The 57,671-nt window shown below is 76.7% G+C and carries 46 protein-coding genes (1 of these 46 running past the window's edge); 25 read left to right on the plus strand and 21 right to left on the minus strand.

The genetic code is table 11. The features are described 5' to 3' along the window. Positions 1-46: 46 nt before the first annotated feature. The 4 genes from glgB to ACRYMN_RS08120 all read right to left on the minus strand — a co-directional run bounded on the left by glgB (position 47) and on the right by ACRYMN_RS08120 (position 7,681). Positions 47-2,236, minus strand: coding sequence for a 1,4-alpha-glucan branching protein GlgB (glgB, locus tag ACRYMN_RS08105; RefSeq protein ID WP_432493813.1), 2,190 nt, complete (start codon positions 2,234-2,236; stop codon positions 47-49). A gap of 72 nt (positions 2,237-2,308) precedes the next feature. Then, positions 2,309-3,736 carry a maltokinase N-terminal cap-like domain-containing protein gene (locus ACRYMN_RS08110; RefSeq protein WP_432493815.1) on the minus strand — a complete coding sequence of 476 codons (1,428 nt, stop codon included), beginning with the start codon at positions 3,734-3,736 and terminating at the stop codon, positions 2,309-2,311. Next, a complete protein-coding gene (gene treS / locus ACRYMN_RS08115; RefSeq protein WP_432493817.1) occupies positions 3,733-5,529 on the minus strand; it encodes a maltose alpha-D-glucosyltransferase in 1,797 nt (598 codons plus the stop codon). The genes ACRYMN_RS08110 and treS overlap by 4 nt, the downstream gene beginning before the upstream one ends. Position 5,530: 1 nt before the next feature. Beyond that, positions 5,531-7,681, minus strand: a complete 2,151-nt coding sequence (locus ACRYMN_RS08120; protein ID WP_432493819.1) for an alpha-1,4-glucan--maltose-1-phosphate maltosyltransferase — start codon at positions 7,679-7,681, stop codon at positions 5,531-5,533. A 133-nt stretch (positions 7,682-7,814) separates the two neighbouring features. On the opposite strand from ACRYMN_RS08120, the gene glgP reads away from it, so the two are divergent. Beyond that, positions 7,815-10,379, plus strand: coding sequence for an alpha-glucan family phosphorylase (gene glgP / locus ACRYMN_RS08125; RefSeq protein WP_432493821.1), 2,565 nt, complete (start codon positions 7,815-7,817; stop codon positions 10,377-10,379). Between the two features lie 64 nt (positions 10,380-10,443). Here the strand turns inward: glgP and add are convergent, their stop codons facing one another. Both add and ACRYMN_RS08135 read right to left on the minus strand, forming a co-directional pair. After that, positions 10,444-11,433 carry an adenosine deaminase gene (gene add, locus ACRYMN_RS08130; protein ID WP_432493823.1) on the minus strand — a complete coding sequence of 330 codons (990 nt, stop codon included), beginning with the start codon at positions 11,431-11,433 and terminating at the stop codon, positions 10,444-10,446. After that, on the minus strand, positions 11,430-12,836 hold the full coding sequence (locus ACRYMN_RS08135; protein ID WP_432493937.1) for an NtaA/DmoA family FMN-dependent monooxygenase: 1,407 nt from the start codon (positions 12,834-12,836) through the stop codon (positions 11,430-11,432). Before ACRYMN_RS08135 ends, add begins: the two co-directional genes overlap by 4 nt. Positions 12,837-13,118: 282 nt before the next feature. Here ACRYMN_RS08135 and ACRYMN_RS08140 point away from each other — a divergent pair, with 282 nt between their 5' ends. The 4 genes from ACRYMN_RS08140 to ACRYMN_RS08155 all read left to right on the plus strand — a co-directional run bounded on the left by ACRYMN_RS08140 (position 13,119) and on the right by ACRYMN_RS08155 (position 16,751). Continuing rightward, a complete protein-coding gene (locus ACRYMN_RS08140; protein ID WP_432493825.1) occupies positions 13,119-14,219 on the plus strand; it encodes an ABC transporter substrate-binding protein in 1,101 nt (366 codons plus the stop codon). Positions 14,220-14,335: 116 nt separating this feature from the next. Then, entirely contained in the window at positions 14,336-15,163 is an 828-nt protein-coding gene (locus tag ACRYMN_RS08145) for an ABC transporter ATP-binding protein (protein WP_432493939.1), read from the plus strand. Then, on the plus strand, positions 15,160-15,954 hold the full coding sequence (locus ACRYMN_RS08150; protein ID WP_432493827.1) for an ABC transporter permease: 795 nt from the start codon (positions 15,160-15,162) through the stop codon (positions 15,952-15,954). Before ACRYMN_RS08145 ends, ACRYMN_RS08150 begins: the two co-directional genes overlap by 4 nt. Beyond that, positions 15,951-16,751, plus strand: a complete 801-nt coding sequence (locus ACRYMN_RS08155) for an ABC transporter permease (RefSeq protein ID WP_432493829.1) — start codon at positions 15,951-15,953, stop codon at positions 16,749-16,751. Before ACRYMN_RS08150 ends, ACRYMN_RS08155 begins: the two co-directional genes overlap by 4 nt. A 29-nt stretch (positions 16,752-16,780) precedes the next feature. Here ACRYMN_RS08155 and ACRYMN_RS08160 read toward each other — a convergent pair whose 3' ends face one another. Both ACRYMN_RS08160 and glgX read right to left on the minus strand, forming a co-directional pair. Further along, positions 16,781-17,551 (minus strand): alpha/beta fold hydrolase, encoded by a 771-nt coding sequence (locus tag ACRYMN_RS08160; protein ID WP_432493831.1) that lies wholly within the window; start codon positions 17,549-17,551, stop codon positions 16,781-16,783. After that, positions 17,548-19,743, minus strand: a complete 2,196-nt coding sequence (gene glgX / locus ACRYMN_RS08165) for a glycogen debranching protein GlgX (protein ID WP_432493833.1) — start codon at positions 19,741-19,743, stop codon at positions 17,548-17,550. Before glgX ends, ACRYMN_RS08160 begins: the two co-directional genes overlap by 4 nt. A gap of 79 nt (positions 19,744-19,822) precedes the next feature. On the opposite strand from glgX, the gene ACRYMN_RS08170 reads away from it, so the two are divergent. The 5 genes from ACRYMN_RS08170 (at position 19,823) to ACRYMN_RS08190 (ending at position 26,252) form a co-directional block, all read left to right on the plus strand. Continuing rightward, entirely contained in the window at positions 19,823-21,067 is a 1,245-nt protein-coding gene (locus tag ACRYMN_RS08170) for a cysteine desulfurase family protein (protein WP_432493835.1), read from the plus strand. Continuing rightward, positions 21,067-22,188 carry a tRNA 2-thiouridine(34) synthase MnmA gene (mnmA, locus tag ACRYMN_RS08175; protein WP_432493837.1) on the plus strand — a complete coding sequence of 374 codons (1,122 nt, stop codon included), beginning with the start codon at positions 21,067-21,069 and terminating at the stop codon, positions 22,186-22,188. Before ACRYMN_RS08170 ends, mnmA begins: the two co-directional genes overlap by 1 nt. Before the next feature lie 64 nt (positions 22,189-22,252). Beyond that, positions 22,253-22,900 (plus strand): hypothetical protein, encoded by a 648-nt coding sequence (locus ACRYMN_RS08180; protein ID WP_432493839.1) that lies wholly within the window; start codon positions 22,253-22,255, stop codon positions 22,898-22,900. Next, entirely contained in the window at positions 22,897-24,033 is a 1,137-nt protein-coding gene (locus ACRYMN_RS08185; protein ID WP_432493841.1) for an AAA family ATPase, read from the plus strand. The genes ACRYMN_RS08180 and ACRYMN_RS08185 overlap by 4 nt, the downstream gene beginning before the upstream one ends. Continuing rightward, a complete protein-coding gene (locus tag ACRYMN_RS08190) occupies positions 24,030-26,252 on the plus strand; it encodes a DUF2201 family putative metallopeptidase (RefSeq protein WP_432493843.1) in 2,223 nt (740 codons plus the stop codon). The genes ACRYMN_RS08185 and ACRYMN_RS08190 overlap by 4 nt, the downstream gene beginning before the upstream one ends. Before the next feature lie 44 nt (positions 26,253-26,296). On the opposite strand, the gene ACRYMN_RS08195 is transcribed toward ACRYMN_RS08190, so the two are convergent. Genes ACRYMN_RS08195 through ACRYMN_RS08205 form a run of 3 tightly spaced genes read right to left on the minus strand, consistent with a single transcriptional unit; the run spans position 26,297 to position 29,359 of the window. After that, positions 26,297-26,887 carry a hypothetical protein gene (locus ACRYMN_RS08195; RefSeq protein ID WP_432493845.1) on the minus strand — a complete coding sequence of 197 codons (591 nt, stop codon included), beginning with the start codon at positions 26,885-26,887 and terminating at the stop codon, positions 26,297-26,299. A gap of 34 nt (positions 26,888-26,921) precedes the next feature. Next, positions 26,922-27,977 (minus strand): glutathione S-transferase family protein, encoded by a 1,056-nt coding sequence (locus ACRYMN_RS08200; RefSeq protein ID WP_432493847.1) that lies wholly within the window; start codon positions 27,975-27,977, stop codon positions 26,922-26,924. A 59-nt stretch (positions 27,978-28,036) separates the two neighbouring features. Then, positions 28,037-29,359: a DUF445 domain-containing protein gene (locus ACRYMN_RS08205; RefSeq protein ID WP_432493849.1), complete on the minus strand. Its 1,323-nt coding sequence runs from the start codon at positions 29,357-29,359 to the stop codon at positions 28,037-28,039. A 164-nt stretch (positions 29,360-29,523) separates the two neighbouring features. On the opposite strand from ACRYMN_RS08205, the gene ACRYMN_RS08210 reads away from it, so the two are divergent. Together ACRYMN_RS08210 and ACRYMN_RS08215 are read left to right on the plus strand one after the other, a co-directional pair. Next, entirely contained in the window at positions 29,524-30,591 is a 1,068-nt protein-coding gene (locus ACRYMN_RS08210) for a uroporphyrinogen decarboxylase/cobalamine-independent methonine synthase family protein (RefSeq protein ID WP_432493851.1), read from the plus strand. Then, on the plus strand, positions 30,584-31,246 hold the full coding sequence (locus ACRYMN_RS08215) for a GNAT family N-acetyltransferase (protein ID WP_432493853.1): 663 nt from the start codon (positions 30,584-30,586) through the stop codon (positions 31,244-31,246). Before ACRYMN_RS08210 ends, ACRYMN_RS08215 begins: the two co-directional genes overlap by 8 nt. A gap of 45 nt (positions 31,247-31,291) precedes the next feature. Here ACRYMN_RS08215 and ACRYMN_RS08220 read toward each other — a convergent pair whose 3' ends face one another. Next, the gene (locus ACRYMN_RS08220) at positions 31,292-32,524 is read right to left on the minus strand and encodes an esterase-like activity of phytase family protein (protein ID WP_432493855.1); all 1,233 of its coding nucleotides are present in this window, start codon (positions 32,522-32,524) and stop codon (positions 31,292-31,294) included. A gap of 127 nt (positions 32,525-32,651) precedes the next feature. On the opposite strand from ACRYMN_RS08220, the gene ligA reads away from it, so the two are divergent. After that, positions 32,652-34,841, plus strand: a complete 2,190-nt coding sequence (gene ligA, locus ACRYMN_RS08225; RefSeq protein WP_432493857.1) for an NAD-dependent DNA ligase LigA — start codon at positions 32,652-32,654, stop codon at positions 34,839-34,841. A gap of 6 nt (positions 34,842-34,847) precedes the next feature. Here the strand turns inward: ligA and ddaH are convergent, their stop codons facing one another. Further along, positions 34,848-35,696 (minus strand): dimethylargininase, encoded by an 849-nt coding sequence (ddaH, locus tag ACRYMN_RS08230; RefSeq protein WP_432493859.1) that lies wholly within the window; start codon positions 35,694-35,696, stop codon positions 34,848-34,850. A gap of 143 nt (positions 35,697-35,839) precedes the next feature. Here ddaH and ACRYMN_RS08235 point away from each other — a divergent pair, with 143 nt between their 5' ends. From ACRYMN_RS08235 to ACRYMN_RS08245, 3 genes are read left to right on the plus strand one after another with little or no spacing between them, the layout of a single operon-like run. Beyond that, positions 35,840-37,753, plus strand: a complete 1,914-nt coding sequence (locus tag ACRYMN_RS08235) for a SpoIIE family protein phosphatase (protein WP_432493861.1) — start codon at positions 35,840-35,842, stop codon at positions 37,751-37,753. After that, positions 37,750-38,283 (plus strand): hypothetical protein, encoded by a 534-nt coding sequence (locus tag ACRYMN_RS08240; protein WP_432493863.1) that lies wholly within the window; start codon positions 37,750-37,752, stop codon positions 38,281-38,283. Before ACRYMN_RS08235 ends, ACRYMN_RS08240 begins: the two co-directional genes overlap by 4 nt. A gap of 28 nt (positions 38,284-38,311) precedes the next feature. After that, a complete protein-coding gene (locus tag ACRYMN_RS08245) occupies positions 38,312-38,803 on the plus strand; it encodes a DUF421 domain-containing protein (protein ID WP_432493865.1) in 492 nt (163 codons plus the stop codon). Positions 38,804-38,843: 40 nt separating this feature from the next. On the opposite strand, the gene ACRYMN_RS08250 is transcribed toward ACRYMN_RS08245, so the two are convergent. The 3 genes from ACRYMN_RS08250 to ACRYMN_RS08260 form a co-directional block, all read right to left on the minus strand. Beyond that, on the minus strand, positions 38,844-39,773 hold the full coding sequence (locus ACRYMN_RS08250; RefSeq protein ID WP_432493867.1) for a carbohydrate ABC transporter permease: 930 nt from the start codon (positions 39,771-39,773) through the stop codon (positions 38,844-38,846). Then, the gene (locus tag ACRYMN_RS08255; RefSeq protein ID WP_432493869.1) at positions 39,770-40,759 is read right to left on the minus strand and encodes a carbohydrate ABC transporter permease; all 990 of its coding nucleotides are present in this window, start codon (positions 40,757-40,759) and stop codon (positions 39,770-39,772) included. Before ACRYMN_RS08255 ends, ACRYMN_RS08250 begins: the two co-directional genes overlap by 4 nt. A gap of 88 nt (positions 40,760-40,847) precedes the next feature. Then, entirely contained in the window at positions 40,848-42,239 is a 1,392-nt protein-coding gene (locus ACRYMN_RS08260; protein WP_432493871.1) for an ABC transporter substrate-binding protein, read from the minus strand. Positions 42,240-42,422: 183 nt separating this feature from the next. Between ACRYMN_RS08260 and ACRYMN_RS08265 the strand changes: the two genes are divergently transcribed. The 6 genes from ACRYMN_RS08265 (at position 42,423) to ACRYMN_RS08290 (ending at position 49,911) form a co-directional block, all read left to right on the plus strand. Next, positions 42,423-44,318 carry an ABC transporter ATP-binding protein gene (locus ACRYMN_RS08265; RefSeq protein ID WP_432493873.1) on the plus strand — a complete coding sequence of 632 codons (1,896 nt, stop codon included), beginning with the start codon at positions 42,423-42,425 and terminating at the stop codon, positions 44,316-44,318. An 11-nt stretch (positions 44,319-44,329) separates the two neighbouring features. Further along, a complete protein-coding gene (gene gatC, locus ACRYMN_RS08270; RefSeq protein ID WP_432493875.1) occupies positions 44,330-44,629 on the plus strand; it encodes an Asp-tRNA(Asn)/Glu-tRNA(Gln) amidotransferase subunit GatC in 300 nt (99 codons plus the stop codon). Further along, on the plus strand, positions 44,626-46,173 hold the full coding sequence (gene gatA, locus ACRYMN_RS08275; RefSeq protein WP_432493877.1) for an Asp-tRNA(Asn)/Glu-tRNA(Gln) amidotransferase subunit GatA: 1,548 nt from the start codon (positions 44,626-44,628) through the stop codon (positions 46,171-46,173). Before gatC ends, gatA begins: the two co-directional genes overlap by 4 nt. Continuing rightward, the gene (gene gatB / locus ACRYMN_RS08280; protein ID WP_432493879.1) at positions 46,170-47,699 is read left to right on the plus strand and encodes an Asp-tRNA(Asn)/Glu-tRNA(Gln) amidotransferase subunit GatB; all 1,530 of its coding nucleotides are present in this window, start codon (positions 46,170-46,172) and stop codon (positions 47,697-47,699) included. Before gatA ends, gatB begins: the two co-directional genes overlap by 4 nt. Positions 47,700-47,954: 255 nt before the next feature. Continuing rightward, entirely contained in the window at positions 47,955-49,157 is a 1,203-nt protein-coding gene (locus ACRYMN_RS08285; RefSeq protein ID WP_432493881.1) for an acyltransferase family protein, read from the plus strand. A gap of 76 nt (positions 49,158-49,233) precedes the next feature. Then, positions 49,234-49,911: a response regulator transcription factor gene (locus ACRYMN_RS08290; protein ID WP_432493883.1), complete on the plus strand. Its 678-nt coding sequence runs from the start codon at positions 49,234-49,236 to the stop codon at positions 49,909-49,911. Here ACRYMN_RS08290 and ACRYMN_RS08295 read toward each other — a convergent pair. Then, positions 49,884-51,470 (minus strand): sensor histidine kinase, encoded by a 1,587-nt coding sequence (locus ACRYMN_RS08295; RefSeq protein WP_432493885.1) that lies wholly within the window; start codon positions 51,468-51,470, stop codon positions 49,884-49,886. The genes ACRYMN_RS08290 and ACRYMN_RS08295 overlap by 28 nt on opposite strands. A gap of 99 nt (positions 51,471-51,569) precedes the next feature. Between ACRYMN_RS08295 and ACRYMN_RS08300 the strand changes: the two genes are divergently transcribed. Next, positions 51,570-52,313 carry an SDR family oxidoreductase gene (locus tag ACRYMN_RS08300; protein ID WP_432493887.1) on the plus strand — a complete coding sequence of 248 codons (744 nt, stop codon included), beginning with the start codon at positions 51,570-51,572 and terminating at the stop codon, positions 52,311-52,313. Between the two features lie 22 nt (positions 52,314-52,335). On the opposite strand, the gene ACRYMN_RS08305 is transcribed toward ACRYMN_RS08300, so the two are convergent. The 3 genes from ACRYMN_RS08305 to ACRYMN_RS08315 all read right to left on the minus strand — a co-directional run bounded on the left by ACRYMN_RS08305 (position 52,336) and on the right by ACRYMN_RS08315 (position 55,539). Then, on the minus strand, positions 52,336-53,574 hold the full coding sequence (locus tag ACRYMN_RS08305) for an MFS transporter (RefSeq protein ID WP_432493889.1): 1,239 nt from the start codon (positions 53,572-53,574) through the stop codon (positions 52,336-52,338). Continuing rightward, positions 53,571-54,152 (minus strand): ArsR/SmtB family transcription factor, encoded by a 582-nt coding sequence (locus ACRYMN_RS08310; protein WP_432493891.1) that lies wholly within the window; start codon positions 54,150-54,152, stop codon positions 53,571-53,573. Before ACRYMN_RS08310 ends, ACRYMN_RS08305 begins: the two co-directional genes overlap by 4 nt. Positions 54,153-54,306: 154 nt before the next feature. After that, on the minus strand, positions 54,307-55,539 hold the full coding sequence (locus ACRYMN_RS08315; RefSeq protein WP_432493893.1) for a PQQ-dependent sugar dehydrogenase: 1,233 nt from the start codon (positions 55,537-55,539) through the stop codon (positions 54,307-54,309). A 91-nt stretch (positions 55,540-55,630) separates the two neighbouring features. On the opposite strand from ACRYMN_RS08315, the gene ACRYMN_RS08320 reads away from it, so the two are divergent. Both ACRYMN_RS08320 and ACRYMN_RS08325 read left to right on the plus strand, forming a co-directional pair. Beyond that, positions 55,631-56,491, plus strand: a complete 861-nt coding sequence (locus tag ACRYMN_RS08320; RefSeq protein ID WP_432493895.1) for an alpha/beta fold hydrolase — start codon at positions 55,631-55,633, stop codon at positions 56,489-56,491. Next, on the plus strand, positions 56,484-57,059 hold the full coding sequence (locus ACRYMN_RS08325; protein WP_432493897.1) for a TetR/AcrR family transcriptional regulator: 576 nt from the start codon (positions 56,484-56,486) through the stop codon (positions 57,057-57,059). The genes ACRYMN_RS08320 and ACRYMN_RS08325 overlap by 8 nt, the downstream gene beginning before the upstream one ends. A 29-nt stretch (positions 57,060-57,088) precedes the next feature. Here ACRYMN_RS08325 and ubiG read toward each other — a convergent pair whose 3' ends face one another. Beyond that, positions 57,089-57,671: the 3' portion of a bifunctional 2-polyprenyl-6-hydroxyphenol methylase/3-demethylubiquinol 3-O-methyltransferase UbiG gene (gene ubiG, locus ACRYMN_RS08330; protein ID WP_432493899.1), read on the minus strand. It continues 263 nt past the right edge of the window; 583 of the gene's 846 nt are visible here — the last part of the coding sequence; its start codon lies beyond the right edge, outside the window; it ends in the stop codon at positions 57,089-57,091.

Here is a 57,671-nt window from a genome sequence, read left to right on the forward strand (position 1 = left end):
GGCCGGCCACCCCCTTGGGGTGGCCGGCCGTCGCGCGTGCGGTGGGTCAGTCCTCGGGCACGAGCCAGACCGCGCCCAGCGGGGGCACGCGCAGCGCCGCGGACTGCGGCTGGCCGTTCCAGGCCGGGCCGTCGGCCACGAGCGGGCCGGTGTTGACCACGCCGGAGCCGGCGAAGCGCTCGGCGTCGGTGTTGAGCACCTCGCGCCAGCGGCCCGGCTGCGGCAGGCCGACGCGGAAGTCCTCGTACGCGCCGGCGGAGAAGTTGACCACGACGGCGAGCTGGCGCCCGTCGGTGCCGCGGCGCACGTACGAGATCAGGTTGCGCTGGTTGTCGCCGCCGTCGATCCACTGGAACCCCTCGGAGGAGAAGTCCTGCGACCACAGCTCCGGGTGCGCCTTGTAGAGGGCGTTGAGCTCCTTGACGAGGTCGTGCAGGCCCCGGTGCCAGGGGGTGTCCAGCAGCCACCAGTCCAGTGAGCGCGCCTCGGACCACTCGGCCTCCTGGCCCAGCTCCGCGCCCATGAACAGCAGCTGCTTGCCCGGGTGGGACCACATGTACGCCAGGTAGGCGCGCACGTTCGCCAGCTGCTGCCAGCGGTCGCCGGGCATCTTGCGCAGCAGCGAGCCCTTGCCGTGCACGACCTCGTCGTGCGAGATGGGCAGGCAGAACTTCTCGCTGAAGGCGTACACCAGGCTGAACGTCAGCTCGCCGTGGTGGTACTGGCGGTAGATCGGGTCCTGTGAGACGTACGCCAGGCTGTCGTGCATCCAGCCCATGTTCCACTTCAGGCCGAAGCCGAGGCCGCCGCCGCTGGTGGGCGCGGTCACGCCGGGGAACGCCGTGGACTCCTCGGCGATCATCATGATGCCGGGGGTGCGCTTGTAGGCGGTGGCGTTGGCCTCCTGCAGGAAGGAGATCGCCTCCAGGTTCTCGCGGCCGCCGTACTGGTTGGGCAGCCACTGCCCCTCGGCGCGCGAGTAGTCCAGGTAGAGCATCGAGGCGACCGCGTCCACGCGCAGGCCGTCGGCGTGGAACTCCTCTAGCCAGTACAGCCCGGACGCGACGAGGAAGTTGCGCACCTCGCTGCGGCCGAAGTCGAAGACGTACGTGCCCCAGTCCATCTGCTCGCCGCGGCGCGGGTCCGGGTGCTCGTACAGCGCGGTGCCGTCGAAGCGGGCCAGGGCGAAGTCGTCCTTGGGGAAGTGCCCGGGCACCCAGTCGATGATGACGCCGATGCCCGCCTGGTGCAGGCGGTCGATGAGGAGGCGCAGCTCGTCGGGCGAGCCCCAGCGCGAGGTGGGCGCGAAGTAGGAGGTGACCTGGTAGCCCCAGGAGCCGCCGAAGGGGTGCTCCATGACGGGCAGGAACTCCACGTGGGTGAAGCCGGCCTCGGTGACGTAGGCGACCAGCTCGTCGGCCAGCTGCGCGTAGCCCAGGCCCTGCCGCCAGGACCCCAGGTGCACCTCGTACACGGACACCGGGCCGGCGTGCGGGTCGGTGGAGGCGCGCTTCGCCAGCCACTCCGCGTCGCCCCACTCGTAGGTGGACTCGGCCACGACGGAGGCGGTGGCCGGGGGCACCTCGGTGGCGCGCGCCATCGGGTCGGCCTTCTGCCGCCACTGCCCGTCCTGCCCGAGGATCTCGAACTTGTAGCGCGAGCCGGCCCCGACGCCGGGGACGAACAGCTCCCAGACCCCGGACGAGCCCAGCGAGCGCATCGCGTCGGTGCGCCCGTTCCAGTGGTTGTGGTCGCCGACGACCCGCACGGCCTGCGCGTTGGGCGCCCACACCGCGAAGGAGGTGCCGTGCACCGGCCCCATCGGGCCGTCCCAGCGGTGCACGTGCGCGCCGAGGACGTTCCACAGCTCCTCGTGGCGGCCCTCGCCGATCAGGTGCAGGTCCACCTGCCCGACGGTGGGCAGGAAGCGGTAGGGGTCGTCGACGACGTGGGGGGCGCCCTCGCCGTAGACCACCTCCAGGCGGTAGTCGCCCACGGTGGCCCCGGGCGCGACACCGGCCCACACGCCGTCGTGCTCGTGCACGAGCCCGACGCGGCCGCCGTCCTGCGTCAGCACGGTCACCGACGTGGCGAACGGCTTCAGGGCGCGGTAGGTGACGCCGTCCCCGTGCGGGTGGGCGCCGAGCACCGAGTGCGGCGACCAGTGCGAGCCGGTGGCGACCCTGGCCAGGTCGTCGGCGTCCACGGGGGAGGGGGTGGCGGCTTCGTCCGACATGGGCTCCAGTCTCCGTTCGGGGGGCCCCGCCCGCGCGTCGGGGCAGGGGCCGGTGTCAGCTCGGGGCCCGGCTCAGCCGGGCGGGGAGGTCAGGCGCCGCACGGCGCCCAGGGGGATGTGCGCCCAGTCCGGGCGGTTGCGCACCTCGTAGACGACCTCGTACAGGGCCTTGTCCAGCTCGAGGGCGGCCAGCAGCGCGGCGGCCGCCGACCCCGGCTCGCGCGGGTCCACGCCCGTGCCGGCGGCGTAGGCGGCCAGGAACGCCTCGCAGCAGGCCGCGGCCCAGGCCCCGGCCCCCTCGCCGCCGGCCCCCGAGGAGGCGGCCCCCGAGGAGGCGGCGTAGTCGAAGGAGCGCAGCATGCCGGCGACGTCGCGCAGCGCCAGGTCGGGCACGCTGCGCTCGGCCAGCGGCCGCAGCGGCTCGCCCTCGAAGTCCAGCAGCACCCAGCCGCGCTCGGCCGAGCGCAGCACCTGGCCCAGGTGGTAGTCGCCGTGCACGCGCTGCAGGTCCGGGGCGCCGGTGACGTGCCGCACGGCGTCCACCCGCGCGGTGGCCGCCTCGGCGACCTCGTGCAGCTGCGGCACCGCCGTGCACGCCCACGCCACGCGGGCGCGCAGCCCGTCGGCCAGCGCGGCCAGCCGCTCGGGCGTGGCCGGCTCGGTGGGCAGCGCGCGCGCCAGCACCGCGTGCACCTCGGCGGTGGCCGCGCCCAGCTCGCCGGCCTCCTCGCTGAAGGGGCGCCCGGCGGCCACCGCGGCGGTGGCCACGCGCCAGGCGTCCTGCGAGCCGGCCAGGAACTCCGTCAGGTGCGCCACGTGGCCGTGCGCGGTCGCGCCGGAGGGGTCGGTCCAGGTGCCGTCCACCCACCCGGCCGGGCGCGGCACGCGCTCGCAGCCGGCGGCGGCCAGGGCGGTCTGCACCACGACGTCGGGGTTGTCCCCGGCGCTCAGGACGCGGAACACCTTGGCGATCAGAGGAGCCTCGGCCGAGCCTTGCGGGGCGGAGACGACGATGGAGGTGTTGGACTGCTCACCGCCGAGCACCTTCGTGCTCGCCCCCGCCGGCACCGGCAGCCCGCCGTCGGCGCTGGTGCCGTGCACCCCGAACGCCGGGGAGCCGGCGCCCTCCTCGGCGGCCACGAGGCTCAGCAGGGCCCGGGTGAAGGTGGGGTCGTGCGGGCCGTCGTAGACCCACGCCTCGGCGCCGTCGACGTCGGGCAGGTGCCCCACGAGCGCACCGGCCAGCGCCTCGTCCGGCGCGTGGCGCACGGTCAGCGGCACCGCGTACACGGTGCTGGTCGCCTCGTCGCCCAGGCCGGTGCGCACCGTCAGCGCCACCAGCTGCGCCACCCCGCCCTCGTCCAGGGGCGTGCGCTCCAGGCGCTGCAGGTGCGCCGAGGAGCTCTTGTGGGCGAACCAGCGCTGCTGCGGCACCCAGCGCATCAGCAGCTCGGCCAGCGCCTCGTCCGAGGCGCGGTCGGTGCTCACCGGTCCGGTCACGAGCCGCCTCCCAGCTTGAGCCAGTAGAAGCCGCGCGGGCCGAGGGTCACCGTCAGGCACCCCTCGGCGTCCACGTCGGGGAACGCCGCCCCGCCGAAGAGGTCGCGCACGTGCGCGCCGCCGCGGCCGGGCATGCGCAGGTCCGCGGACTGGGCGTGGTCGGAGAGGTTGTTCACGCACAGCACCGTCTCGCCCTCCTGCTCCGCGGAGGGCTCGAGCACCCGCAGGAACGCCAGGACGGAGTCGTTGCTGCAGTACCCCTCGTCCGGGCGCGCCGCGGCGGCGCCGACGGCGGCCTCCAGGGAGGCGTCGGGAGCGCTCAGGCCCTCCTCGGTGCTGCCGGGGTGGCGCGGGGTCAGCGGCACGTAGCGGCCCAGGCCGAAGGCCGGGTGGCGCCGGCGCACGGCCAGGACGTTGCGCACCCAGTGCAGCAGCGAGGAGCCGGTGGCGAGCTGCGCCTCGACGTTGACGGACTGGTAGTTGTAGACGAGCGACTGGATGGTCGGCAGGTACAGCTTGCCGGGGTCGGCCGAGGAGAAGCCGGCGTTGCGGTCCGGCGTCCACTGCATCGGCGTGCGCACCGCGTCGCGGTCGTCGAGCCAGATGTTGTCGCCCATGCCGATCTCGTCGCCGTAGTACAGGCACGGGCTGCCCGGCAGCGAGAGCACCATCGCGTGGATGAGCTCGATCTCGGGGCGGGAGTTGTCCAGCAGCGGCGCCAGCCGGCGCCGGATGCCGATGTTGGCGCGCATGCGCGGGTCGGGCGCGTACCAGCCGTACATGGCCGCGCGCTCCTCGGTGGTGACCATCTCCAGCGTCAGCTCGTCGTGGTTGCGCAGGAACGTGCCCCACTGCCCGCTGGAGACGGGGATCTGCGGGGTGGCCGAGAGGATGTCGATGATCGGCGTGGCCTTGCCCTCGCGCAGCGCGTAGTACAGCCGCGGCATGACGGGGAAGTGGAAGCACATGTGGCACTCCGGCTCGTCCTCGGTGCCGAAGTACTCCACGACGTCGAAGGGCCACTGGTTGGCCTCGGCCAGCAGCACCCGGCCGGGGAACTCCTCGTCGACCATCCTGCGCAGCCGCTTGAGGAACCGGTGCGTCGCCGGCAGGTTCTCGCCGTTGGTGCCCTCCTCCTCGTACAGGTACGGCACCGCGTCGAGGCGGAAGCCGTCGATGCCCATGTCCATCCAGAAGCGGACGGTGTCGAACATCGCCTCCTCGACGTCGGGGTTGTCGAAGTTGAGGTCGGGCTGGTGCGAGAAGAAGCGGTGCCAGAAGTACTGCCGGCGCACCGGGTCGAACGTCCAGTTCGAGGTCTCGGTGTCGACGAAGATGATGCGCGCGTCGGCGTACTTCTCGTCGGTGTCGCTCCAGACGTAGAAGTCGCCGTAGGGGCCGTCGGGGTCGGAGCGCGAGGCCTGGAACCACGGGTGCTGGTCGCTGGTGTGGTTCATCACCAGGTCGATGATGATGCGGATGCCGCGCTGGTGGGCCTCCTGCACCAGGCGCTGGAACTCCGGCAGCGTGCCGAACTCCGGCAGCACCGCGTTGTAGTCGGAGATGTCGTAGCCGCCGTCGCGCAGCGGAGAGGCGAAGAACGGCGGCAGCCACAGGCAGTCCACGCCGAGCCACTGCAGGTAGTCCAGCCGGCTGGTCAGGCCGGAGAAGTCGCCGGTGCCCGAGCCGTTGGAGTCGGAGAAGGCGCGCACCAGCGCCTCGTAGAAGACGGCCGTCTTGTACCACTGCGGGTCGTTCTTCAGCCCCGGCCCGGCGATGTGCACGTTCTCCACGTCAGGCCCCCGAGCCGTGCGGCAGCACGTGGAAGACGTGGGCCGGCTGCACGTACGGGTCCAGGCGCACGTAGTCGTGCTCGCCCCACTCGTAGGTGGCGCCGGTCAGCTCGTCGCGCACCGTGAAGCGCTCCCACCACTGCCGGCCCAGGGCGGCCATGTCCAGGTGCACGGTGGTCTCGCGGGTGGCGTGCGGGTCGAGGTTGACCACGACCAGCACGAGGTCCTCGGTGCCGTCCAGCGCGACGCGGCGGCGCGAGAACGCCAGGACGTTCTCGTCGTCGGCGGGGTGGAAGACGGTGCCGCGCAGCTCCTGCAGCGCCGGGTGCGCGCGGCGCACCTCGTTCAGGCGCGTCAGGTACGGCGCCAGGCTCCAGCCCTCGGCCTCCGCGCGCGCCCAGTCGCGCGGGCGGAACTGGTACTTCTCGTTGTCCAGCTGCTCCTCGGCGCCCGGGCGGGCGGCGTGCTCGACCAGCTCGTAGCCGGAGTAGATCCCCCACGACGGGCTCAGCAGCGCCGCCAGCACCGCGCGCAGCTTGAACACCGGCGGCCCGCCGTACTGCATCGTGGGCGTGAGGATGTCGTGGGTGGTGGGCCAGAAGCTCGGGCGCATGTAGTGCGCCGACTCGGTGCTCAGCTGGGTGAGGTACTCGCGCAGCTCCCAGGCGGCGTTGCGCCAGGCGAAGTACGAGTACGACTGCTGGAAGCCGACCTTGGCCAGGGTGTGCATCATCGGCGGGCGCGTGAACGCCTCCGAGAGCCAGACCACCTCGGGGTGCTCGCGGGCGACCTCGGCGATCAGCCACTCCCAGAACTCCACCGGCTTGGTGTGCGGGTTGTCCACCCGGAAGCAGGTGACGCCGTGGGAGATCCACACGTCCACCACGCGCTTGACCTCGGCGTAGATGCCCGCGGGGTCGTTGTCGAAGTTCAGCGGGTAGATGTCCTGGTACTTCTTCGGCGGGTTCTCGGCGTAGGCGATGGTGCCGTCGGCGCGCGTGGTGAACCACTCCGGGTGCTCGGTGACCCACGGGTGGTCCGGGGAGCACTGCAGCGCCAGGTCCAGCGCCACCTCCAGGCCCAGCTCCCTGGCGCGGGCGACGAAGAAGTCGAAGTCCTCGAAGGTGCCCAGCTCGGGGTGCAGGGCGTCGTGCCCGCCCTCGGCCGCGCCGATCGCGTACGGCGAGCCGGGGTCCAGCGGGCCGGCGGTCAGGGTGTTGTTCGGCCCCTTGCGGTTGGTGCGCCCGATGGGGTGCACCGGGGTGAGGTAGGCGATGTCGAAGCCCATCGCGGCGATCGCCGGCAGCCTCTCGGCCGCGGTGCGGAAGGTGCCCGAGACCCAGCGCCCGGCCTCCTCGTCGAAGTGCGCGCCCTCCGAGCGGGGGAAGAACTCGTACCAGCTGCTGAAGGCGGCCAGGCGCCGCTCCACGCGCAGCGGGTACGTCGGGGAGGGGGAGACCATCTCGCGCACCGGCAGGCGCTCCAGCGCCTCGCGCACCTCGGCGGCGGTGCCGGCGGCGAGGCGCTCGGCGTCGCCCAGGGAGGTGTCGCGCAGGCGCACCGCGGCGCCGCGCAGCACCCGGGCGCCGTCCTCGTCGCGCCCGGGGGCGCCGGCGGCGCCCTCGAGCAGCCGCGCGCCCTCCTCCAGCATCAGCGCCACGTCCACCCCGGCGCGCACCTTGATGGTGGCGTCGTGGTCCCAGGTGCCGTACGGGTCCGACCAGCCGTCCACGCGCAGGCCCCAGTCGCCCTCGGCGTCGGGGGAGAGCACGGCGGCCCAGCGGTCGGTGCCCGCGTCCGTCAGCGCCATGCGCGCGCTGGGCCCGTCGGTGCCGTCCGGGCGCACCAGAACGGCGGTGGCGGCCACCGCGTCGTGCCCCTCGCGGAAGACCGTCGCGGTCACCGGCACCAGCTCGCCCACCGCGGCCTTGGCCGGCCAGCGCCCCGCGTCCACCGTCGGGGCGACGTCCAGGACGGGGATGCGCCCCACCACCGGCCGCGCGCCCGCCGCCGCGGGTGCGGCCCCGGCGGCGGCCGGCGGGGTGCCCGCCGCGGCCCGCTGGGCGCCCGCGCGGCGCGTCGAGGGCGTGCCGGGCTGCTGCGCCGCGGGGGCGGCGGCCCCGCGCGTCGTCGGTCGTCCCTCAGTCGTCACGTGCGGCAACCTACCGAGGGCGGGCGGAGGTGTCGCGGGGAAGCGGCCGCGGGCGGCGGGCGCCGCGCGGGCGCCCGCCGCGCCCGCCGCGCCCCCTGTCCGAGCGGTGCGCGCACGGCTACTGTCCCTGGGCGTGAGAGCCATCCGACGCTTCACCGTGCGCACCGTGCTCCCCGCCCCGCTGGCGCCCCTCGGGGAGCTGGCCAGCAACCTGCGCTGGTCCTGGCACGCGCCCACGCGCGAGCTGTTCGAGTCCATGGACCCCGAGGCCTGGGTGGCGGTGCACCGCGAGCCGGGGGCGCTGCTGGGGGCCCTGAGCACCGAGCGGCTGGCCGCCCTCGCCGAGGACCCCGGCTTCGTCGCGCGCGTGGACGCCGCCGCCGCCGACCTGCGCGCGTACCTGACGCGCCCGGGCTGGTACGCCTCGCTGGGCGCGGGCGCGCCGGCCTCCATCGCCTACTTCTCGATGGAGTTCGGCATCACCGGCGCCCTGCCGCAGTACTCCGGCGGCCTGGGCATCCTCGCCGGCGACCACCTGAAGTCCGCCAGCGACCTGGCCGTGCCGATCGTCGGCGTCGGGCTCTTCTACGCCACCGGCTACTTCAAGCAGTCCCTCTCGCGCGACGGCTGGCAGCAGGAGACGTACCCCGTCCTGGACCCCGACGGCCTGCCGCTGGCGCTGCTGCGCGAGGCCGACGGCACCCCGGCGAAGGTGCACGTGGACCTGCCCGGCGGGCGGCGGCTGACCGCGCAGGTGTGGAAGGCGCAGGTCGGGCGGGTCCCGCTGCTGCTGATGGACTCCGACGTGGAGGAGAACGACGAGGCCGCCCGCGGGGTCACCGACCGCCTCTACGGCGGCGGCGGCGAGCACCGCCTGCAGCAGGAGCTGCTGTGCGGCGTCGGCGGGGTGCGCGCGCTGCGGGTGTGGTCGCGCCTGACCGGCGCGCCGGAGCCGGAGGTCTACCACACCAACGAGGGGCACGCGGGCTTCCTGGGCGTCGAGCGCATCCGCGAGCACGTCGAGCGGGGCCTGGGCTTCGACGAGGCGCTGGAGGCGGTGCGCGCGGCCACGGTGTTCACCACGCACACGCCCGTGCCCGCCGGCATCGACCGCTTCGGGCGCGACCAGATCGAGCTGTACTTCGGCGCGGACAACCCGCTGCCCGGCGTGCCCGTCGAGCGCGTCCTGGCCCTGGGCGCGGAGGACTACGACGGCGGCGACCCCGGCGTGTTCAACATGGCCGTCATGGGGCTGCGCCTGGCCCAGCGCGCCAACGGGGTCTCGCAGCTGCACGGGGCCGTCAGCCGCGGCATGTTCGACGGGCTGTGGCCCGGCTTCGACGCCCCCGAGGTGCCCATCACCTCCATCACCAACGGCGTGCACGCGCCCACCTGGGTGGCCCCCGAGGTGCTGCAGATGGGGCGCACGTACATCGGCCCGGACATCGTCACCAGCGGGCAGGGCTTCGAGAAGGTCGACCGCGTGCCCGACGAGGAGATCTGGCGCACCCGCCGGGTGCTGCGCGGCCGGCTCGTGGAGGACGCCCGCCGCCGCCTGAGGCTGTCGTGGCTGCAGCGCGGGGCCAGCGAGGCGGAGCTGGCCTGGACCCGCGAGGTGCTCGACCCGGACGTGCTGACCATCGGCTTCGCCCGGCGCGTGCCCACCTACAAGCGCCTGACCCTCATGCTGCGCGACCCCGAGCGCCTGCGCGCGCTGCTGCTGCACCCGCAGCGGCCGGTGCAGCTGGTCATCGCCGGCAAGTCCCACCCGGCCGACGAGACCGGCAAGCGCCTGATCCAGCAGATGGTGCGCTTCGCCGACGACCCGGCCGTGCGCCACCGCATCGTCTTCCTGCCCAACTACGACATCACCATGGCGCTGCAGCTGTACCCCGGCTGCGACGTGTGGCTGAACAACCCGCTGCGCCCCTTCGAGGCGTGCGGCACCTCCGGCATGAAGGCCGCCCTCAACGGCGGGCTGAACCTCTCCATCCTCGACGGCTGGTGGGACGAGTGGTACGACGGCGCCAACGGCTGGGCGATCCCCACCGCCGACGGCGTCGAGGACCCCGAGCGCCGCGACGACCTGGAGGCCGCGGCGCTGTACGACCTGGTGGAGAACTCCGTCGCGGCGCGCTTCTACGACCGCGACGAGCGGGGCCTGCCGGCGCGCTGGCTGGAGATGGTCCGGCACACGCTGGCCTCGCTGGGCCCGCGCGTGCTGGCCAGCCGCATGGTCACCGAGTACGTGCGGCGCCTGTACGTGCCCGCCGCCCACGCCGGCCGCGCCGCGACCGCCTCGGGCGCGGCGCGCGCGAAGGAGCTGGCGAGCTGGAAGGGCGAGGTGCGCGGCGCCTGGGGGGCGGTGCGCGTGGACCACGTGGAGTCCTCCGGCGTGGGCGACTCCGCGCAGGTCGGCGACGTGCTGCACGTGCGCGGCTTCGTCTCCCTGGGCGCGCTGCGCCCGCAGGACGTGGAGGTGCAGGTCGTGCACGGGCGCGTCAGCGAGTCCGACGAGCTGAGCCCCTCGGGGGCGGTGCCGCTGCGCCACGCCGAGGACTTCGGCGACGGCCGGCACCGCTACGAGGGCGAGGTCGTGCTGCGCCAGACCGGCCCCTTCGGCTACACCGTGCGCGTCCTGCCCCGGCACGAGGGCCTGGCGGGCCCCGCCGAGCTGGGCCTGGTCGCCAACGCCTGAAGGACCGGGCGCGGCCGGGCGCGGCCGGGCGCGGCCCGGCGCGGTCGGGGGCGGCCGGGCGCGGTCAGGCGGGTGCGGCCAGCCACTCGTCGACGCGGGCCAGGTGGGCGGCGGCGAACCCCGCCGGCGCGGCCGCGCCCTCGAGCGAGGCGCGGGCGACGTCGGCGAGCTGCTCGTCGGAGAGCGCCAGGGCGCTGCGGGCGGTCTCGTACTCCTCCAGCAGCCCGGGCCCGAACAGCAGCGGGTCGTCGCCGTTGACGGAGCAGCGCACCCCCGCCTCCAGCAGGGCCGGCAGCGGGTGGCGCCCCACCTCCGCCACGACGGCCAGCGCGACGTTGGAGGTGGGGCACACGTCCAGCACGACGCCCTCGCCGGCCAGCCGCGCGACCAGCTCGGGGTCCTCCACCGCGCGCACGCCGTGCTGCACGCGCCGCGCGCCCAGCCGGTCCAGGGCGTCGCGCACGCTGTCCGGGCCCAGCAGCTCCCCGGCGTGCGGGGTGCTGACCAGGCCGGCCTCGCGGGCGACGGCGAAGGCGCGCTCGAAGGGGGCCGGGGGGAAGAGCGACTCGTCGGCGGCCAGCCCGAAGGAGACCACGCCGCGCCCGGCGCGGCCGGCGGCCAGCCGGGCCAGGTCCTCGGCGGCGGCCGGCGGCTCGTGCCGCAGCGCCACCGCCATGAGGCCGAAGCCGACGCCCAGCCGCTCCGCCTCGTCGCGGCCGCTGTCCAGCAGCAGGTCCAGCACCTCGCCGGGAGCGCCCAGCGCCGGGGCGTAGGGCACCGGGTTCGCCTGCACCTCCACCCACACCGCGCCGTCGCGTGCGGCGTCCTGCACGACCTCGCGGACCAGCCGGGCCAGGTGCTCGCGGGTGCGCACCAGGAGGCGGGCGCCGTCGTACATGCGCACGAACTCCGCGAAGGACGCGAACCCGCGCACCGGGGGGACGGGCACGCCGGCCTCGGCGGCGAGCTCGGCCAGGGTGGCCGGCCGCATGGCCCCCTCCAGGTGCAGGTGCAGGTGCGCCTTGGGCAGGGCGGCGAGGTCGCGCACGGTCACCGCACCGGTGCGGGACCGGCGGCGAAGCGCGCGCCCGGGTGGTCGGCGGCCAGCCGCGGCGAGGTGGCCCCCAGCCGCTCGCGCAGGGTGCCGCCGCCGGCGGGCCGGTCCTGCTCGCGCGGCAGGCGACCGCGACGGCGCAGCTCGGGCACGACGAGCTCGCAGAACAGCTCGTGGTCGCCCGGTGAGAACAGCGCCTCCAGCAGGAAGCCGTCGACGTCGGTGGTCTCCACCAGCTCCTCGAGCTGGTCGGCCACCTGCACCGGGTCGCCCACCACGGTGAAGCCGCGGGTGCCGCGCCCGCGCAGCTCGGCCAGCACCTCCCGCACCAGCGGGGTGCTGCCGTCGGGGCGGCGGAAGCGGTCGATGTTGCTCTGGCCCATCTGCCCCACGCGCGGGTCGGCGGCGCGCGCGAGGGCCTCGCCGAGCGGCACGTCCTGCGGCAGGGCCAGCAGGTCGATGCCGGTGTTCCCGGCGTACACCACCGAGGCGACCTCGTCGGTCTGCATCCGCTCGAACTCCTCCCGCCGCCGGCGGGCCAGCTCGCTCGTGGCCTCCACGGTCACCGTGGCCCCCACGAGCACCTTCACCGCGCGCGGGTCGCGGCCGTGGGCCGCGGCGCGGGCCCGCAGGTCCGCGACGTTCGCGGCGGCGTGCGGGGGCGTGGTGCCCTGCAGGAAGACACACTCGGCGGTGCTCGCGGCGAACTCCCTGCCGGCCGTGGACGTCCCGGCCTGGAACAGCACCGGCGTGCGCTGGGGGGAGGGCGGGACGGTGAAGTACCCCGAGGAGCGGAAGTGGGTGCCCGCGTGCTCCACGCGGTGCAGCCGGTCGGGGTCGGCGAAGACGCCGGCGGCGGCGTCCTCGACCAGCGCGCCGTCCTCCCAGCAACCCTCCCACAGCCGCAGGCACAGGTCGACGTACTCCCGCGCGATCTCGTAGCGCACGTCGTGCGGGGTCATCCCCCGGTGGCCGAACAGCGCGGCGACGGCGTCCTGCGAGGCGCCGGTGACCACGTTCCAGCCCACGCGCCCGGCGGTGAGGTGGTCCAGGGTGGCGAAGCGCCGCGCCGTGGCCACGGGGTGGTCCACGCCGGTGGAGGCCGTGACGACCAGGCCGAGGCGGGAGGTGGCGTGCGCCAGCACCGGGATCAGCAGCATCGGGTCCAGGCCGGAGAAGTTCAGCCCGCCGCGCGCGGCGGCCGGCGGGAGGTCGCCGCCGACGGTGGGGTAGCCGTAGCCGTCGGCGAAGAAGAGGAAGTCGAAGCCGGCGTCCTCGAGCAGCCGCGCCACGGCGACCCAGTGGCCGACCTCCCGGTGGCGCACCGAACCGCTCCACGGGTGGGACCAGCTCAGCGTCCCACCCACCTGCGGAGCGGCCACCTCGAAGACCCCCAGGTGCATCCGGCGCACGCCGCTCCCCCCACCCTCGCCCGACCGTTCCGGCGCACATCGGAGCACACGCAGGTTTCCCGGGTGTTTCCGCGCGGGGCGGGGGCCGTCCCACGGGGTTCGTAACGCGTCGTTAATGCCGGCGTGACACCCGTGCAGCGGGCCGGTGCTTCAGTACCCCCTCCGGCACGTCGGCGCCCCGCGGCGCCCCGCCGGCAGGCCCCACGACGTCCACCGGCACCACGCCGCCCGCAGCGGCGTGGTCCCGCCCGCCCCTGAGACCACGGAGCACCCATGACGCGACCCGACCGCCGCCCGCCCCGCCCCGCCGCGTCCCGCCGGGCCTTCCTGCGCGGCGCCGGGCTGGGCGTGCTCGGCGCCGCGGGGTCCGCGTCGCTGGTGGCCTGCGGTTCCGGTGACGACGCCACCGCGTCCGGCGACGCCGGCGAGGGGTACGGGCGGATCGCCGTCCAGCTGTCCTGGATCAAGAACATCGAGTTCGCCGGCGAGTACTTCGCCGACAGCAGGGGGTACTACGCCGACGCGGGGTTCTCGGCCGTGGACCTGCTGGCCGGCGGCGCGGCGGGCACCGCCGCCGAGGCGATGGTCCTGTCCCGGCGCGCCGAGGTGGGCCTGTCCTCCCCGACCCTGACCGCCCCGGCGATCGTCAACGAGGACGCCCCGCTGAAGATCATCGGGACCACGTTCCAGAAGAACCCCTTCTGCCTGGTCTCGGTCGAGCAGCGCACGCCCGTGCGCACCGTCGAGGACCTCGCGGGCAAGCGCATCGGCGTGCAGACGGGCGGCAACGAGACCATCTTCGAGGGGTTCTGCACGGCCAACGGCATCGACCCGTCCAGCTTCACCGTCGTGCCCGTGCAGTACGACCCCTCCGTGGTGGAGACGGGCGAGGTCGACGCCTTCATGGCCTACCTGACCAACGAGCCGATCCTGCTGGCCGGGCGGGGCCTGACGCCGGTGACCTTGGGGTTCGCCGACACCGGCCTGCCGTTCGTGGCCGAGACGTTCACCGTCCTGCAGTCCACGATCGACGAGCGGCGCGACATGCTCAAGGCGTTCCTGCGCGCCGAGGTCCGCGGCTGGAACGACGCGGTCGCCGACCCGGCGGAGTCCGCCCGGCTCGCCGTGGAGGAGTACGGCGCCGACCAGGGCCTGGACCTGCAGGAGCAGACGCGCGAGGCCGAGGCGCAGAACACCCTGGTGGTCTCCGACGACACCAGGGCCAACGGCCTGTTCACGATGACGGACGCGCTGGTCGAGGAGAACCTCGGCGCGCTCTCGGCGATGGGTGTGGAGATCACCGCCGGGCAGCTGTTCGACCTCAGCCTGCTGGACGAGGTCTACGAGGAGGACCCCGACCTGATCACCGGCTGACCACCGGCCGACCACCGGCCGACCACCGGCCGGGCCCGCTCGCCCGCGCCCCGCCAGGACGACCCGAGAGAGGCCCCGTGCACCAGGAGACACCCGCCGTCCCGTCCGCGCCCCGGGTGCGGTCCGCCACCACGGACCCCGCCGGTGACCCCCTGGCCGCCACCGGTTTCGACCTGCGCTCGCTGACCAAGCGGTTCGCGCTGGGGCGCGGGGAGGTCCTGGCCCTGGACGAGACGTCGCTGGGAACCCGCAAGAACACCTTCCTGTCCCTGCTGGGCCCCTCCGGGTGCGGCAAGTCCACGGTCCTGCGGATCCTGGCCGGACTGGAGACCCCCACCGCGGGCACGGCCCTGGTCAACGGGATGACCACCCGGGAGCTGCAGCGCGCGCACGAGCTCGGCATCGCCTTCCAGGACTCCGCCCTGCTGCCGTGGCGCAGCGTGGCCGGCAACATCCGCCTGCCGCTGGAGGTCGCCGGCGTGACCCCCGAGCCCGGCCTGGTCGACGACCTCGTCGACCTGGTCGGGCTGCGCGGGTTCGAGCGGGCCAAGCCGGCCCAGCTGTCCGGGGGCATGCGCCAGCGGGTGTCCATCGCCCGCTGCCTGGTGGTGCAGCCCAGCGTCATGCTGCTCGACGAGCCCTTCGGCGCGCTGGACGACATGACGCGGCAGCGGCTGAACGTCGAGCTGCTGCGCATCTGGACCGAGAAGCCGGCGACCACCCTCATGGTCACCCACGGGATCTCCGAGGCGGTGTTCCTCTCCGACGTCGTCGCCGTGATGAGCCCGCGGCCCGGTCGCGTCGTCGAGGTCGTCGAGATCGACCTGCCGCGCCCGCGCACCCCGGACCTGATGCGCACGCCGGAGTTCCACGCCTACCACGACCACCTCTCCGAGGTCCTCTTCGGCGGCGCCCCGGCCCGGGGCACGGGGGTGGCCGGGTGAGCGCCCGTCCCGCGCCGCCGACGTGGGCCGGCGCGCTGATCGGGGTCCTGGTGGTCCTGGCCGCCTGGAGCGCCCTGGCGCTGACCGTCTTCGCCGACGCGGGCAACGTGCCCACCCCGTGGGCCGTGGTGGCGCGGTTCACCGCGGACGGGCCCGGGCTCTACTGGGACAACCTCTCCGTGACCACGGTGTCCGCGCTGCAGGGGTACCTGTGGGGGAACCTCACCGCCATCGCGCTGGCCGTGCTCGTCCTGCTCGTGCCGCCGCTGGAGGGTGCGGCCACCCAGGTCGCGGTGCTGACGTACTGCATCCCGCTGACGGCCATCGGCCCCATCGTCCTCATCGTCTCCGAACCCGGCTCACGCACCACGTCGATCTTCCTCGCCGCCCTGAGCGTGGTCTTCACCTCCGTCGTCGGCTGCCTGCTGGGGCTGCGCGCCGCCGACCGCACGGCGCTGGACCTCGTGCGCGCCTACGGCGGTTCGCGCTGGACTGCGCTGGTGAAGGTGCGCGCCACGGCCGCCCTGCCCAACGTGCTGGCCGCCCTCAAGCTCGCCGCGCCGGCGGCCTTCCTCGGCGCGGTGCTCGGCGAGTACTTCGGCGGGGTGGACTCCGGGCTGGGCATCCTCATCACCGCGGCCCAGACCAACCTGCGCTACGCCCAGCTGTGGGCGCTGGCCCTGCTCTCCGGGGCGGTCGCCGGCGCCGGGTACCTGCTCGTCGCCCTGCTCGCCCGGGTCCTCACCCCCTGGTCGTCCACGGGCGCGCGCGCCGCGGGGGACCCCTGGTGACCACCGCCGTCCTGCGCCGCGTCGGCGCGCTGCTGCTCACGCTGGTCGTCTCCACCGCCGTCCTGCTCGCCGCCTGGTACCTGCTGCTGCAGCTGCTGGACGTCGACCCCTACGTGGGCAAGCGCCCGGTGGACGTCTACGACTACCTCGTGCGCGCCGAGGACGCCGGCGCCCAGCGCGCCGAGGTCCTCTCGCTGCTCGGCGTCACGCTGGCGCACTCGACCACCGGCTTCGCCGCCGGCCTGGCCGGGGCGCTGGCCGTCGCCTCGCTGTTCACGCTGGTGCGCCCGCTGGAGTTCGCGTTCATGCCGGTGGCGATGCTGCTGCGCTCGGTGCCGCTGGTGGCCATGGCCCCGCTCATCGGCTCGGTCTTCGGCCGCGGCCTCGCCGGGGCCGCCGCCATCGGCGGGATCGTCGTGTTCTTCCCCGTCCTGGTCAACATCGCGCTGGGCCTGCGCTCGGCCTCCCCGCAGGCGCTGGACCTCGTGCGCGTCAACGGCGGCACCCGCCTGACCGCGCTGCGCAAGGTGGCCATCCCCTCCGCCCTGCCGAACCTCTTCGCCGCCGTGCGCATCTCCGTGCCCGGCGCGGTGATCGGGGCGATGCTCTACGAGTGGCTGTTCAGCGGGACCGGCCTGGGGGCGGAGATCTTCCGGGCGAACTCGCAGGTGCAGTACTCCAAGCTGTGGGCCATCGTCGTCGTCGTCACGTTCGCGACCATCGTGGTCTACACGCTCGTGTCGGTGCTGGAGACGCTGGTCCTGGCCAGGTGGGGCCCGGACGCCGGCCGCGGCTGAGGCGCCGCGGGGTGTCCCGGCGGCAGTGCTCACGCGCCGGGCCCACCGCCGAGGAAGGGCACCAGCACCGCGGCGACGGCCCCCGGCTCCACCAGGTGCGGCCAGTGCCCGGCCCGCAGCGGGCGCAGGTCCGCGGCCGAGGCCAGCGGGTTCAGGGCGCGCAGCCCCGCCGCGTCCACGTCCCGGGTGCTGCGCACGTGCAGCAGCGGCACCGGCGCCGCGCGCAGCAGCGGGCGCGGGTCCAGCTCGAGCACGTCCGCCCACAGCGCGCGCACCGCCGCCTCCGGGGCGGCCGCGAGCTCGGCCACGACCCGCTCGCGCAGCCGCGGGGCGCGCGGGCCCCACGCCGCGCGCATCGAGGAGACCAGCACCTCGTGCCAGCCGTCGGCGCGCACCGCCGCCGCGCGCGCCCGCTTGGCCGCCAGCTCGCGCGGCGCGACGGGCACGTTGGAGTCCAGCAGCACCAGCCGGCGCACCAGCCCGGGGCGGCGCACCGCCACCAGCAGGCCCACCACGCCGCCGGTGGAGTGGCCCACCACGTCCACCGGGCCGCCCGCGGCCAGGGCCGCCACCCGCCCGCCCACCCGCTCCGCGACCGCCTCCAGCGTCGCGGTGCCCTCCACCGGCGCCTCGCCGCCGTGCCCGGGCAGGTCCAGGAGCTCCCCGCGCCGCCCCGCCGCGCTCAGCGCGGCGGCCTGCCCGGCCAGCTGCCAGGCGCAGCAGCCCACCCCCGGCAGCAGGACCACCCCCGGGCCGGCCACCACCCCCGGGCCGGCCCCGGCGCCCGGCGCGGGCCTCACGCGCTGGTCAGCACCCGCACCGACCACGCCGCCGCGCGCAGCGCCGCGCCGGCCGGGGCCGCGCGCCGGCGCCGGTCCGCGGTGCTGCTCCAGCGCGGGTGGAAGCGCGGCAGGCCCTCCACGCGCGGCAGCACCACGTCGCGCTGGCGCGCGCCGGCGTTGACGACCACGAGCACCGAGGCCAGGCCGCGGTCGCGCCCGTCCACGAGCACCTGCAGGATCCGCCGGCCGGGGTCGTGCCAGCGCTCCACCGTCATGTCCCCGCCGTCCTCGGCGAACCACAGCAGGTCGTCGCGCTGCTCGCGCACGGGGTGCCCGCGGCGCACCCCCGCCTCGCCCAGCACCGGGTAGCGCGCGCGCAGCGCCACCAGCTCGCGGGTGTCGGCCAGCAGCTCGCGCTGCCAGTCCGCCAGGTCCCAGTCCACCCAGGAGATCTCGTTGTCCTGGCAGTAGGCGTTGTTGTTGCCGCCCTGCGAGCGGCCCAGCTCGTCCCCGGCGGTGATCATCGGCACGCCCGAGGACAGCAGCAGCGTCGCCAGCAGGTTGCGGGTGCTGCGCCGGCGCGCGGCCAGCACCGAGGGGTCGTCGGTGGGCCCCTCCACGCCGTGGTTCCAGCTGGTGTCGGAGTCGCTGCCGTCGCGGTTGCCCTCCCCGTTGGCCTCGTTGTGCTTGCGGTCGTGCGCGACGAGGTCGGCCAGCGTGAACCCGTCGTGGGCGGTCACGAAGTTCACGCTCGTCAGGCGCCCGCGCGTGACGTCGAAGGTGTCCGCCGAGCCGGCGAAGCGCGTGGCGAACTCGCGCAGCCCGCGCCCGGCCGCGTCCGGCAGGGCGTGGCCCAGCGCCACCTCGCGCGCGTCGGTCAGCCAGAACCGGCGCACCCCGTCGCGGAAGCGGTCGTTCCACTCGTGCACCGGCGGCGGGTACTGCCCGGTGCGCCAGCCGAACGGGCCGACGTCCCACGGCTCGGCGACGTGCTTGACCGGCGCCAGCACCGGGTCGCCGGTCAGCGCCACCAGCAGCGGGTGGTCGGGGGTGAAACCCTCCCGCCCGCGCGCCAGGGTGGTCATCAGGTCGTAGCGGAACCCGTCGACGCCGTACTCGCTCACCCAGTGCCGCAGCGAGTCCAGCGCGAACTGCACGACGCGGCGCTCGCCGAAGTCGAGGGAGTTGCCGCAGCCGGTGACGTCGAGGGGGCGCCCGCCGGCGTCGCGCAGGTAGTACGTGGCGTCGTCCAGGCCGCGCAGCGACAGGTGCGGGCCGTCCGGGCCCTCCTCGCACGTGTGGTTGTAGACGACGTCGAGGAGCACCTCGATCCCGGCGTCGTGCAGCGCGGACACCGCCCGGCGGAACTCCTCGCGCACCGCGCCGGCCCCGGCCGCGCGCGCCGCGGCGGTGGCGTAGGCCGGGTGCGGGGCGTTGAAGGCCAGGGTGTTGTAGCCCCAGTGGTTGACCAGCCCGCGCCGGCGCAGGTGCACCTCGGAGGTGCTCGCGTGCACCGGCAGCAGCTCCAGCGCGGTGACGCCCAGCGACGTCAGGTGCTCCAGCACCGCCGGGTGCCCCAGCGCCGCGTAGGTGCCGCGCAGCTCCGCGGGCAGGTCCGGGTGGCGCTGCGTCAGGCCCTTCACGTGCGCCTCGTAGACCACGGTGCGCGACCACGGCGTGCGCGGCTGCTCGCCCGGGCGCACCCGCAGCTCCTGCGGCAGCGGCCCCAGCGCCACCGAGCGCGGCACGTGCGGGGCGCTGTCGCGCTCGTCGCGCACCGCGAGGTCGCCGCGCAGGTCCGCGCCGACGGCGTGGCCGAACACCTCCGGCACGAGGTCCACCCCGCCCTCCACGCCGCGCGCGCAGGGGTCCAGCAGCAGCTTGGCGGGGTTGTGGCGCAGGCCGCGCTCGGGGTCCCAGCGCCCGTGCGCGCGCAGCCCGTAGCGCGAGCCCTCGCGCAGGTGCGGCACGTGCCCGTGCCACACGCCCAGCTCCACCTCCGGCAGCGCCGTGCGCACCTCGCGGCCGTCGTCGCCGAAGACGCACACCTCCACGCCGTCGGCGTGGGCCGCCAGCACCGCGACGTCCGCCCCGCCCCCCTCGGCCTCGGGGCGCAGGGTGACGCCCAGCGGGTGCGGGGAGCTCCGGCGCGGGGAGCCCTGGGCGGTCGGGGGGGTCGGTGCGTCGCGGCGCGGGGTCGGGGCAGGCACCGCCGCAGTCTGCCCGAGCCCCCGCCGGGGCGCCGCGCGCACGGCGGGCGCGCCGCCGGTGCGCTCCTACACTGGGGACGTGACGGCGTACCTCGACCACGCCTCGACGACCCCCCTGCGGCCCGAGGCGCGCCTGGCCCTCGCCGAGGCCGGCGCCCTGACCGGCAACCCCTCCTCCCTGCACTCCAGCGGCCGCCGCACGCGCGCCGCGGTGGAGGAGTCCCGCGAGGCGCTGGCCGCGGCCCTGGGCGCGCGCCCGGGCGAGGTGGTGTGGACCTCCGGCGGCACCGAGGCCGACAACCTGGCCCTGAAGGGCCTGTACTGGGCGCGCCGCGACGCCGACCCGCGCCGGCGCCGCGTCCTGGTGGGCGCCGCCGAGCACCACGCGGTGCTCGACTGCGCGCAGTGGCTCGGCGAGCACGAGGGCGCCGACGTGCGGCTGCTGCCCGTGGACGCCCTCGGGCGCGCCGACCTCGACGCCCTGCGCGAGGAGCTGGCCGACGGCGGCGACGAGGTGGCGCTGGTGTCGCTGATGTGGGCCAACAACGAGGTGGGCACGGTGCAGCCGGTCGCGGCCGCCGCCGAGCTGGCGCACGCCGCCGGGGTGCCGCTGCACACCGACGCCGTGCAGGCCGCGGGGCACCTGCCGGTCGACTTCGCCGCCAGCGGCGCCGACGCGCTGTCGCTGTCGGCGCACAAGTTCGGCGGCCCGGTCGGCGCCGGTGCGCTGCTGCTGCGCCGCGGCACGCCTCTGGTGCCCCTGCTGCACGGCGGCGGCCAGGAGCTGGGCGTGCGCTCGGGCACCCTGGACGCCCCCGCCGCGCGCGCCACCGCCGCCGCCCTGGGCGCGGCGCTGGCCGCCGCGCCGGGGGAGGCGCTGCGCACCGCGGCGCTGCGCGACCGCCTGGTGGCCGGGCTGCTCGAGGCGGTGCCCGGCGTGCAGCTGCGCGGGGACCCCGTGCTGGACGCCGCCCACCGCCTGCCCGGCAACGCGCACGTGACCGTCGCCGGCTGCGAGGGCGACTCCCTGCTGTACCTGCTGGACGCCGCCGGGGTGGAGTGCTCCACCGGCTCCGCCTGCCAGGCCGGCGTGCCGCGCCCCAGCCACGTGCTGCTGGCGATGGGCCTGGACGAGCGCGAGGCCGCCGGGGCGCTGCGCTTCTCCCTGGGCTGGAGCTCCACGGCCGCCGACGTCGACGCCGCGCTCACCGCCGCGGGCCCGGCCGTCGAGCGCGCGCGGCGGGCCTCGGCCTCCGCGCGCACCTCGCGCGCGCGCCGGCGCCGCTCGGTGGTCTCCACCGCCGCCGCGGCGGGGGCCTCCTGATGCGCGTGCTGGCCGCGATGAGCGGCGGGGTGGACTCCGCGGTGGCCGCCGCGCGCGCGGTCGACGCCGGTCACGACGTCGTGGGCGTGCACATGGCCCTCAACCGCGCCCCCGGGGTGCTGCGCACCGGCTCGCGCGGCTGCTGCACGGTCGAGGACGCCCTCGACGCGCGCCGCGCCGCGGACCTGCTGGGCATCCCCTTCTACGTGTGGGACCTCTCGGAGTCCTTCCTGGAGGAGGTCGTGGAGGACTTCGTCGCCGAGTACGCCGCCGGGCGCACCCCCAACCCGTGCGTGCGCTGCAACGAGCGCATCAAGTTCGCCGCCCTGCTCGACAAGGGCGTCGCGCTCGGCTTCGACGCGGTGTGCACCGGGCACTACGCGCGCGTCGTGCCCGGCCCCGGCGGCGCGCAGCTGCACCGCGCCGCGGACGCCGCCAAGGACCAGTCCTACGTCCTCGCCGTCCTGGACGCCGACCAGGTCGCCCACGCGATGTTCCCCCTGGGCGACGCGCCCACCAAGGCGCGGGTGCGCGCCGAGGCCGAGGCGCGCGGGCTGCCGGTGGCGCGCAAGCCCGACAGCCACGACATCTGCTTCATCCCCGACGGCGACACCCGCGGCTTCCTCGCCGAGCGCCTCGGGGAGGAGCCCGGCGAGGTCGTCGACGCCGACGGCGCGGTGCTGGGCACCCACACCGGCACCTACGGCTTCACCGTCGGGCAGCGCAAGGGCCTGGGCCTGACCCGCCCGGCCCCCGACGGCCGGCCGCGCTACGTGCTCTCCATCGAGCCGGTGCGCCGCACCGTCACCGTCGGGCCCGCCGAGCGGCTGGCGGTCGGCGCGCTGCGCGCGGTGGACCCCGTCTGGAGCGCCCCGGCCCCCGCGGGCCCGGTGCCGGTGCACGTGCAGGTGCGCGCCCACGGCGCGGCCGTGCCGGCCGTGGTCGAGGCCGACGGCGGGCAGGTGCGGGTGGCGCTGCGCGACCCGCTCAGCGGGGTGGCGCCGGGGCAGACGGTGGCCTTCTACGACGGCACCCGCGTGCTGGGCTCGGCGACCGTCTCCGCGACGTCCCCCGCCGCGTCCCCGGTGACGGCGCCCGCGGCGTCGCCGGCACGGGCCTGAGCCCCGGCCGTTGCCCGCCCGCCGACGCCACCGCAGCCCCCGCCCGGGCCCGCCGCCCGAGCGCGTGGTCCTCGACGCCCTCGACCTCGTCGCCGACCCGCCCGTGCGCCCGCTGCCCCACGGCGGCCTGCCCGCCCCGGTGCACCGCGCCTGGCGCGAGCGCCGGCCCGCCGGGCCGCCGGCGCGCCCGGCCACCCTCACGCGCAGCCGCGCGGCCTCCGCCCCGGCGCCGGGTCCCGAGCAGCCGCCCTTCGACTGGCCCGAGGTGCTCCTGACGCTGCACCGCCACCTCGTGCTGCCCGCCGTGGGGCACGGCGCCGAGGTCGCCGCGCTGGGCACCACCGTGCGCCTGACCCGCCTGGACGGCGCCCCGGTCGTGCTCACCGACCCGGCCTCGCGGCTGCGCGCGCACCGGGTCCTCAGCGGGCACCGCGTCGCGCTGGACCCGCACGAGGTGCTCGCCCTGGCCGAGCGGCACGCCGCGCTGCGCCCCTTCCTCGACGCCCACCCGCCGGGCACGCCCCCGGGCCTGCGCCTGGTGCTGGCGGCCGCCGGCGCCGGGCTGGGCGCCGGCGAGATCGCCGCGGCGCACGCCGCCGGTTCGCTGACCCCCGAGGGCGTCGCCCTCCTGGCCGCCCTGGGCGGCGGGTCCCGCGCCGGCGGGGCGCCCGCACCCCGCACCCCGCACACCCCCTGGAGGACGAGCGCGTGAGCCAGCAGCACACCGACACCTGCGACGCGCTGGGCATCGCCCTGCTGGCGAACGTCCCGGTGGTCCTGTGGGGCCCGCCCGGGCAGGGGAAGTCCTCGGTGGTGCGCGAGCTCGCCGAGGGCATGGGCGCGCACCTGGAGACCGTGATCGCCTCCATCCGCGAGCCCAGCGACTTCGCCGGCCTGCCCGTGGTGGACACCGCCTCGGGCACCGCCTCGCTGGCCCCGCCGTCGTGGGCGGTGCGGCTGCGCGACGCGGTCGAGCGCGACGGGCGCGCCGGCGTGCAGTTCTACGACGAGGTCTCCACCGCGCCGCCGGCCACCCAGGCCGCGCTGCTGCGCCCCATCCTGGAGGGCGTGGTCGGCGACCTGCGCCTGCCCGAGCAGGTGCGCACCGTCGCCGCCGCCAACCCCCCGGACGTCGCCGCCGACGGCTGGGACCTGGCCCCGCCCGTGGCCAACCGCTTCCTGCACCTGACGTGGAGCCTGGACGCGGCGACGGTGCGCGAGGGCTTCACCACGGGCTGGCCGCCGGTGGCGGTCCCGCGCGTCGACGCGGCCGAGGTCGCCGCCCAGGTGGCGCGCACCACGGCGCTGGTGGGGGTCTTCCTCGGCTCGCGGCCCGAGCTGGTCACCCGGGTGCCCGGCTCCTCCGCCGACGCCGGCCGCGCCTTCCCCACGCCGCGCTCGTGGGAGATGGCCGCGCGCCTGCACGGGCACGCCGTGGCCGCGGGCGCCAACAGCACCGTGCTGACCCTGCTGCTGGCCGGCACGGTCGGGGTGGCCGCCGCGGGGGAGTTCCTCGCCCACCTGCGCGAGATGGACCTGCCCGACCCCGAGGAGCTGCTGCGCGACCCGGGCTCGTGGGAGGTCGACCCGCGCCGCACCGACCGCACCTACGCGGTGGCGTCCTCGGTGTGGGCGGCGACCGCCGCGCACCCCACCGCCGAGCGCTGGGCGGCCTGCGGGCGCGTGCTGGCCCGCATCGCCGACGCCGGCAGCGCCGACATCGCCTTCTCGCACGGGCGCCGCTGGGCCCGCGAGCGCCCCGAGGGCGCCATGCCCCCGCCGGAGGTCGTCGCCTCCCTCGGCCCGATCCTGACCGAGCTCGGCCTGCTCACCCGCGACGCGTGAGCGCCCGACGCGCGGACCCGCGCCGCACGCCCGCGCGGCGCCCGGCCGCGGGCACCGCGGGGGCGGGGGGCGCTCCGAGCGGTGCCGGGGCGGGGCTGGAGGAGCGCGCCGCGCTGCGCCTGGCCGCCGGGCGCGCCCGCGCCGGCGAGCTCATGCCCTACCTCGGCACCGCGCTGTACGCGGTCACGCCGGTGCCGAACCGCGCGGTGCCCACCGCCGGCATCGACGTGCGCTGGCGCCTGCACTACCACCCCGAGTTCGTCCTGACCCTGGACGTGGCCGAGGTCGTGGGCGTGTGGCTGCACGAGGTCGGCCACGTCCTGCGCGCGCACCACGAGCGCTTCGAGGCCCTGGACGAGCCGCGCGAGCGCCACCCGCTGTTCAACCGCGCCGGCGACTGCACCATCAACGACGACCTGCGCGCGGCCGGGGTGCGCCTGCCCGCCGTCAAGGCCTGGTACCCCGAGCGCGTGCCCGGCGCCGCCGCCGGGATGACCGCCGAGCAGGTCTACCGGCTGCTCGTCGCCGGGCCCGAGGGGCGGCGCCTGGCGGCGGCCTCGCCGTCGCTGCTGCTGCTGCTGCCGGCGACGCTGCGCGACGACCACGGCGTGCCCGCGCGGGTCCTGGCCAGCGCCCGCGAGCCGTTCCTCACCGGCCCCGCCTCCGTCGTCGTGCGCCCCGCGCACGGCGCCGCCGGTGGGGGTGGTGGCGCGGGGACCGGGCCGGTGGCGGTGCACGACGCGCGCACCGCCTCGTTCGACCTGCTGGAGCCGCTGCCGGCCGGCGAGCACGCCGTGGAGCTGACGTGCGCGGGCACCACCGCGCGCGCCACCCTCACCGTGACCGCCCCGGCGCTGACGCTGCGCCCGGACCACCTGCGCCGCAACCGCGGCCCGCGCGAGCGCGTCGTGGCGGTGGGCCGCGGCACCGCGTTCACCGCGGCCTCGGTCGTCGAGGTGCTCGACGCCGCCGGCGCGGTGCTGGACGTCGTCACCGCCGTCGAGCACGTCAGCGCCACGCACCTGGTCCTGCAGACCGGTCCGCTGCCGGAGGGCACCCTGGTGGTGCGGGTGAGCACCGACGGGGAGGTCGTGCGCGCACCGCTGCCGGTGGGCCTGCCGCACCTGGAGCTCAGCCCGGACCGGCTGCCCGCCGGGCACGCGGTGCCCGCGCCGCTGGCCGCCGTCGGCGAGGACGTGCGCCTGGACGCCACCAGCACCGTCGAGGTGCTCGACGCGGCCGGGCGCGCGGTGGCCGGGGCGACCGGGGCGCCGCGCCCGGCCGGGCGCGGCGCGCTGCACCTGGAGGTCACCCGCGCGCTGCCCGAGGGGCGCTACCTGCTGGTGGTGAGCACCGCGGGGGAGCGGGCGGCCGCGACGCTGACGGTCGGCGGGGCGGGCGCCGCCGCGGCCGGGCCCGGTGCGGCCGCGCCCGCCGGGCACGACGACTGCGGCTCCGGCGCCGGCGGCCCGCTGCGCCCCTGGGAGGGCGACGGCAGCGGGCGCGACGCCGCCGGGCGCGACGACGGCAGCGTGGACGCCGGGCGCGCGGAGCTGATCCGGCGGCAGAGCGCACACGAGGTCCTCGAGCACGCCCGCAGCCGCGGCGGGGTGCCCGGCGGCTGGCAGCGCTGGGCCGAGGGCGTGCTGGAGCCGGTGGTCGACTGGCGCCGCGAGCTGCTCAGCGTGACCCGCCGGGTCGCCGCCTCCGTCGCCGGGCTGCGCGACCACACCTACGCGCGCCCCTCGCGGCGCAGCGCCGCGGCGCCGGGGGTGGTGCTGCCCGCGCTGCGCCGCCCGCGGCCGCCGCGCGCGGCGCTGGTCGTGGACACCTCCGCCTCGGTCACCCCGGCGATGCTCGCGCGCGTGCAGGCCGAGGTGCGCGCGCTGCTGCGCCGCACCAGCGGCGGCACGCTGCAGGTGATCGCCTGCGACGCGGCCGCGGGGCCGGCCCGCACGGTGCGCGGCGTGGAGGACCTCGTGCTCACCGGCGGCGGCGGCACCGACCTGCGCGCGGGCCTGGCCGCGGCCGCGGCGCTGCGCCCGCCGGTGGACCTCGTCGTCACCGCCACCGACGGCGACACCCCCTGGCCCGAGGAGCCGCCGCCGCAGAACCCCGGCGCCACCCACGTGGTGCTGCTGCTCGACGGCGAGCGCGAGGGGGTGCCGGCGTGGGTGCGCACCCTCGTGGTGCCCCGCGACGACCCCGGGCGCGGCTGAGGCTCCCGGCGCCTCGTCCGACCGGGCCGAGCTGGGCCGGGTCCTCAGTCGAGCACGGCCTCCTCGCGCGGGTCCCAGCGCCAGGTGAGCTCGCCGAGCTGGGCGCTCGCCGAGCACGGGCCCCCGTGCCCGCGCGGCTGCGCGCACTCCACCCGGAAGCCGTCCATGCCGTCCCGGGCCGTGCCCTCCAGCCACGCCTCCTGCGAGCGCTCGGCCCCCGAGCCGGGCACCGCGCCGCGCTGCACGCCCGGGGCGAGCCCGGCGCCGAAGGCGCGCAGCGTGCGCAGCGCGGCGACGACCTCGGCGACCGGGCCGCCGGGCACCTGCGCCACCCAGCGGCTCGAGGCGCACCGGGCGCCGGAGGCCGCCGGCCCGACGACGACCGCGCGCCCGTCCGGCGCGCGGTGCGTGGCCGTGACCGTCGTGCCGGCCGCCCAGCCGCCGCGCCCGGAGCGCACGAGCACCTCGAAGGAGTCGTCCACGTCGACGACCTGCCCGCGCCGGCGCTTGGTGTAGTAGCGCGGGTAGCGCTCGAAGCCGTCCACCCCCGCGGTGGGCGGTTCGGGCGCGCCGGCGGCGGCGATCCGCCGCTGCTGCCGCGTCCCCTGCTCCTGGACCGGGTCCCACCTGGGCACCGGCCGAGCATCGCACCCGGCGCCGGCGCCGCCCTCAGGCGGGTCGCGGCGGGGCGTGGTCGGCGGGCACGACCTCGTCGGGCACCGGCGGTCCCGGCGGGGTGCCGTCGCCGAAGGGGCGCCCGCCCAGCTGCTCGCGGTGGTGCGGTTCCCACCAGTTCGCGGTGTCCGGCCCCTTCGGCGTGACGCCGGTGGGGTTGATGTCGCGGTGCACCTGGTAGTAGTGCGCCTTGATGTGCACCAGGTCGGTGGTGTCGCCGAACCCCGGGGTCTGGAACAGGTCGCGGAAGTACGCCCACAGCACCGGCATCTCGGTGAGCTTGTGCCGGTTGCACTTGAAGTGCCCGTGGTAGACGGCGTCGAAGCGCGCCAGCGTGGTGAACAGCCGCACGTCGGCCTCGGTGATGGTGTCGCCCACCAGGAAGCGCTGGCGCTCCAGGCGCTCGGAGAGCGCGTCCAGGCGCGCGAAGAGGCGGTCGTAGGCGCGCTCGTACGCCTTCTGGCTGCCGGCGAACCCGGCGCGGTACACGCCGTTGTTCACGTCGCGGAAGACGCCCTCGTTCACCTCGTGGATCTCGTCGCGCAGGTGCTCGGGGTACAGGTCCGGGGCGCCCTCGCGGTGGTGCTCGCGCCACTCGGTGGACAGGTCCAGCGTCATCTGCGCGAAGTCGTTGGTGACCACCTGACCGGTGGCGACCTCCACGATCGCCGGCACCGTGATGCCGCGCGGGTAGTCGGGGAAGCGCGCGAAGTACGCCTCCTGCAGCCGCTCGATGCCCAGCACCGGGTCGCGCCCGCCGGGGTCGAGGTCGAACGTCCAGCTGCGCTCGTCGTGGGTGGGCCCGCAGATGCCCTGCGAGAGCACCGGCTCCAGGCCCAGCAGGCGGCGCACGATGGTGGCCCGGTTCGCCCACGGGCACGCGCGCGCGACCACGAGGCGGTACCGGCCGGCCTCGACCGGGTACCCGTCGCGGCCGTCGGCGGTGATGCGGGTGGTGATGTAGTTCTGGTCGCGCTCGAAGGAACCGCCGGGGTTGACGTACCCGCTCGCGCCGGTGCCGCCGTCGGTCGTCGTGCTCGCCTCGGCCATGCCCCGACGGTATCCCGCGGCCCGCACCGCCGCCCGGCGGCACCGCCCGGTGCCGCCGCTCAGGACACCAGCACCGTCACGGCGTGGATGAGCACGCCCACCAGGGCGCCGACGACGGTGCCGTTGATGCGGATGAACTGCAGGTCGCGCCCGACGAACAGCTCGATGCGCTCGGCGGCGTCGTCGCCGTCCCAGCGCGCGACCGTCTCGGAGATGACCGTGGCCAGCTCCGGGGCGAAGCGGCGCACCACGTGCCCGGCCGCGTCGGTCAGGTGCCGCTCCACGCGCGCGGCGAACGCGGCGTCGTCCACCAGGCGGTGGCCCAGGTCCACCAGCGCCTCGCGGCTGCGGGTGCGCAGCGAGGAGGACGGGTCGGCCAGCGCGTCGTTGAGGTAGCCGCGCACGCTGGTCCACAACCCGGCCAGGGTGTCGGCCAGGCCGGGGGAGCCCAGCAGCCGCCGCTGGAACTCGTCGGCCTTCGCGCGGGTGGCCGCGTCGTGCTGCAGGGCGTCGGCGTAGCGGGCCAGCAGGTCGTCGATCGCCTTGCGCCCGGGGTGCTCGCGGTCGGCGGCCACGTCGTCCACCCAGCGCTGCGCCTCGGTGTGCACCCGCTTGCCCAGGCGCTCGTTGAGCCAGTCCGGCGCCCACAGCGGGGCGCGCTCCTCCACCAGGCGGCGCACCGTCGCCTCGTTGGCGCGCAGCCAGCGCTGCGCCTCGGCGAGCGTGAGGTCGACCACCGGGTGGTGGGTGCCGTCGCGCACCACCTCGCCCAGCAGCCGGCCCAGCACCGGGCTCCACGGCTCGGCCGCCAGGCGGCGCACGACCACCTGGTCCAGCACGCCGGTGACCTCCTCGTCGCGCAGGACGCCCAGCGCGCCGGTGAGCACGGTGGCGGCCTCGTCGACGACCCGCTCGGCCCCGCCGCGCCCGTGCAGCCACGCGCCCACCCGCGCCGGCACCCCGGCGCGCGCGACCTTGTCGCGCACCACGTCCTCGGCCAGGAAGTTCTCCGCGACGAACTGCTCCAGGCTCTTGCCCAGGGCCTCCTTGCGCCGCGGGATGAGCGCGGTGTGCGGCACCGGCAGCCGCAGCGGGTGCCGGAAGAGCGCCGTGACGGCGAACCAGTCGGCCACCGCGCCGACCATCGCGGCCTCGGCGCCGGCGTTGACGAACCCCCACGCACCGGTGCGCCCGAGCGTGGCGGCGTACACCAGCGCGGCCACCGCGAGCAGGCTCGTGGCCACCACCCGCATCCGCCGCAGCCCGCGGCGGCGCTCGGCGTCACCGGCCCGGTCGCCGGGCGTGGCCAGGCGCGGGGCCGCGGCGGGCGGGCCCGGCGGGCTCGGCGGGCTCGGCGGGGCGGGGCGCGTCGTGCTGCTCACCGCGCCATCCTCGCCCACGTCCCGGCCCCCCGCCCCGCGCGCCGGCCCGGCCCTCGGGGCGGCGCCCCCATCCCCCCGCGCCGGGCCCGCCGGCGTCGAGGGCCCTGCGGCTGGCCCCGGGTCCGACGTTCGTCGCGGCGTGCGCGCGGGTAGCGTGCGTCGACGTGCCAGACCCGGTCGCCGGCGACCCGCCCGAGCCCCCCGCCCCCTCCCCGCCCGACGACGGCACCCTCGCGCCCGGTGCCGCGGCCGCCCCCGTGGCCCTGCCGGGGCAGGACCCGCGGGAGGCGGCGCGCACCGTCTTCGGCGAGCTCGGCGAGCTCCCCCACGTGCCCCACCTGCCGCAGCTGCCCGGGCGCGGGCCCGGCGCCGACCCGGTGGGCCGCACCGCCGCGCTGCTGGTGGACCTGCCGGTGGACCTGCAGCCGTCGGGGTGGCGCTTCACCGACGCCCCCGGCCGCGACGCCCAGCGCGCCGCCGCCCACCTGCGCGCGGACCTCGACGAGCTCGCCGAGGCCGCCGAGGGCTGGCGCGGCCCGCTCGCGCTGAGCCTGCTGGGCCCGTGGTCGCTGGCCGCCGCCGTCGAGCTGCACCGCGGCGAGCGCAGCGCCTCCGACCCGGGCGCGCGCCGCGACGTGGTCGACTCCCTGGCCGAGGGCGCGGCCGCCCACGTCGCCGACGTGCGCCGCCTGGTGCCCGGCGCCCGGCCCGTGGTGCACCTGGAGGAGCCCTCCCTGCAGGCGGTGCTCGCCGGGCGGCTGCCCACGCAGTCCGGCTACGGCACCCTGCGCGCGGTGGACCGCGCCGAGGTGCGCGCCGGTCTGCGCGCCGTGCTGGACGCGGTGCGCGCCGCCGGCGCGGCGGCGGTGGTGCGCCTGGCCCCGGAGGAGGCGCCGCTGGCGCTGGTGCGCGAGGCCGGCGCGGACGGCGTCGCGCTCGACGTCACCGCGCTGGGCGCGCACGCCTGGGAGTCGCTGGCGGCCACCGTCGAGGACGGCCTGCGCCTGTGGGCCGGTGCCCTGCCGGCGGCGGCCGCGCCGCCGGCCGTGGCCGCGCTCGTCGACGCGGTGCGCGTGCCGTGGCGGCGCGTGGGCCTGCCGGCGCAGGGGCTGGCCGACGTGGTGCTCACCCCCGCCGGCTCGCTGCAGCAGCTGCCCCCGGCGGCGCTGCGCCCCGTGCTGGGCCGGCTGCGCGAGGCGGCCGCGGCGCTGGCGGAGGCCTCCGGTGACTGAGCGGGGCGGCGCGGGCGGCGCGGGCGGCGCCGGCGGTGCGGGCCCGGTGTTCCGCGAGGCGGTCCTCCAGGACGTGCCCGCGGTGGTTGAGCTGGTGGAGTCCGCCTACCGCGGGGAGTCCAGCCGCGCCGGGTGGACCACCGAGGCGGACCTGCTGGACGGCCGGCGCACCGACGCGGCGGGGGTCGCCGCGATCGTGCAGGACCCCGACGCGGTGCTCCTGCTGGCCGAGCGGCCCGCGGGGCAGCCCACCGGTGGGCCCGCCGGTGACCTCGCCGGTGACCCCTCGGGTGCGCGGCTGCTGGGCTGCTGCGAGCTGCGCCCGGCGGGTCGGGCGGCCTACTTCGGGATGTTCGCGGTGCGCCCGCTGCTGCAGGGCGCCGGCGTCGGCGGGCTGCTGCTGGCGCACGCCGACGCCGAGGCGGTGCGCCGCTGGGGCTCGGGCGCGATCGAGATGACCGTGATCGCCCAGCGCACCGACCTGCTCGCCTGGTACGCGCGGCGCGGCTTCACGCCCACGGGGGAGCGCCGGCCGTTCCCGCACGGCGACGAGCGCTTCGGCGTCCCGCGCCGCGACGACCTCGAGTTCGTGGTGCTGCGCCGGGCGACCGGCGCCGCGCCCGGCGCCGCGTCCTCCGCCGCGCCCGGCGCGTGAGCGTCCCCGGCCGCCGCGCCGGCGGCCGGGGACGCTCGCGCGGCCTCAGCGCCCGCGCGAGGGGCGCAGGTCGGCCTGCACCTCGATGGTGAGGAACTCGTCGTCGTCGGGCACCCCGGGGGTGCGGCCGGCGGAGAACGGGAAGTTGTTGTCGTTGCCCACGACGATCGAGTGCTCACCGGCGACGTCGACGCTCTCGATCGTCTGGAACGGGAACGTGACGTAGCCGGAGGCGGCGCTGAGCTCGGCGGCGACGCCGTCCGGGTCGGGCACCGCCATGAGGTTGACCAGCTGCGTCTTCAGCGGGTGCCCGGCCGCGTCGGTGCGGCTGGTGTCCAGGAGGAACACCGCCTTGAACACCGCGGTGGGGCCCTGGCCGTTGTCGCGCTCGAGCACGAGGTAGCGGTGGTCGTCGACGCGGGTGAAGTCGCCGATGGCGTTCCTCGGCGACTCCAGGCGGTAGGTGAACGCCTGGCCGCGGTAGCGGTGCTGCTGGGTGTCGTAGCGCAGCACGCGCAGGTCCTGCGGGTCGTCGCCGGCCACCGGGCCCTCGAGCATCGGGAACAGGTAGCGACCGTCGCGCGAGATCGCCATGCCCTCGAAGCCCTTGCTGCCGGCCAGGTTCGGCTCGGCGTCGCCCAGGGTGGGGTTGTCCGGGGAGGCCACGCCCGGCAGCGGCACCGGCGCCTCGAGCAGGCGGCCGGAGGCGTCGGTGTGCAGCAGGTAGGGCCCGAACTCCTCGCCGAACCAGAACGTGCCGTCGGGGGCGCGGCGGAAGGACTCGGGGTCGAAGTCGGCGCCGGTCAGGCGGCGGTCGGCGCGCGTCAGCGGCCACGGCACCCGCCCGTCGGGGTCGGAGAGGGTGAAGCCGCCGGGCACGACCGCCACGGAGCCGTCCTCGGCCGGGCGCAGCCGGTGCACGGCCAGCAGGAAGTCGGCGCTGTTGGCCTTCGCGCCGTAGCCGTTGTCCGAGAGCACCAGCCAGGTGCCGTCGGGCTGCACGAGGTTGCCGGAGAAGCCCTGGACGGGCTGGGCCTCGAAGGGCACCGCCACGCCGTTGGCGCTGGCGATGAGCGTCCCGCTGGGCACGCGCTCGCCGAACGTGGCGGCGGGCAGGACGTGGCGCTCGAGCAGGCGGGCGGACTGGGCGGGGGTGTCGCGGTCCCAGCGGTCGCGGCCGGCCTCGGCCGGGACGGCCAGGACGGCGGCGGCGGTGGCGCCGGCGAGCGTGGCGCCGGCGAGGGCGAGGGCGGTGGAGCGGCGCGGTCGGGGGGTCACGGGCGGCGACGCTAGGGCAGCGGCCCGCACCGCCGGTGGGCCGCCGGGCGGACGCGGGGTGAACGCTGCGCACCCGGGCGGTGACCCTCGCCCGGCGCGTGTCGGGGCCGCGCGGCAGGATGGGCCCGTGAGCCAGAGCGCCGAGAGCACCGCCGGGGACCTGCCGGGGGCGGACGTGCCCGCCGCCGCGCGGCACCGCTGGGAGGAGCTGGTCCAGCGGATCGAGGCGGCCCGCTTCGCCTACTACGTACGCGACGCCTCGCCGCTGAGCGACGCGGAGTACGACGGGCTGGAGCGCGAGCTGCGCGCGCTGGAGGACGAGCACCCGGCGCTGCGCACCCCGGACTCCCCGACGCAGACGGTCGGCGGGACGTTCTCCACCGAGTTCACCGCGGTGGACCACCCCGAGCGGATGCTCAGCCTGGACAACGCCTTCTCCACCGACGAGCTCGCCGCCTGGGCGGCGCGGGTGGAGAAGGAGGTCGGTGCCGGCGCGCGGTACCTGTGCGAGCCGAAGATCGACGGCCTGGCCGTCGACCTGGTGTACGAGGACGGGAACCTCGTGCGCGGCGTCACCCGCGGCGACGGGCGCACCGGCGAGGACGTCACCCTGAACGTGCGCACGATCTCCGACGTCCCGCAGCGCCTCGCGGGCGAGGATCTGCCGGAGTTCCTGGAGGTGCGCGGGGAGGTCTTCTTCCACGTCGCGGCGTTCGAGGAGCTCAACGCCCGCGTCATGGACGCCGGCAAGCCGCCGTTCGCCAACCCGCGCAACGCCGCGGCCGGCTCGCTGCGGCAGAAGGACCCGCGCGTGACCGCCTCGCGCCCCCTGCGCCTGCTCGTGCACGGCATCGGCGCGCGCCGCGGCATGGAGAACGCCACCCAGTCCGAGGCGTACGCCAGGCTCGCCTCCTGGGGGCTGCCGACGTCCCCGCGGGCGAAGGTCGTCGACACCCTGCCCGAGGTCGCCGAGTACGTGCGCTACTACGGCGAGCACCGCCACGACGTGGAGCACGAGATCGACGGCGTCGTCGTCAAGGTCGACCAGGTGCCGCTGCAGCGGCGCCTGGGCGCCACCTCGCGCGCGCCGCGCTGGGCCATCGCCTTCAAGTACCCGCCGGAGGAGGTGACCACGAAGCTGCACGACATCCGCGTCAACGTCGGGCGCACCGGCCGCGTCACCCCGTTCGCGTTCCTCGAACCCGTCAAGGTCGCCGGGTCCACCGTGCAGCTGTCCACGCTGCACAACGCCGACGAGGTCAAGCGCAAGGGCGTGCTCATCGGCGACACCGTCGTGGTGCGCAAGGCCGGCGACGTCATCCCCGAGGTCGTGGGCCCCGTGGTGGACCTGCGCACCGGCGACGAGCGCGAGTTCGTCTTCCCCACCGAGTGCCCCGAGTGCGGCACGGCGCTGCGCCGCGAGCGCGCCGACGACGTCGACATCCGCTGCCCCAACGCGCGCAGCTGCCCCGCCCAGGTGCGCGAGCGCATCTTCCACGTCGCCGGCCGGGGTTCCTTCGACGTCGAGGCGCTGGGCTACGAGGCGGCCACCGCGCTGCCGCAGGCGGGCGTGGTCACCGACGAGGGCGACCTGTTCGACCTCACCGAGGAGGACCTGCTGCGGGTGCCGCTGTTCACGAACAAGAACGGCACCCTGTCGGCCAACGGGCGCCGGCTGCTGGCGAACCTGGAGGCGGCGAAGTCGCAGCCGTTGTGGCGGGTGCTGGTGGGGCTGTCCGTCCGGCACGTCGGTCCCACCGCCGCGCGGGCCCTGGCGGGCCGGTTCGGCTCGTTCGAGGCGATCGAGGCCGCCTCGCTGGAGGAGCTCGCCGCCACCGAGGGCGTCGGGCCCACCATCGCCGAGGCGGTGCGCGAGTGGCTGGAGGTGGACTGGCACCGCGCCGTGGTCGACAAGTGGCGCCGCGCCGGCGTGCGCATGGAGGACGAGCGCGACGAGTCCACCCCGCGCACGCTGGAGGGCCTGACCGTCGTCGTCACCGGGTCGCTGTCGGGGTTCACCCGCGACGAGGCCAAGGAGGCGGTCCTGGCCCGCGGCGGGAAGGCCAGCGCCAGCGTGTCGAAGAAGACGAGCTTCGTCGTCGTCGGCGACGCGCCCGGCTCCAAGGCGGACAAGGCCGAGCAGCTGGGCGTGCGCGTCCTCGACGAGGACGGTTTCCGCGCGCTGCTGGACGGCGGCCCCGAGGCGGTCGCCGAGGACGCCCCCGAGGACGCGGACGGCGCGGACGGCGCGCAGGACCCGGACGGCGCGCACGACCCGGACGGCGCGGGGGTCGCGGGGGGCGCGTCGGCGGGCTGAGCCGGTTCAGCGGCGCAGCACGAGCACGCAGCACTTCGCGCCGCCACCGCCGCGCAGCAGCTCCGAGAGGTCCACGGGCACGGGCACGTACCCGCGCTGTTCGAGCTGCTGCGCGTAGCGCTGCGCGCGCGGGGAGAGCACGACGTGGCGCCCGTCGCTGACGGCGTTCATGCCCAGCACCCGCGCGGTGTCCTCGTCGGTGCGCAGCGCCTGCGGGAACAGCTCCTGCAGCACCTGCCGCGAGGCCTCGTCGAAGGCGCCGGGGAAGTACGCCACGTCCGGGTGCGCGGGGTCGTCGTCCAGCACGGTCAGGGCGGTGTCCAGGTGGTAGAAGCGCGGGTCCACCAGCCGCAGCGACGTCACCGGCCGGCCCAGCACCTCCTCGACCTCGCGGTGCGCGGCGGGCTCGGTGCGGAACCCGTACCCGCCCAGCAGGTGCTCGCCCACGACGAGCAGGTCGCCCTCGCCCTCGTTGACGTGCGCGGGGCGGTGCACCGGTCCCAGGCCGTGCTCCTCCAGCCAGCGCGCGTACGCCTCGGCCTCCCCGCCGCGCTCGGGGTGGGCGAAGCGCACCCCCACCGAGCCCTGCGCCGCGACCAGCGCGCCGTTGGCGGCGTAGACCATGTCGGGCAGGCCGGGCACGGCCGGCACCACGTCCACCTCGTGGCCCAGCCGCTGCAGCTCGGCGCGCAGCCGCTCCCACTGCGCCAGCGCGCGGGCGGGGTCCACGGGCGTGGCCGCGTCCATCCACGGGTTGATTTCGTAGGAGACGGTGAAGTGCTCGGGGCGGCACATCAGCAGGTGCAGCCGGCGCGCGAGGCGCTCGGTGCGCCGCGCGGGGGAGGTCGTCGTCACGCGCTCGACCGTACGAGCCGGGACCGGCGGCGGCGCGGCGACCCGTGCGACCCGTGCGACCCGCGCCGGGGTGGCGCCGGGAGCCCATCGGTGATCGGGTGGTGGGTCGGGCAGCCGGGCCCCGGGACGGGAGGGGCGCAGTGGTGGTCGGCCAGGACGGGGCACCGGGTGGTGGGCGGCTCGCGCCCCTGCCCGCGCCGGACTACCGGCGGGTCTTCGACGAGACCCCGGCGCCGCTGCTGCTGCTGACGCCGGACCTCGTCATCGTGCACGCCAACCGCGCCCGGCTGGAGGCCACCGCCACCGTGCTGGAGGAGCAGGTGGGCCGGCACCTGTTCGAGGTCTTCCCCGTGAACCCCGACGACCCCGGCGCCGACGGCCTGCGCAACCTGCGCGCCTCGCTGGAGCTGACGCGCGAGAGCCGGCGCCCGCAGACGATGGCGCTGCAGAAGTACGACATCCCCGTGCCCGGGGGCGGTTTCGAGGAGCGCTTCTGGAGCCCGCGCAACGTGCCGCTGCTCGACGACGACGGCGAGGTGGTGCTGCTGCTGCACCGCTCCGACGACATCACCGACTACGTCCGCGACCGCGAGGCGGCCCGGCGGGCGGTGGCCGAGGGGCGCCAGTGGTCCGAGCGCGTGCAGCAGGTGGAGTCCGACCTGTTCGAGCGCACCCGCGAGCTGGAGGAGCTCAACGCGCAGCTGCGCCGCTCCGGCGAGCGCGAGCGGCGCACCGCCCGGCGCCTGGAGGGCCTGGCCGAGGCCGCCTCCGGGCTGGCCGCGGCCCAGGACCTGCCGGACCTGCTGCGCCGGCTGGGGCGGCACGCCCGCGCCGCCACCGGCGCCGACGTCGTCGTGGTGGCGCTGCGCGACGAGGACGAGCTGCACCTGACGTTCCTGGCGGAGGAGAGCGCGGCGGAGGACCCCGCGGCGGGCGGGTCCGCGGCGGGCGGGTCCGCGGCGGGCGCGGCGCGGGACGAGCCGCCCTCGGCCCGCCTGCCCCTGGGCGCCGACGTGCCCGTCGCCGCCGCCGCGCGCGGGCGCACGGTGCTGCTGCCCGAGGGGTGCGAGCACGCCGCCGCCGTCCCGCTGCCCCGTGCGCAGGGCCTGCCGGCGTGGGCGGCCCTGCCGCTGTCCACCGGCGGGGGCGCCCTGCTCGGCTCGCTGGCCGTCGGCTGGGCGGTGCCGCAGGCGCTGGAGGAGGAGGAGGTGCGGCTGCTGCGGGCCTTCGCCGCCCAGTGCGCCCAGGCCCTGGAGCGGGTGCGGCGGCTGGCCGAGGAGCGACGCCGGGCGCGCGCGGCGCGCTCCCTGGCCGAGACCCTGCAGCGCTCGCTGCTGACCGAGCCGCCGCAGCCGGACCACCTGCGCCTGGCGGTGCGCTACCTGCCCGCGGCGCAGGAGGCGCAGGTGGGCGGGGACTGGTACGACGCCTTCCTCACCCGCGACGGCTCGACCACCCTCGTCATCGGCGACGTCACCGGCCACGACAGGGCGGCGGCCGCTGAGATGGGGCAGTTGCGCGGGGTGCTGCGCGGTGTCGCCCAGGCCGTGACCGGCTCGCCGGGGAAGGTCATGAGCACCTTCGACCGGGCCCTGCAGCAGCTGGGGGTGACGACCCTGGCCACCGCCGTCCTCGCGCGCGTGGAGCAGACCCCGGCGGAGCGGGTCGCGGGGCTGCGCACGCTGCGCTGGACCAACGCCGGGCACCCCCCGCCGCTGCTGCTCGAACCCGGCCGCGCGCCGCGGTTCCTGCACGCCCCCGCCGACGTCCTGCTGGGCCTGGCCCCCGAGGCCGAGCGTGGCGACCACGCCGAGCCGCTGGTGCCGGGCGCGACGGTCCTGCTGTACACCGACGGGCTCGTCGAGCGGCGCGACGAGGTCCTCGACACCGGCCTGGAGCGGCTGGCGCGGGCGGCCGCGGAGCTGGTGCACCTGCCGCTGGAGGAGTTCGTCGACGCCCTGCTCGAGCGCGCCGTGCCCGAGCCGGGCGACGACGTGGCCGTGGTGGCGCTGCGGGCCCACCCCGAGGACCGCCCGGCACCGCGGGGGCGGCGGTGAGCGCGGCGCCGGCACCGCCGCCGCCCGGCTCGACGCTGCGGGTGGCGAGCCGGGCGCGCTCGCGCGCGGTGCTGCTCGTGCGCCGCGCCGCGGTGGTCGTCCTGCTCGCCGTGGTGCTCGCCGGGGCGGCCGGGCTGTTCGGGGTGCGCAGCGCCACGGCCACCGCCTCCGGCGGCGGCTACGAGCTGCGGCTGACGTACCCGCGCACCGCGCGCGCCGGGCTGGACGCCCCCTGGCAGCTGCGCGTGCGCGCCGAGCGCGGTTTCGGCGACTCCGTCGTCGTGGCCGTCACGGCCGACTACTTCGACGTGTGGGAGCAGCAGGGCTGGGTGCCGGCCGCCGCGAGCGAGACCGCCGACGGCGAGTGGTACCTGCTGACCTTCGACCCGCCGCCGGGCGACGTCTTCGAGCTCACCTTCGACGGGTACCTGCAGCCGGGCAGCCAGCTCGGCCGCGACGGGCGCGTCGCGATCGTCGTCGACGGCCGCCGCGCGGTGGAGGTCCCGTTCTCCACCTGGCTCGCGCCGTGACCCGCCCACCCCGTGAAGGAGGTCCGCCGTGGAGATCGTCGTCCGCGCCGTCCTGGTGTTCTTCTTCCTGTGGGGCATCACCCGCCTCACGGGCCGCTCCTCGCTGGGCGAGCTGAGCGCCTTCCAGCTCATCCTCTACACCGCCATGGGCGACCTGGCGCAGCAGGCGGTCACGCAGCAGGACTTCTCGCTGACCTCCGTGGTGCTCACCATCGGCACCTTCACGCTCCTCACGCTGGCCCTGTCGTGGGTCCAGGTGCGCTTCCCGCGCTCGCGGCCGGTGGTCCACGGCCGTCCCGTCGTCGTCGTGCGCGACGGCGAGCCGGACCTCGCGGTCCTGAGCGAGGAGCGCATGTCGCTGGACGACCTGCTGGCCAGCGCCCGCCAGCAGGGCATCCGCCGCCTGTCCGGGGTCGAGCTGGCGGTGCTGGAGACCGACGGCGACGTGTCGTTCTTCTCCGCCCTCGACGACGACGGCGGGGAGGACGGTGCCGCGCGGGACGCCGGGCCCGTCGGCTGAGCGGCGCGCCGCTCGGCCGGCGGGCCCGGGACCGCGGTCCTCAGCCCTTGACGGAGCCGGCCAGCAGCCCGCGCACGAAGAAGCGCTGCAGGCCCAGGAACACCGCCACCGGCACGGCCATGGCGATGAAGGCGCCCGGCGCCAGCAGGAACCACGCGTTGCCGCGGGTGCCGGCCAGGTCGGCGATCGCCGACGTCAGCGGCGTCGCGCCGCCGCCGGCGAACGTCAGGGCCACGAGCAGGTCGTTCCACACCCACAGGAACTGGAACACCGCGAACGCCGCGATCGCCGGGACGAGCAGCGGCAGCAGCACCCGGAAGAAGATCGTCACGTGCCCGGCGCCGTCCATGCGCGCGGCCTCCACCAGCGAGGCGGGCACGTCCTTCATGAAGTTGTGCAGCAGGAAGATCGCCAGCGGCAGGCCGAACATCGTGTGCGAGAGCCACACCGTCCAGAAGGACCCCGCGATGCCGACGTCCACGTACAGCCGCAGCAGCGGGATGAGGGTGACCTGCAGGGGGACCACCTGCAGCGCGAAGACGGTCACGAAGAGGACCTCGCGGCCCCGGAAGGGGATCCACGCGAAGGCGTAGGCCGCCAGCAGCGCCAGGGTGATGGGGATGAGCACGGCCGGGATCGTGATGACGAAGGTGTTGACGAAGCTCTCGCCGAGCCCGGTGTCCAGCGCCGAGGTGTAGTTGTAGCCGGTGAACAGCGGCCTGGTGAAGGCGTTCCACCAGCCGTCGGCCTGGATGTCGTTCTGCACCCGCAGGCTGGTCACGAACAGCCCCAGGGTGGGGATCGTCCACAGCACGGCGATGAGCAGCGCGATGACGGAGGCGGCCGGCGAGCTGAGGCGGTTCTTGGCGGCCACCGCCCGCTTCTCCGCGCGCGTCAGCCGGCGCGGGGCCGGCTCGACCTGCGCGGTGCCCGTCGTGACGGTCCGCGTGGTGTCGGTCTGCCCGCTCACCGGACCTCCTCCGCCATGCGCAGCTGCCGCACGTTGTAGACGATGATCGGGACGACGAGGACGAAGAGCAGGACGGCCAGCGAGGCGCCGAGGCCCTCGTTGAACTGCCGGAAGGCCTGCGAGTAGAACTCGCTGGCCACCACCGCCGTGCCGAACTGCCCGCCCGTCATGACGTAGACGAGGTCGAAGACCTTCAGCGTGCCGATGGCGACGGTGGTCAGCACCACGACCAGCGCCGGCCGGATGCTGGGCACGGTCACCGAGCGGAACATCTGGAAGGCGCTGGCGCCGTCGAGGCGGGCCGCCTCGACGATGTCGTCGGAGATCGCCTTGATGGAGGCCGACAGCACCGTCATCGCGAAGCCGGCGTTGATCCAGACCATGACGACGATGATGAACAGCGTGTTCCACGGCGAGGTGAGCAGGAACTGGTACGGCTCCAGGCCCAGCCACACGAGGAGCTGGTTGAGCAGGCCGATCTGCTCGATGCCCGGCTGGTCGGGGCGGTACTCGTACACGAAGCGCCAGATCAGGCCGGCCGCGACGCCCGAGATCGCCATGGGCAGAAAGATGAGCGCCTTGGCCAGCGCCTCGAACCGGGTGCGGTCGACCAGGTAGGCGTAGACCAGGCCGAAGGCGGTGGAGACCAGCGGCACCAGCACCACCCACAGCACGGTGTTGCGCAGCACCAGCTGCAGGCCGTCGGTGGTGAAGACCTGCCGGTAGTTGTCCAGCCGCACGAAGCTCGCGCCGTCGGGCGACCTCAGCGACAGCCACAGCGTGTTCAGGGCGGGGTAGACCAGGCCGACGCCCACGAGCAGCAGGGCCGGTCCGACGAAGCCGGCGACCACGACCCAGGTGGGGACCCGCTTGGGGCGGTCGACGGCGAAGAGGATGAGCGCCATCACCGCCGCGAAGGCGACGACGGCGAAGAGCATGAGGGCGAGCTTGTGGGCGGTGCTGTCGGCGTCGAGCAGCCAGTCCACCGGGGACCTCCTCGTCGAGGTGGGGGCGTGGCGGGGGAGGGGGCGGGGGCCGGGCACCGCCGCGCGGTGCCCGGCCCGTGCGCCGCGGTCAGCGCGGCCAGGCGGCCTCGATGTTGTCGAGCGTCGTCCGCGTGTCCTGGCCGTTGGCGATCCACGCCGTCAGCTCGCGCCACTCCGCCGCCGCACCGACCGCGGCGGGCATGAGGTCGGAGGCGTCGAAGCGGAAGGTGACGGACTCGTCCTGCAGCTGCTCGGCCGCCAGGCGGTCGATCGGGCTGGCGAGGTTCTCCACGTCCAGGCCGGTGTTGGCGCTCAGCCAGCCGGGACCGCTGGCCTGCGCCTTGAGGTTGGCCCACTCGGCGGTGGAGAGGTAGTACTGCAGCGCCTGCACCTCGGGGCGGTCGTCGAACGCGGCGACGAACTCACCGCCGCCGAGGACCGCCTGCCCGACCTCGGAGCCGATCGTGGGGAAGGGGAAGGCGAAGACGTCGCCGTCCTCGCCCACCTCGGTGCCCGTGGGCCAGTTGGCCTGGTAGAACGACGCCTGCCGGTGCAGCCAGCAGTTGCCCTGGGTGATCGGCACGCCGGCGTCCTGGAACGTCGTGGTGGCGATGGAGGACACGTCGCCGAAGCCGCCGTTGACGTAGGCGGGGTTGCGCAGGATCGAGCCGACGCGGTCCAGCGCCGCCACGATGCGCGGGTCGTTGAAGGGGATCTCATGCGCGATCCACTGGTCGTACACCTCGGGGCCGGACTCGCGCAGGACGACGTCCTCCAGCCAGTCGGTGGCCGGCCAGCCGGTCGCCTCGGCCGAGCCGATGCCGGCGCACCACGGCTTGACGTCGGGGTCGTCCTGCACCATCCGGTCGGTCAGGGCGATCATCTCGTCCCACGTCTGCGGGACTTCGTAGCCGGCCTCGGCGAACGCCGAGGGCGAGTACCACACGAACGACTTCGTGTTCGCCCCCAGCGGCGCGGCGTAGAACGTGCCGTCCACCGAGCCGTACTCGCGCCAGGCCTCGCTCCAGTTCTCGTCGACGTTGTCCGCCACGGCCTGCGGCGGCGCGACCACCTGGCCGGTGGAGACCATCTGGGCCAGCAGGCCCGGTTGCGGCAGGAAGGCGATGTCGGGGGCGTTGCCGCTCTGCACGCGCACCGGCAGCTGCGCCTCGAACTGGCGCGAGCCGTTGTAGTTCACCGCGATGCCGGTGCACTCGGTGAAGGGCGCGAAGGTGTCGATGAACGGCTGGTCCTCGGGCGTGACGATCGAGGTGTAGATCTCCACCTCGGTGCCGTCGAGGTCGGAGCCGAACTGCTCGAACTGCGCGCAGTCGATCTCGCTGCTGGTCACGTCGGTGCCGCCGCCGGCGCCCTCGTCGACGCCGGCCTCCTCGGCCGTGGCGCAGCCGTTGACGGCGATCACCAGCCCCAGGCCGCCGGCCAGCAGCGCCAGGCGGCGGGCGCGGGTCAGGACGGTCATCAGTGCTCTCCTCTCGAGCGCGGCTCCGTTGCCGCGCTTGACCGGGCCATTCTGGACCACCGCCCGCGCCGCCGCACCGGTGGGTGCGGTCACGAGTCGGGAACGGCGGGCGCGGCGCGCACCGCGGGCGGGTGCGACGAGCGGCCGATGCGCCCGGCCGCCGCGCGCGGGGACACTGCGCCGGTGAGCACGCCTGAACGCCCCCCGGCCGGCGCCGCCGGTCCCAACGGCCCCACCGGCCCCGCCAGCTCCGGGAGCCCCGCCGGTCCCGCCGGTCCCGCCGGCGCGCCCGCCACCGCGCCCGAGGTCCTGCCGCTGCGCGAGGCCGCCCGCCTGCTCCTGCCGCACCTGCGCCCGCACCGGCGCGCGATCGGCGCCGCGGTCGTGCTCTCGCTGGTGGGCGCGCTGACCGCGCTGGCGCAGCCGCTGGGGGTGGCCGCGGTGGTGCGGGTCGTGCAGGACGGCTCGCCCGTGGCGCCGGTGGCCTCCCTGCTGGTGGCCGTGGTGCTCCTGGGCGCGCTCACCGACGGCGTGCGCCAGTACCTGCTCGAGCGCGCCGGGGCCGGGGTGGTGCTGGCCGTGCGCACCTCGCTGGTCTCGCGGCTGGCGCACCTGACCGTCGCCGCGCGCGACGCGCGCACCTCCGGGGACCTGCTCTCGCGCGTCTCCGGCGACACCACGGCCCTGTCCGCGGTGGTCACCTCCGGCCTGTTCGACCTCGTGGCCACGGTCCTGACGTTCCTGGGCGCGCTGGTGCTCATGGCCCGCCTCGACGCGGTGCTGCTGGCGGTGACGCTGGCGGCGATCGCGGTGGCCGGCACGGCGATCGCGCTGGCCTCCAGCAGGCTGGGCCGCCTGACGCTGGCCACCCAGGCGGAGGTGGGCGCGATGAGCTCGGCGGTCGGGCGGGTCCTGGGGGCGCTGCGCACCCTGCGCGCGGCCGGGGCCACCGAGCGCGAGCTGGCCGGCGTGGTCGCCGCCGCCGGTCGCGCCCGCGACGCGGCGGTGCGCGCCTCGCGGGTGCGCGCGCTGCTGGGACCGGCGATGCAGGTGGCCGTGCAGGGCGCGTTCGTCGTCGTGCTGGGCTTCGGCGGCGCGCGCGTGGCCTCCGGCGCCACGGGCGTGGCCGAGCTCGTCGGCTTCGTGCTGCTGCTGTTCACCCTCGTGGCGCCGCTGGGCCAGCTGGTGCAGACCTGGACCGTCGTGCAGGCCGGCGTGGCGGCGCTGACCCGCGTCGACGAGGTGCTGCGCCTGCCCGTCGAGCGCGACGAGCCGCGCACCCCCGCACCCGCTGCGCCCGTCGCCGTGCCCGCCGCTGCCGTGCCCGCGCCCCGGCCGGGCGCGGCGCCGCTGCTGGAGTTCGCCGACGTCGCCTTCTCCTACCCGGACGGCACCGCGGCCCTGCGGGGGGTGAGCTTCGCGGTGCCGCGCGGCACCCGCACCGCGCTGGTGGGCCCCTCCGGCGCCGGCAAGTCCACGCTGCTCGGCCTCGTCGAGCGCTTCCACGAGGTCGACGCCGGCAGCGTGCGCCTGGGCGGGGTGGACGTGCGCGACCTGCCGCTGCCGGCGCTGCGCGCCCGCCTGGGCTACGTCGAGCAGGACGCCCCCGTCCTGGCCGGCACCCTGCGCGAGAACCTCGTCCTGGGCGCGCCGGGCGCCGGCGACGAGGAGGTCCTGGCCGTGCTCGACGCCGTCGGGCTGCGCGAGCTGGCCGAGCGCGGCCCCGGCCTGGACGCCGAGGTCGGCGAGCGCGGCGTGCTGCTCTCCGGCGGGCAGCGCCAGCGCCTGGCCATCGCCCGCACCCTGCTGGCGCCGGGGGAGCTGCTGCTGCTCGACGAGCCCACCGCCAGCCTGGACGCGCGCAACGAGGCGCTGCTGCGCGAGGCGCTGGCCGCCGCCGCCGACCGGCGCACCCTCGTCGTCGTCGCGCACCGGCTCTCCACCGTCGTCGACTCCGACCAGATCGTCGTGCTGGAGGAGGGGCGCGCCACCGCCGCCGGCACCCACGCGCAGCTGCTGGAGCGCTCCCCGCTGTACCGCGAGCTCGCCGCCACGCAGCTGCTCGTGGGGCCCGCCTAGACTGACCGACCGTGTCCGCGATATCCCGTCCCGAGGTCGAGCACCTCGCGCGCCTGGCGCGCATCGACATGACCGACGAGGAGCTGGACCGCATGGCCGGCCAGCTCGGGGCGGTGCTCGACGCCGTGCAGCAGGTCGCCGCCGCGGTGGGCGACGACGTGCCGGCGACCTCGCACCCCGTGCCCCTGACCAACGTCACCCGGCCCGACGTCGTGCGGCCCGGGCTGAGCGCCGAGGAGGCGCTCGCGGGCGCCCCCGAGTCCGAGGACGGGCGCTTCCGCGTCCCGCAGATCCTGGAGGAGGACGCGTGAGCGGCGTCGCCGAGCTGGTCCACTGGGACGCCGCGCGCCTGTCGGAGGCCCTGCGCGCGCGCGTCGTCTCCTCCGAGGAGGTCGTGCGCGCCCACCTGGAGCGCATCGAGGCCGTCGACGGGCCCACCTCCGGGCCCAACCCCGACGGGGTGCACGCCTTCCTGCACGTCGACGCGGAGGGGGCGCTCGCGCGCGCCCGGCAGGTCGACGCCGACCGCGCCGCCGGTGCGGTGCTCGGCCCGCTGGCCGGGGTGCCCATCGGCGTCAAGGACGTGCTGACGACGCGCGGCATGCCCACCACGTGCGGCTCGCGCATGCTCGAGGGCTGGGTGCCCCCGTACGACGCCACGGTGGTGCGCGAGCTGCACGCCGCCGGGCTGGTGGTGCTGGGCAAGACGAACATGGACGAGTTCGCGATGGGCTCGACCACCGAGCACTCCGCGTTCGGCCCCACCCGCAACCCCTGGGACCCCACCCGCGTGCCCGGCGGCTCCGGCGGCGGCTCGGCCGCGGCGCTGGCCGCCTTCGAGGCGCCCCTGACGGTCGGCTCGGACACCGGCGGCTCCATCCGCCAGCCGGCCGCCCTGACCGGCACCGTCGGCGTCAAGCCCACCTACGGCGGCGTCTCGCGCTACGGCCTGGTGGCGCTGGCCAGCTCGCTGGACCAGGCCGGGCCGTGCGCGCGCACGGTGCTGGACACCGCGCTGCTGCACGCCGTCATCGGCGGGCACGACCCGTACGACTCCACCTCGATCCCCGCGCCCGTGCCCGACGTGGTCGGCGCCGCGCGCGCCGGCGCCACCGGCGACCTGGGCGGCGTGCGGGTGGGCGTCGTGCACGAGCTGTCCGGCGAGGGCTACGAGCCCGGCGTCCTGGCCCGCTTCGGCGAGGCCCTGGACGAGCTGCGCGCCGCCGGCGCGGAGGTCGTCGAGCTGAGCCTGCCCAACCTCGTGCACGCGCTGGCCGCGTACTACCTCATCCTGCCCAGCGAGGCGTCGAGCAACCTGGCCAAGTACGACGGCATGCGCTACGGCCTGCGGGTGACGCCCGAGGGCTCGGGCGTGACCGCCGAGCAGGTCATGCGCGCCACGCGCGCGGCCGGCTTCGGCGACGAGGCCAAGCGGCGGATCGTCCTGGGCACCTACGCGCTGTCGGCGGGCTACTACGACGCCTACTACGGCAGCGCGCAGAAGGTGCGCACCCTCGTGCAGCGCGACTTCGCCGCCGCGTTCGCGCAGGTGGACGTGCTGGTCTCCCCGACGGCGCCGACCGTGGCGTACCGGCTGGGGGAGAAGCTGGACGACCCGCTGGCGATGTACGCCGGCGACGTGGCCACCATCCCGGCCAACCTCGCGGGCATCCCCGGCATGTCGCTGCCGGTGGGCCTGTCCGACGGGCTGCCGGTGGGGCTGCAGGTGCTGGCCCCGCAGCAGGCCGACGACCGGCTGTACCGGGTGGGCGCCGCCCTGGAGGCGCGGCTGGACGCGAGGCGGGGCGGTCCGTTCCTCGCGCAGGTCCCGGAGTGGAAGGGGGTGTCGGCGTGAGCGCCACGAGCGTGGACCTCGTCGACTACGACGAGGCCGTCGCGCAGTTCGACCCGGTGCTGGGCCTGGAGGTCCACGTCGAGCTGTCGACGGTGACGAAGATGTTCTCCGCGGCCCCGACGGAGTTCGGCGCGCCGCCGAACACGCAGGTGGACCCGGTCTCGCTGGGCCTGCCCGGCGCGCTGCCCGTGCTCAACGCCAAGGCGCTGGAGTCGGCGGTGCGCATCGGCCTGGCGCTGAACTGCTCCATCGCGCGCAGCTGCCGGTTCGCCCGGAAGAACTACTTCTACCCGGACATGCCGAAGAACTTCCAGACGTCGCAGTACGACGAGCCGATCGCGTTCGACGGCTGGCTGGACGTCGACGTGCCCGCCAGCGAGGACGGCTCGAAGCCGGCCTTCACCTACCGGGTGCTCATCGAGCGCGCCCACATGGAGGAGGACACCGGCAAGTCGCTGCACGTGGGCGGCTCCACCGGGCGCATCCACGGCGCGGAGTACTCCCTGGTGGACTACAACCGCGCCGGCATCCCGCTCATCGAGATCGTCACCCGGCCCCTGACCGGCACCGGTGACCGCGCCCCGGACGTCGCGCGCGCCTACGTCGCGGCGCTGCGCGACCTGCTGCGCGCGCTGGACGTCTCGGACGTGAAGATGGAGCAGGGCTCGCTGCGCTGCGACGTGAACCTCTCGCTGCGCCCCTCGCCCGACGCGCCCCTGGGCACCCGCTCGGAGACGAAGAACGTCAACTCGCTGCGCTCGGTGGAGCGGGCCGTGCGCTACGAGGTCAGCCGGCACGCCGCCGTGCTGCGCTCGGGGGCGAAGGTGGTGCAGGAGACGCGGCACTGGCACGAGGACACGGGCCTGACGACCCCGGGCCGGGAGAAGTCCGACGCGGAGGACTACCGCTACTTCCCCGAGCCGGACCTGGTGCCGATCGTGCCGGACCCGGCGTGGGTGGAGCAGCTGCGCGCCACGCTGCCCGAGCCGCCGGCGCAGCGGCGCAAGCGGCTGCAGGCGCAGTGGGGCTTCTCGGACCTGGAGATGCGCGACACCGTCAACGCCGGTGCCGTGGACCTGGTCGAGGCCACCGTCGCCGCCGGCGCCTCGCCGGCCGGGGCCCGCAAGTGGTGGACGGGGGAGCTGTCGCGGCGCGCCAACGCCGAGGGCGTGGAGCTGGGCGCGGTGGGCGTCGGCCCGGCGCAGGTCGCCGAGCTGCAGGCGCTCGTCGAGGCCGGCACCCTCACCGACCGCCTGGCGCGCGAGGCGCTGGAGGGCGTGCTCGCCGGTGAGGGCAGCGCGGCCGAGGTCGTCGAGGCGCGCGGGCTGGCCGTCGTCTCCGACGAGTCCGCGCTCGTGGCCGCGGTCGACGCCGCGATCGCCGCGAACCCCGGGGTGGTGGAGAAGATCCGCGGCGGCAAGGCGCAGGCCGCCGGCGCCCTCATCGGCGCGGTGATGAAGGAGATGCGCGGCAAGGCCGACGCCGCGCGCGTGCGCGAGCTGGTCGTCGAGCGCGTCGGCGGCTGAGCTCCCGCCCCGCGCACCCGCGGCGCCGGTCCCACACCCGCGGGACCGGCGCCGCGGCGCGTCCGGGGTGCGCACCCGGCACGCACCGGGTGCCGATCCGCTGCGCGCCGGGTGCGGATCCGCCGCGTGCCGGGTGTGCACGCTGCGTGCATGCTCCTGCACCCCCTGTCCTCAGCGTCCTCTCAGCGTCGCCGTGCCAGCCTGCGGCTGCGACCCGGGCGGGGACCCGGGCGCGAGCACGGACCAGGGGGACGCGTGACGCTCGTCGACGAGGGCAGGTCCGGTCAGCGCGGCGGCGCGACCGGTGCGGGCAGCAGGGCCTTCCGGCCCGACGTGGAGGGGCTGCGGGCCGTGGCCATCGGCCTGGTGCTCCTCTTCCAGGCGGGCGTGCCGTCCTTCGGCGCCGGCCTGATCGGCGTGGACGTCTTCTTCGTCATCTCCGGCTTCCTCATCACCGGGCTGCTGGTGCGCGAGGCCGAGCGCACCGGGCGCGTCTCGCTGCGCGACTTCTACGCCCGCCGCGCCCGGCGCATCCTGCCCAGCGCCGCCTTCGTGCTGCTGGTCACCCTGGTCGGCTCCGTGCTGCTGCTGCCCGAGCGCACCTCCGCGATCGCCCGCGACGTCGTGGCCGCCGGGGCGCAGGTGGCGAACTGGTGGATGCTCTCCTTCGACGTGCACGCCCTGGACCCGGTGGCCGAGCACAGCCCCGTCAAGCACTACTGGTCGCTGGCGGTGGAGGAGCAGTTCTACGTCGTGTGGCCGCTGCTCGTGCTGCTCGTGGCGCGGCGGGCGCGGCGCGAGCCGGGTGCGCTGCGCCGCCGGCTGGCCGTGGCGCTGGGCGTGCTCAGCGCCGTCTCGCTGGTCGCCTCCGTGGTGATCACCTCGCAGGCCGGCCTGTTCGGCTACCTCAGCACGATCACCCGTGCGTGGCAGTTCGGCGTCGGCGGCCTGCTGGCGCTGGCCACCCCCTGGCTGGCCGCCCGCTGCCGCGAGGGGCGCGCGGCGAGCCGGCTGCGCGCGGCCGGCTGGGCCGGTGCGCTCGTGCTGGGCCTGAGCGCGGGCCTGGCCACCCGCTTCCCCTACCCGGGCGCCGTCGCGCTGGTGCCCACCCTGGCCGCGGCGGCCGTCATCGCCGCCGGCACCGCGGGCGTGGCGCGCGGCTCGGTGGCGCAGGTGCTCTCGTGGCCGCTGGTGCGCACCTGCGGGCGCCTGTCGTACGTCTGGTACCTCTGGCACGTCCCGGCGGTCGTGCTGGCCGTGCAGGTCCTCGGCGCCCGGCACTGGGCGGTGCTGCTGGCCGTGGAGCTGCTGGCCGTCGTGCCCGCCGCGCTGACCGCCCGGTTCGTGGAGCGGCCGCTGCGCTTCTCCCCGCTCGTGGCGGCCTCGCCGCGCCGCGGGCTGCTGCTCGGCGCCGTCACCACCGCGGTCGTCGTGGGCAGCGGCCTGGCCCTGGCCTGAGCCGCCGGACCGAGCCGCATACTCTCTGTGCCGTGGTGACGACGCGTCGTGGATCCTGCCGCGGGCGGGTGGCGCGGTGAAGGTGCTCGTCGTCGAGGACGAGGTCGCCCTGGCCACCACGCTGCGCCGCGGCCTGGAGGGCGAGGGCTTCAGCGTGGAACTGGCCCACGACGGGCGCGAGGGCCTGTGGCGGGCGGTGGAGTTCGGCTACGACGTCGTCGTGCTGGACCTGATGCTGCCCGTGCTCAGCGGCTACGAGGTGTGCCGCCGCCTGCGCGCGGCCGGCGTGTGGACGCCGGTGCTCGTGCTCAGCGCCAAGGACGGCGAGTACGACGAGGTCGACGCGCTGGACCTGGGCGCCGACGACTTCCTCGCCAAGCCGTTCTCCTTCCCCGTCCTGGTCGCGCACCTGCACGCCCTGGTGCGCCGCGGCGCGCCGGAGCGGCCCGTGGAGCTGAGCGCCGGGGACCTGCGGCTGGACCCCACCACGCACCGGGTGCACCGCGGGTCCACGCAGCTGACGCTGACCGCCCGGGAGTTCGCGCTGCTGCACCACCTCATGCGCCACCGCGACGAGGTCGTCAGCAAGGCCCAGCTGCTGGAGGCGGTGTGGGACCCGCACGCGCACACCGACCCCAACGTCGTGGAGGTGTACGTGCGCTACCTGCGCCGCAAGATCGACGTGCCCTTCGGGCGCGCGGCCATCCAGACCGTGCGCGGGGCCGGCTACCGGCTCGCCGCCGACGGCGGCTGAACCGCCCCGCCCCCCGCGTCGTCGTCGTCGACGGCGTCGTCCGTGCAGGGCGCCGCGGCCGCCAGCGGCAGGCGCACCTCGAACAGCGCCCCGGGCCCCTCGCCGCGGTCGGTGCAGCGCACCGAGCCGCCGTGCGCGGCCACGGCACCGGCCACGATCGCCAGCCCCAGCCCGGTGCCGCCGGAGGCGCGGTCGCGGCTGTCCTGCAGGCGCACGAAGCGGTCGAAGACGCGCTCGCGCTCGGCCGCGGGCACGCCCGGGCCGTCGTCGGCGACGCTCAGCACGGCCTGCCCGCCCTCCGCGCGCACCTGCAGCTCCACCCGCCCGGCGGCGTGCCGGGCGGCGTTGTCGGTGAGGTTGCGCACCACGCGCGTCAGCTGGCCGGGGTCGCCGAGCACCCGCGCCGGCGCCGTGCGCACCCGCACCGCCAGGCGGGTGGCCCCGCGCAGCCGCGCGCCCTCCGACTCCAGCAGCTCGTCGAGGTCCACCTCCGCGCGCACCGCGGCCAGCGCGCCCTCGTCCGCGCGCGCCAGCAGCAGCAGGTCGGCCACCAGGCGCTCCAGGCGCCCGGCCTCGCGCCGCACCAGCTCGGCGAACTCCTCCGGCGCCCCGGCGCCGGGGTGGCGCCGCTGCACCTCGGCCGCCGCGCGCAGCGTCGCCACCGGGCTGCGCAGCTCGTGGCTGGCGTCGGCCACGAAGCGGCGCTGCGCGCGCTGGGAGGTCTGCAGCCGGGCGAGCATCGCGTTCATCGTGCGCGCCAGGCGCGAGACCTCGTCGTCGCCGTCGGGCACCGGCACCCGCCCGTCCAGGTCGGTGGAGCCGATGCCGTCCACGGTGCGCCGGATCGCCTCCACCGGGCGCAGCGAGCGGCCCACGAAGACCCACGTGGCGACCCCGACGGCCACCAGCACCAGCAGCCCGCCGGCCAGCAGCAGCGCCGCGGCGGTGCGCACGGTGTGGTCGGCGCCGGCGGTGCTCTCCGCCGCCACCACCGCGTAGGGGCGCTCGCCCGCGGCCGCGCCCACCACCACGACCACCCAGCGCTCCTGGCCCTCGCGCTCGCGCAGCACCGGCAGCACCCGCACCCCGCCGGAGGCCTCCCGCACGCCGGGCCGCTCGTCCACCAGGGGCGGCAGGCCGCGCAGCGCGGCGCTGGCCGTGACGACGCGGCCGTCGGCGTCGACGACCTGCACGTGCGAGCCGCGGTCGGCGTCGGCGCCCACGAGCTCCTCCAGGCGCCGCAGCGCCGCGGGGTCGGTGCCGGCCAGCGCCCCGGGGGTGACCGCCACGCGCACCAGCCGCGCCTGCACGAGCGCGGAGGTGGCCAGTGGGTCGCGCACCTGCCGGGCGAGCACGAGCAGGCCCGCGCCGGCGCCGGTGCCCACCAGCAGCGCCAGCACGAGCACGGCCGCGGCGGTGGAGCGCACCCGCACCCCGGCGCGCGCCCAGAGGCGCGCCGGCGCACCCCTGCGCGCCGCGCCGGGGCGGGCGCGGGCCCGCGCGGTGGGCGCGGTGGGCGCGGTGGGCACGGGCTCCTCCCCCCGGTCGGCCGTCGGCACGGCGAGCGTATCCGCCGGCGCGGGCGGCGCCGGGCGCCCGTGCGGGCGGCGCGGCGGGTCCGCTCGCCCGGCCCGCCGGGCCCCCCTAGGTTCTGGACCATGGATCTGCAGGGTGAGGTGGCGCTGGTCACCGGCGCGGGCAGCGGGCTGGGTGCCGCGATCGCGCGCGAGCTGGCGGCGGCCGGCGCGAGGGTGTGGGTCAGCGACGTGCGCCAGGAGGCCGCCGACCGCACCGTCGCCGAGATCGGGCGGGACGGCGGCAGCGCCGCCGCGCTGGTGCTCGACGTGGGCGACCCGGTGGCGGTGCGGGCGGCGGTGGGCTCGGTGCGCGAGCAGGACGGGCGCGTGGACGTGCTGGTCAACAACGCCGGCTTCGACGTGTGCACGCCCATCGAGCACCAGAGCCCCGAGCAGGCGCAGCGCGTGGTCGCCACGAACCTGCTCGGGCCGATGTACCTGGTGGCGAACACCTACCCGGCGATGCTGGAGCGCAACCACGGCTACGTGGTGAACACCCTGTCCACCGCGGCGCGGCGGGTGTGGACGGAGGCGTCGGCGTACGCGGCGAGCAAGCACGGCCTGCGCGCCTACACCGCCGCCCTGTTCAAGGAGGCCCAGCGCGACTGCAGGCAGCGCCACGGCTCGATCGGCGTGGGCGTCACCGGCCTGATCCCCGGCGGCATGGCCACCCCGTTCGTCACCGACCGCTTCCCGGACGCGGACCTGACCAAGCTGCAGCAGCCGGCCACGGTCGCGCGCGCCCTCATGACGGTCTTCGCCACCTGGCCCGACAGCGTCGTGCCGGAGCTGGCCGTGCTGCCGCCGGGGGAGAGCTCCTGGTGAGCCGCCCCGGCCCGTGCCGCGCTCACCGCGCGCCGCTCGGTGCGACCCGGCCGGCCGGGGCGTGGTCCAGCTCGGCCCAGGCCGCGGACAGGAACGGCGAGAGCGTCACCGACAGGTAAGCCGCGCCGAGCACCACGAGCACCGCGGGCAGGGCGACGTGCTCCAAGGCCAGACCCGCGCCCAGCTGCCCGAGCGGCATCGCCGCCCACGCCCCGGCGCCGACGACGCCGTCGACGCGGGCGCGGGCCGCGGGCGGCACCCGCTCGAGCTGCGCCGCCCCGAGGACCGGGTTGATCACGCCGGCGGCTGTGCCGGCCAGCACGGCCGTGACCGCCGCGAGCGCCAGGTCCGGCTCGGTGGCCAGCACCAGGAAGCGGGGGCCGCCCGCGAGCAGGAACGCCACCGAGAAAGCCGTCCGGCGCCGGACCCGCCCGCCAGCCGCCCCGTACGCCAGCGCGCCCAGGACGGCGCCGGCGCCGAAGAGCGCCACCAGCAGGCCCAGCGCCGGCCCGCCGCCCAGGTGCTCCTGCGCGAACACCGGCAGCACCACGGAGCTGTACGCGGCGTCGAAGGCATTGGTGCAGGCCACCATCAGCACCACCGCGCGCAGCAGCCGGTCCCCGCGCACCACGGCCAGGCCTTCCGCCAGCTCGCGCCAGTACCCGGTGCGGACGGGTGCGTCGCCGCGGGTCGCGGCGGGCACGGCGACGGCCACCAGCAGCGCCGCCGCGGCGAACGTGGCGGCGTCCAGCGCCAGGACGGCCGGCGCTCCCACCACGCCCACCGCGACCCCGGCGACGGGGGCGCCCAGCAGCCTGGCCAGGCGCTCGGAGGCGTCCATCCGGCCGGTGGCGCGGTCCAGCGGCACGCCGGCCGCCGCAGCCAGCTCCGGCAGCAGGGCGTGACGTGCTGCCCGCCCGGGGGTGTCGAGCAGCCCCGTGGCGAACAGGCACACCAGCAGCACCGCGAACGGCAGGCCCGCGGTGGCGTCCAGCAGCGGTACGAGCCCGATCGTCACCGCACCCGTGAGGTCGCTGACCACGCTCGTGCGGCGGTAGCCGGCCCGGTCGACCAGGACGCCGCCGAACACGCCGCCGAGCACGACGGGGACCAGCGCCACCGCGGCGGCGACACCGACGAGTGCGGTACTGCCGGTGGTGGCGTGCACGTGCAGCGGCACGGCGATGGCCGTGGCCGTGTTGCCCGCGGAGCTCGTGGTGTGGGCCGCCAGCACCCACCACAGGCGCGCCCGCGCCGTCACGGCGCACCGGGCGGCCGCAGGAACGCCGAGTAGACCACCGCCACCGCCCGGGTCCCGTCCCGCGAGGCGTCCGAGCGCTCCTGCCAGCGGGCCAGCACGGACTCCAGCTCCGCGGAGAAGGCGCGCAGCTCCTCCGCGGTCAGGTGCCAGTGCCGGTCCCCCTGAGTGCCCGCGGCCACCCAGTGCGCCGGCAGGGACGGCTCGGCGTCCAGGTACGCCTCCTGCAGCTCGGCGTACCTGCGCGCGACCTGCCGCCGCAGCGCGGTGGACGCCGCCATCCGCTCGGGGTCCGCGCGGTCCTCGACGCTGTCGATCGTCGTGCGCTCGTGCACCGCCCGCCACCAGCGCTCGCGCCGGTCGCGGGCGCGGTCGGCAGCCTCCTCGACGAAGCCGACATCGGCCAGGCGCCCCAGGTGGTAGCTGACCGAGCCCGGTGCCTCGTCGACCGCGCGCGCCAGGGCGCCGACGCTGGCGGGCCCGGAGGTCCGCAGCGCGGCCAGCAGCCGCAGGCGCGTGGGGTGCGCCAGGACGCGCATGGCCTCGGGCTCGGTCAGGTGGACGGTGCGCGGGGGAGCCACCGGAGGACCGTAAGTCGTGCAAGAGTTCTTGCACAAGAATTCTTGCAGACCACTGTGCTGCCGCTCCGCTCGACGCCGTCGCGGGATCGACGTGCTGGTGGGGGCGCACCCCGCCTGCGGGCCCCCGCGCCCCGAGCGTGCCGGTCCAGGGCGCTCAGCGCAGCGGCACGCTCACCAGCCGGTCGTCGCCGGCGCGCGGCTCGCCGCGGAAGGTGTTCGACGTCAGCACCCACAGCGAGCCGTCGGGGCCGACCTCGACGCTGCGCAGGCGCCCCAGCCTGCCGCTCAGGTGCTCCTCGGGGGTGCCCGTGGGCCCGTCGGGGTTCAGCGGCACCCGCCACAACCGCTCCCCGCGCAGCGCGGCCACGTACACCGCGTCGGCCGTCACGGCGATCCCGCTGGGCGAGGCCTCGTCGGTGGTCCACGTCTGCACCGGGGCGACGAACCTGCCGCCGCCGTCGCCGGGCCCCTCCACCTGCGGCCAGCCGTAGTTGCCGCCGGGGCGGATGACGTTGAGCTCGTCGAAGCGGTCCTGCCCGAACTCCGCGGCGATGAGGCGGCCGGCGGAGTCCCAGCCCAGGCCCTGCGGGTTGCGGTGCCCGTACGACCACGTCGGCGAGCCCTCGAACGGGTTGTCCGGCGGCACGGCGCCGTCGGGGGTGATGCGCAGGACCTTCCCGCCCAGCGAGCGCGGGTCCTGCGCCGCGGGCCGGTCCTGCGCGTCGCCGGTGGCGACGTAGAGCATCCGGTCGGGGCCGAAGGCGATGCGCCCGCCGTTGTGGGTGGTGTTCTTCGGGATGCCGGTCAGGACCGGGCGCGGGTCGGTGAGGCGGTCGTCGGCGTAGGAGTAGCGCACGACCCGGTTGTCGTCGCGGGCGGTGAAGTACAGGAAGACCTGCCGGTCCTCGGCGAAGCCCGGGGAGACCGCCACGCCCAGCAGGCCGCCCTCGCCGGCGGGCACCACCCCGGCCACCGCGCCGCCCTCGCCGTCCGCGGCCACCTGCGCCAGCACGCCCGGGCCCGTGCGCACCACCCGGGCCTGGTCGCGCAGCGTCACCAGCGCGGTGCCGTCGGGCAGCACCGCCGTGCCCCACGGCACGTCCAGTCCCGTGGTGAGGTCGACGGGCTCGCCGGGCAGGCCCCTCGCGGCGGGCGTGGTCGGCGCGGCGCTCGCGGGCGGCGCGGGCGCCGGCGGGGGCGGCGGAGGGGCCGGGGAGGTGGTGGGCGCGGCGGCGGAGGGAGCGGGCGGGGCGGCCGGGGGAGCGGCGGAGGGGGTGGTGCCCTGGCCGCCGGCCGAGCACCCCGTCGCCAGGGCGAGCACCAGGGCGGCGGCGCCGGCGCGGGTGCCGTCGCGGTGGCGGTCCCGGCGGTGCCTGCTCACGCGCATGCGGCCATGGTCGCCCGGGAGGCGCGGGCGTGCACGGGGACCCAACGGTTACCCCCTTGAACCTTGGGGTTAATGGCATTAACCTCGGTCCATGAGCACCCTCCGCTCCCTGGACCGCCCCGGCGGCCGCCTCGCCACCACGAGCACCGGCGCCGGACCCCTCGTCGTGGCCGTGCCCGGCATGGGCGACACCGTCGGCGCCTACCGCGACCTCGCCGGCCCCGTCGTCGAGGCCGGGTACCGCCTCGTGCTGGCCGACCTGCGCGGGCACGGCGCCTCGGGCACGACCTTCCGCGAGCACGGCGACGAGGCCACCGCCGGCGACCTCGTCGCGCTGCTGGAGGACGCCGGCGAACCCGCCGTCCTCGTGGGGAACTCGATGAGCGGCTCGGCCGCCGTCCTCGCCGCCGCGCGGCGCCCCGACCTCGTCGCCGGCCTCGTCCTGCTGTGCCCGTTCCTGCGGCCCGCCACGCCGCGCTGGGCCGACCCGCTGCTGCGCCTGGCGTACCGGGTGCTGTTCGCCCGCCCCTGGGGGGCGCGCGCGTGGGTCGCCTACTACGGGCGGCTGAACCGCGGGCGGCACGCCCCGTGGCTGGGCGAGCACCAGCGCGAGCTGCGCGCCTCCCTGGCCGACCCCGCGCGCCTGGCCTCGCTGCGCCGCCTGGCCGTCTCGCTGGACCACTCCGTCGTGCCGCCGCGCCTGCCCGACGTCACCGCCCCCGCCCTGCTGGTCGTCGGCGCCCTGGACCCCGACTACCGCGACCCGGCCGCCGAGCTGGCGTGGATGGCCGGGCAGCTGCGGGCGGAGACCCTCCTGGTCCCCGACGCCGCGCACTACCCGCACGCCCAGCGCCCCGACCTCGTCGCCCCGCGCGTCGTGGACTTCCTGCGCCGCCACCACCCCGGCACCACCGCCGGGCAGGGCCCCGCCGACGGCGCCGCCGGTGCCTAGGGCGGGGCTCTCGCGCGCCGCGGTCGTCGCCCTGGCCGTCGAGCTGTGCGAGGGGTCGTGGAGCGGCCCGGCGCAGCTGTCGCTGTCGGCGCTGGCCGCCCGCGCCGGGGTGTCCACGCCCGGCCTCTACAAGCACGTCGCCTCCCTGGCCGAGCTGCGCACCGAGGTCGCCGAGGTCGCCGTGCGCGAGCTGACCCGCTCCTGCGCGGCCGCGACCGTCGGCCGCTCCGAGGAAGACGCCCTGCGCGCCCTGGCCCGGACGGTGCGTTCCTTCGCCACCGAGCGGCCGGGCCTGTACGCCGCCGTCCAGCTCGACGCCCCCGCCGGGGGTTCCCCGGGCCTGGTGGCCGCGGCCGACGAGCTCGTCTCCCTCTTCGCGGCCGTGGTGCGCGGTTTCGGCCTGCCCGCCGCGCGCGCCACCGACGCCGTGCGCACCGTGCGCGCGGCCGTGCACGGGTTCACCGTCCTGGAGGCGCAGGGGGGTTTCCGCCTGCCCGACGACCCCGGGCGCAGCCTGGAGACCCTGCTCGACGTCCTCGTCGCCGGGTTGCGCTCGCTGGCGCGCTGAGCGCCTCCCCGCGGGCCGGCCGCCGGGCCTCACCCGCCGCCGAGCCTCACCCGCCGCCGAGCCTCACCGGCCGGCGGAACCCCGGACGGTGGCGTACCCATGTAGGACATGGACAGGGTCTTGGTCGCGCCGAAGTCCAGCAGGCGGCTGAGCTCGCCGTAGGACGTCCGGCCGCGCTGCGCGTCGCGCAGCCCGCGCAGCGCGGTGAGCGGGTTCTTCACCCGCGGCCCCATCCCCACCACCTCGCGCAGCAGCAGCCCGTGCCGGCCCAGCAGCGCCGCCAGCTCCCCGGGGGTGATGAACATCGACCACCGGTGCACCGGGGTGTCGAAGACGCGCGTCCAGCGCCACTCCTGCAGCACCCGGATCGCCAGCAGCCTGCTCGCCCGCGTCCGGTTCACGGTGTCGAAGAAGTACACCCCGTCCGGTGCGAGCGCGCGGGCGGTCTCGGCGACCACCCGCTCGAGGTCGTCGACGTGCTCGAACACGTCGCAGCAGTACACGACGTCGAAGGCGTGGTCCTCCACCGGCAGGTCCTCGCCGCGGCCGACGCGGTAGTCGATCGCCAGGCCCGAGGCGGCCGCGTGCTCGCGGGCCGTCGCCAGCGACGCC

The organism is Kineococcus gypseus (assembly GCF_050871305.1).
GTDB classification, from domain to species: domain Bacteria; phylum Actinomycetota; class Actinomycetes; order Actinomycetales; family Kineococcaceae; genus Kineococcus; species Kineococcus gypseus.

Bases quoted from the DNA above. Each gene is read 5' to 3' on its own strand.
- glgB (WP_432493813.1), bottom strand. From the start codon at position 2,236: ATGTCGGACGAAGCCGCCACCCCCTCCCCCGTGGACGCCGACGACCTG.
- ACRYMN_RS08135 (WP_432493937.1), bottom strand. From the start codon at position 12,836: ATGCACCTGGGGGTCTTCGAGGTGGCCGCTCCGCAGGTGGGTGGGACG.
- ACRYMN_RS08140 (WP_432493825.1), top strand. From the start codon at position 13,119: ATGACGCGACCCGACCGCCGCCCGCCCCGCCCCGCCGCGTCCCGCCGG.
- mnmA (WP_432493837.1), top strand. From the start codon at position 21,067: ATGCGCGTGCTGGCCGCGATGAGCGGCGGGGTGGACTCCGCGGTGGCC.
- ACRYMN_RS08200 (WP_432493847.1), bottom strand. From the start codon at position 27,977: ATGGCCGAGGCGAGCACGACGACCGACGGCGGCACCGGCGCGAGCGGG.
- ACRYMN_RS08260 (WP_432493871.1), bottom strand. From the start codon at position 42,239: ATGACCGTCCTGACCCGCGCCCGCCGCCTGGCGCTGCTGGCCGGCGGC.
- ACRYMN_RS08300 (WP_432493887.1), top strand. From the start codon at position 51,570: ATGGATCTGCAGGGTGAGGTGGCGCTGGTCACCGGCGCGGGCAGCGGG.
- ACRYMN_RS08315 (WP_432493893.1), bottom strand. From the start codon at position 55,539: ATGCGCGTGAGCAGGCACCGCCGGGACCGCCACCGCGACGGCACCCGC.
- ACRYMN_RS08320 (WP_432493895.1), top strand. From the start codon at position 55,631: ATGAGCACCCTCCGCTCCCTGGACCGCCCCGGCGGCCGCCTCGCCACC.